This is a genomic window from Nitratireductor sp. XY-223, assembly GCF_004959855.1.
In the GTDB taxonomy this organism is placed as follows: domain Bacteria; phylum Pseudomonadota; class Alphaproteobacteria; order Rhizobiales; family Rhizobiaceae; genus Hoeflea_A.
On the sequence record NZ_SPNT01000012.1, the window covers coordinates 1 to 56,835 of the forward strand.

The 56,835-nt window shown below is 63.2% G+C and carries 52 protein-coding genes and 1 pseudogene (1 of these 53 only partly in view); 27 read left to right on the plus strand and 26 right to left on the minus strand.

What is annotated here, in order from left to right; genetic code table 11:
* Positions 1–442 (plus strand): transposase (locus tag E4M07_RS24990; protein ID WP_136661151.1); only part of this gene is annotated, 442 nt, incomplete at its 5' end.
* A 10-nt stretch (positions 443–452) separates the two neighbouring features.
* Here E4M07_RS24990 and E4M07_RS24995 read toward each other — a convergent pair.
* Both E4M07_RS24995 and dctP read right to left on the minus strand, forming a co-directional pair.
* Positions 453–2,561: pseudogene (locus tag E4M07_RS24995) on the minus strand (indolepyruvate ferredoxin oxidoreductase family protein); the annotation flags it as partial.
* A 207-nt stretch (positions 2,562–2,768) separates the two neighbouring features.
* Positions 2,769–3,875, minus strand: coding sequence for a TRAP transporter substrate-binding protein DctP (dctP, locus tag E4M07_RS25000; protein WP_136661153.1), 1,107 nt, complete (start codon positions 3,873–3,875; stop codon positions 2,769–2,771).
* A 267-nt stretch (positions 3,876–4,142) separates the two neighbouring features.
* Between dctP and E4M07_RS25005 the strand changes: the two genes are divergently transcribed.
* Positions 4,143–4,913: a gamma-glutamyl-gamma-aminobutyrate hydrolase family protein gene (locus E4M07_RS25005; RefSeq protein WP_136661154.1), complete on the plus strand. Its 771-nt coding sequence runs from the start codon at positions 4,143–4,145 to the stop codon at positions 4,911–4,913.
* A gap of 1 nt (position 4,914) precedes the next feature.
* On the opposite strand, the gene E4M07_RS25010 is transcribed toward E4M07_RS25005, so the two are convergent.
* Together E4M07_RS25010 and E4M07_RS25015 are read right to left on the minus strand one after the other, a co-directional pair.
* Positions 4,915–5,928: a LacI family DNA-binding transcriptional regulator gene (locus E4M07_RS25010; RefSeq protein WP_136661155.1), complete on the minus strand. Its 1,014-nt coding sequence runs from the start codon at positions 5,926–5,928 to the stop codon at positions 4,915–4,917.
* Positions 5,929–6,032: 104 nt separating this feature from the next.
* Positions 6,033–6,548, minus strand: a complete 516-nt coding sequence (locus tag E4M07_RS25015; protein ID WP_246660598.1) for a MarR family transcriptional regulator — start codon at positions 6,546–6,548, stop codon at positions 6,033–6,035.
* A 293-nt stretch (positions 6,549–6,841) separates the two neighbouring features.
* Between E4M07_RS25015 and E4M07_RS25020 the strand changes: the two genes are divergently transcribed.
* The 5 genes from E4M07_RS25020 to E4M07_RS25040 all read left to right on the plus strand — a co-directional run bounded on the left by E4M07_RS25020 (position 6,842) and on the right by E4M07_RS25040 (position 11,192).
* Positions 6,842–7,633, plus strand: coding sequence for a creatininase family protein (locus E4M07_RS25020; protein ID WP_136661156.1), 792 nt, complete (start codon positions 6,842–6,844; stop codon positions 7,631–7,633).
* Positions 7,634–7,999: 366 nt separating this feature from the next.
* Entirely contained in the window at positions 8,000–9,046 is a 1,047-nt protein-coding gene (locus tag E4M07_RS25025; protein ID WP_136661157.1) for a GTP-binding protein, read from the plus strand.
* A gap of 10 nt (positions 9,047–9,056) precedes the next feature.
* Positions 9,057–10,031 carry a WD40 repeat domain-containing protein gene (locus tag E4M07_RS25030; protein WP_136661158.1) on the plus strand — a complete coding sequence of 325 codons (975 nt, stop codon included), beginning with the start codon at positions 9,057–9,059 and terminating at the stop codon, positions 10,029–10,031.
* Between the two features lie 16 nt (positions 10,032–10,047).
* Positions 10,048–10,473 carry an ester cyclase gene (locus tag E4M07_RS25035; protein WP_136661159.1) on the plus strand — a complete coding sequence of 142 codons (426 nt, stop codon included), beginning with the start codon at positions 10,048–10,050 and terminating at the stop codon, positions 10,471–10,473.
* A gap of 41 nt (positions 10,474–10,514) precedes the next feature.
* Positions 10,515–11,192 (plus strand): D-lyxose/D-mannose family sugar isomerase, encoded by a 678-nt coding sequence (locus tag E4M07_RS25040; RefSeq protein ID WP_136661160.1) that lies wholly within the window; start codon positions 10,515–10,517, stop codon positions 11,190–11,192.
* Positions 11,193–11,378: 186 nt separating this feature from the next.
* On the opposite strand, the gene odc2 is transcribed toward E4M07_RS25040, so the two are convergent.
* Positions 11,379–12,512, minus strand: coding sequence for an ornithine/lysine decarboxylase (gene odc2 / locus E4M07_RS25045; protein ID WP_136661161.1), 1,134 nt, complete (start codon positions 12,510–12,512; stop codon positions 11,379–11,381).
* Positions 12,513–12,990: 478 nt separating this feature from the next.
* Between odc2 and E4M07_RS25050 the strand changes: the two genes are divergently transcribed.
* The 5 genes from E4M07_RS25050 (at position 12,991) to E4M07_RS25070 (ending at position 18,368) form a co-directional block, all read left to right on the plus strand.
* On the plus strand, positions 12,991–14,250 hold the full coding sequence (locus E4M07_RS25050; protein WP_246660599.1) for an amidase: 1,260 nt from the start codon (positions 12,991–12,993) through the stop codon (positions 14,248–14,250).
* Positions 14,238–15,146, plus strand: coding sequence for a LysR family transcriptional regulator (locus E4M07_RS25055; RefSeq protein WP_136661162.1), 909 nt, complete (start codon positions 14,238–14,240; stop codon positions 15,144–15,146). Before E4M07_RS25050 ends, E4M07_RS25055 begins: the two co-directional genes overlap by 13 nt.
* Positions 15,147–15,302: 156 nt before the next feature.
* Positions 15,303–15,956 carry a DUF1007 family protein gene (locus E4M07_RS25060; protein WP_246660600.1) on the plus strand — a complete coding sequence of 218 codons (654 nt, stop codon included), beginning with the start codon at positions 15,303–15,305 and terminating at the stop codon, positions 15,954–15,956.
* A complete protein-coding gene (locus E4M07_RS25065; RefSeq protein WP_136661163.1) occupies positions 15,950–17,023 on the plus strand; it encodes a nickel/cobalt transporter in 1,074 nt (357 codons plus the stop codon). Before E4M07_RS25060 ends, E4M07_RS25065 begins: the two co-directional genes overlap by 7 nt.
* A gap of 148 nt (positions 17,024–17,171) precedes the next feature.
* Entirely contained in the window at positions 17,172–18,368 is a 1,197-nt protein-coding gene (locus tag E4M07_RS25070; RefSeq protein ID WP_206057397.1) for a multidrug effflux MFS transporter, read from the plus strand.
* A gap of 15 nt (positions 18,369–18,383) precedes the next feature.
* Here E4M07_RS25070 and E4M07_RS25075 read toward each other — a convergent pair whose 3' ends face one another.
* Positions 18,384–18,608, minus strand: coding sequence for a hypothetical protein (locus E4M07_RS25075; protein WP_136661164.1), 225 nt, complete (start codon positions 18,606–18,608; stop codon positions 18,384–18,386).
* A gap of 110 nt (positions 18,609–18,718) precedes the next feature.
* Here E4M07_RS25075 and E4M07_RS25080 point away from each other — a divergent pair, with 110 nt between their 5' ends.
* Positions 18,719–19,915 carry a pyridoxal phosphate-dependent aminotransferase gene (locus E4M07_RS25080; RefSeq protein WP_136661165.1) on the plus strand — a complete coding sequence of 399 codons (1,197 nt, stop codon included), beginning with the start codon at positions 18,719–18,721 and terminating at the stop codon, positions 19,913–19,915.
* An 18-nt stretch (positions 19,916–19,933) separates the two neighbouring features.
* Here E4M07_RS25080 and E4M07_RS25085 read toward each other — a convergent pair whose 3' ends face one another.
* From E4M07_RS25085 to E4M07_RS25130, 10 genes are all read right to left on the minus strand, one after another.
* Positions 19,934–21,550 (minus strand): TRAP transporter large permease, encoded by a 1,617-nt coding sequence (locus tag E4M07_RS25085; protein WP_136661166.1) that lies wholly within the window; start codon positions 21,548–21,550, stop codon positions 19,934–19,936.
* A gap of 4 nt (positions 21,551–21,554) precedes the next feature.
* Positions 21,555–22,235, minus strand: coding sequence for a TRAP transporter small permease (locus E4M07_RS25090; RefSeq protein WP_206057398.1), 681 nt, complete (start codon positions 22,233–22,235; stop codon positions 21,555–21,557).
* Positions 22,236–22,328: 93 nt separating this feature from the next.
* Entirely contained in the window at positions 22,329–23,324 is a 996-nt protein-coding gene (locus E4M07_RS25095; protein WP_136661167.1) for a DctP family TRAP transporter solute-binding subunit, read from the minus strand.
* A 347-nt stretch (positions 23,325–23,671) separates the two neighbouring features.
* Positions 23,672–25,015 (minus strand): sigma-54 dependent transcriptional regulator, encoded by a 1,344-nt coding sequence (locus E4M07_RS25100; protein ID WP_136661168.1) that lies wholly within the window; start codon positions 25,013–25,015, stop codon positions 23,672–23,674.
* A gap of 5 nt (positions 25,016–25,020) precedes the next feature.
* Complete coding sequence (locus tag E4M07_RS25105) at positions 25,021–26,778, minus strand: ATP-binding protein (protein ID WP_136661169.1); 1,758 nt, start codon at positions 26,776–26,778, stop codon at positions 25,021–25,023.
* A 53-nt stretch (positions 26,779–26,831) separates the two neighbouring features.
* On the minus strand, positions 26,832–27,926 hold the full coding sequence (modC, locus tag E4M07_RS25110; protein ID WP_136661170.1) for a molybdenum ABC transporter ATP-binding protein: 1,095 nt from the start codon (positions 27,924–27,926) through the stop codon (positions 26,832–26,834).
* Positions 27,923–28,606 carry a molybdate ABC transporter permease subunit gene (gene modB / locus E4M07_RS25115; protein WP_136661171.1) on the minus strand — a complete coding sequence of 228 codons (684 nt, stop codon included), beginning with the start codon at positions 28,604–28,606 and terminating at the stop codon, positions 27,923–27,925. Before modB ends, modC begins: the two co-directional genes overlap by 4 nt.
* 3 nt (positions 28,607–28,609) lie before the next feature.
* Positions 28,610–29,359: a molybdate ABC transporter substrate-binding protein gene (gene modA / locus E4M07_RS25120; protein ID WP_136661172.1), complete on the minus strand. Its 750-nt coding sequence runs from the start codon at positions 29,357–29,359 to the stop codon at positions 28,610–28,612.
* Positions 29,360–29,456: 97 nt separating this feature from the next.
* Positions 29,457–30,158 carry a tellurite resistance TerB family protein gene (locus E4M07_RS25125; RefSeq protein ID WP_136661173.1) on the minus strand — a complete coding sequence of 234 codons (702 nt, stop codon included), beginning with the start codon at positions 30,156–30,158 and terminating at the stop codon, positions 29,457–29,459.
* Positions 30,159–30,268: 110 nt separating this feature from the next.
* Entirely contained in the window at positions 30,269–30,907 is a 639-nt protein-coding gene (locus E4M07_RS25130) for a 2-dehydro-3-deoxy-phosphogluconate aldolase (RefSeq protein WP_136661174.1), read from the minus strand.
* A 156-nt stretch (positions 30,908–31,063) separates the two neighbouring features.
* Between E4M07_RS25130 and E4M07_RS25135 the strand changes: the two genes are divergently transcribed.
* A complete protein-coding gene (locus E4M07_RS25135; protein ID WP_136661175.1) occupies positions 31,064–32,005 on the plus strand; it encodes a rhodanese-related sulfurtransferase in 942 nt (313 codons plus the stop codon).
* A gap of 1 nt (position 32,006) precedes the next feature.
* Here the strand turns inward: E4M07_RS25135 and dapA are convergent, their stop codons facing one another.
* Entirely contained in the window at positions 32,007–32,909 is a 903-nt protein-coding gene (gene dapA / locus E4M07_RS25140; RefSeq protein ID WP_136661176.1) for a 4-hydroxy-tetrahydrodipicolinate synthase, read from the minus strand.
* Positions 32,910–33,228: 319 nt separating this feature from the next.
* Positions 33,229–34,254 carry a Fe(3+) ABC transporter substrate-binding protein gene (locus tag E4M07_RS25145; protein WP_136661177.1) on the minus strand — a complete coding sequence of 342 codons (1,026 nt, stop codon included), beginning with the start codon at positions 34,252–34,254 and terminating at the stop codon, positions 33,229–33,231.
* Positions 34,255–34,535: 281 nt separating this feature from the next.
* Here E4M07_RS25145 and rirA point away from each other — a divergent pair, with 281 nt between their 5' ends.
* Complete coding sequence (gene rirA, locus E4M07_RS25150; protein WP_136661178.1) at positions 34,536–34,997, plus strand: iron-responsive transcriptional regulator RirA; 462 nt, start codon at positions 34,536–34,538, stop codon at positions 34,995–34,997.
* 8 nt (positions 34,998–35,005) lie between these two features.
* Here the strand turns inward: rirA and E4M07_RS25155 are convergent, their stop codons facing one another.
* From E4M07_RS25155 to E4M07_RS25165, 3 genes are all read right to left on the minus strand, one after another.
* Positions 35,006–35,677, minus strand: coding sequence for an NnrU family protein (locus E4M07_RS25155; RefSeq protein WP_136661179.1), 672 nt, complete (start codon positions 35,675–35,677; stop codon positions 35,006–35,008).
* 79 nt (positions 35,678–35,756) lie between these two features.
* Positions 35,757–36,209, minus strand: a complete 453-nt coding sequence (locus E4M07_RS25160) for a MerR family DNA-binding transcriptional regulator (protein WP_136661180.1) — start codon at positions 36,207–36,209, stop codon at positions 35,757–35,759.
* A gap of 3 nt (positions 36,210–36,212) precedes the next feature.
* Positions 36,213–36,494 carry an SCP2 sterol-binding domain-containing protein gene (locus tag E4M07_RS25165; protein WP_136661181.1) on the minus strand — a complete coding sequence of 94 codons (282 nt, stop codon included), beginning with the start codon at positions 36,492–36,494 and terminating at the stop codon, positions 36,213–36,215.
* Between the two features lie 191 nt (positions 36,495–36,685).
* Between E4M07_RS25165 and E4M07_RS25170 the strand changes: the two genes are divergently transcribed.
* Positions 36,686–37,834: an acyl-CoA dehydrogenase family protein gene (locus E4M07_RS25170; protein WP_136661182.1), complete on the plus strand. Its 1,149-nt coding sequence runs from the start codon at positions 36,686–36,688 to the stop codon at positions 37,832–37,834.
* 27 nt (positions 37,835–37,861) lie between these two features.
* Here the strand turns inward: E4M07_RS25170 and E4M07_RS25175 are convergent, their stop codons facing one another.
* Positions 37,862–38,611: a YdcF family protein gene (locus E4M07_RS25175; RefSeq protein WP_136661183.1), complete on the minus strand. Its 750-nt coding sequence runs from the start codon at positions 38,609–38,611 to the stop codon at positions 37,862–37,864.
* Positions 38,612–38,688: 77 nt separating this feature from the next.
* Positions 38,689–39,327 carry a TetR/AcrR family transcriptional regulator gene (locus E4M07_RS25180; RefSeq protein WP_136661184.1) on the minus strand — a complete coding sequence of 213 codons (639 nt, stop codon included), beginning with the start codon at positions 39,325–39,327 and terminating at the stop codon, positions 38,689–38,691.
* A 537-nt stretch (positions 39,328–39,864) separates the two neighbouring features.
* Between E4M07_RS25180 and E4M07_RS25185 the strand changes: the two genes are divergently transcribed.
* The 9 genes from E4M07_RS25185 (at position 39,865) to E4M07_RS25225 (ending at position 49,080) form a co-directional block, all read left to right on the plus strand.
* Entirely contained in the window at positions 39,865–41,025 is a 1,161-nt protein-coding gene (locus tag E4M07_RS25185; protein WP_136661185.1) for an MHYT domain-containing protein, read from the plus strand.
* Between the two features lie 124 nt (positions 41,026–41,149).
* A complete protein-coding gene (locus E4M07_RS25190) occupies positions 41,150–42,013 on the plus strand; it encodes a xanthine dehydrogenase family protein subunit M (protein ID WP_136661186.1) in 864 nt (287 codons plus the stop codon).
* Between the two features lie 27 nt (positions 42,014–42,040).
* Entirely contained in the window at positions 42,041–42,532 is a 492-nt protein-coding gene (locus E4M07_RS25195; protein WP_136661187.1) for a (2Fe-2S)-binding protein, read from the plus strand.
* Positions 42,529–44,952: an aerobic carbon-monoxide dehydrogenase large subunit gene (locus E4M07_RS25200; RefSeq protein ID WP_136661188.1), complete on the plus strand. Its 2,424-nt coding sequence runs from the start codon at positions 42,529–42,531 to the stop codon at positions 44,950–44,952. The genes E4M07_RS25195 and E4M07_RS25200 overlap by 4 nt, the downstream gene beginning before the upstream one ends.
* Before the next feature lie 71 nt (positions 44,953–45,023).
* The gene (locus E4M07_RS25205; protein WP_136661189.1) at positions 45,024–45,902 is read left to right on the plus strand and encodes a MoxR family ATPase; all 879 of its coding nucleotides are present in this window, start codon (positions 45,024–45,026) and stop codon (positions 45,900–45,902) included.
* Entirely contained in the window at positions 45,902–47,107 is a 1,206-nt protein-coding gene (locus E4M07_RS25210; RefSeq protein WP_136661190.1) for a VWA domain-containing protein, read from the plus strand. Before E4M07_RS25205 ends, E4M07_RS25210 begins: the two co-directional genes overlap by 1 nt.
* A 10-nt stretch (positions 47,108–47,117) precedes the next feature.
* Positions 47,118–47,954 (plus strand): XdhC family protein, encoded by an 837-nt coding sequence (locus E4M07_RS25215; RefSeq protein ID WP_136661191.1) that lies wholly within the window; start codon positions 47,118–47,120, stop codon positions 47,952–47,954.
* Positions 47,951–48,601, plus strand: a complete 651-nt coding sequence (locus E4M07_RS25220) for a nucleotidyltransferase family protein (protein WP_136661192.1) — start codon at positions 47,951–47,953, stop codon at positions 48,599–48,601. The genes E4M07_RS25215 and E4M07_RS25220 overlap by 4 nt, the downstream gene beginning before the upstream one ends.
* A gap of 26 nt (positions 48,602–48,627) precedes the next feature.
* Positions 48,628–49,080: a carbon monoxide dehydrogenase subunit G gene (locus E4M07_RS25225; RefSeq protein ID WP_136661193.1), complete on the plus strand. Its 453-nt coding sequence runs from the start codon at positions 48,628–48,630 to the stop codon at positions 49,078–49,080.
* A 14-nt stretch (positions 49,081–49,094) separates the two neighbouring features.
* On the opposite strand, the gene E4M07_RS25230 is transcribed toward E4M07_RS25225, so the two are convergent.
* Positions 49,095–49,553 carry an Lrp/AsnC family transcriptional regulator gene (locus E4M07_RS25230; RefSeq protein ID WP_136661194.1) on the minus strand — a complete coding sequence of 153 codons (459 nt, stop codon included), beginning with the start codon at positions 49,551–49,553 and terminating at the stop codon, positions 49,095–49,097.
* Positions 49,554–49,692: 139 nt separating this feature from the next.
* Between E4M07_RS25230 and E4M07_RS25235 the strand changes: the two genes are divergently transcribed.
* Both E4M07_RS25235 and E4M07_RS25240 read left to right on the plus strand, forming a co-directional pair.
* Positions 49,693–53,124, plus strand: coding sequence for an indolepyruvate ferredoxin oxidoreductase family protein (locus E4M07_RS25235; RefSeq protein WP_246660601.1), 3,432 nt, complete (start codon positions 49,693–49,695; stop codon positions 53,122–53,124).
* A gap of 22 nt (positions 53,125–53,146) precedes the next feature.
* A complete protein-coding gene (locus E4M07_RS25240) occupies positions 53,147–54,331 on the plus strand; it encodes an amino acid aminotransferase (protein ID WP_136661195.1) in 1,185 nt (394 codons plus the stop codon).
* Positions 54,332–54,385: 54 nt separating this feature from the next.
* On the opposite strand, the gene E4M07_RS25245 is transcribed toward E4M07_RS25240, so the two are convergent.
* Together E4M07_RS25245 and E4M07_RS25250 are read right to left on the minus strand one after the other, a co-directional pair.
* Entirely contained in the window at positions 54,386–55,873 is a 1,488-nt protein-coding gene (locus E4M07_RS25245) for an NAD-dependent succinate-semialdehyde dehydrogenase (RefSeq protein ID WP_136661196.1), read from the minus strand.
* 429 nt (positions 55,874–56,302) lie between these two features.
* Positions 56,303–56,835, minus strand: partial view of a LacI family DNA-binding transcriptional regulator gene (locus E4M07_RS25250; protein WP_136661197.1) — the 3' portion only. Its footprint extends 484 nt past the window's final position; only the last 533 of its 1,017 coding nucleotides appear in the window; the start codon falls outside the window, past its right edge — the gene reads right to left on this strand; it ends in the stop codon at positions 56,303–56,305.

Below are 56,835 nucleotides of genomic sequence, written 5' to 3' on the forward strand. Positions count from 1 at the left end.
AAGATGGATCACCCAACTCTACCGTCGACGCTGGGTTGTCGAGCAAGTTTTTCGAGCCATTAAGACCAGGGGCTTCGACATCGAAAACGTGTCGATGGAAGCCATGCCGTTCAAGAAACTGTGCGCAATGACGCTGATAGCGGGCGTATCCTGTATGCAACTCGTGCAGGACCGGGACGGCGAAGGCAAACGCCCGCTGGAGGATGTCTTCGGGGCGGAGGATCAACCGGTCCTTGAGGCGGTATCCGCTACGCTTGAGGGCAAAACCGATAAACAGAAAAATCCGCATGCCAAAGGGTCTCTGGCCTTTGCGGCATGGGTCTGCGCTCGGCTCGGCGGCTGGACCGGATATTACGGAAAACCTGGCCCCGTGGTCATGTTGCGCGGCCTCTATCAACTCAGGTCAATCCAACTCGGATATGGGATCGCTGGAAATGTGTGAATCGAGTAGCCTCCAGCGGATCGCCGGTCAGGGCCGCGCCTTCGGCCTTCCTGATTTTCGCACCGTGAACGGTAACGAACGACGGGCAGAAGCCGTCGAGGCAGGAAAAATCCTTGTTGCAGCTCGACTGGTCGATGCGCCGCTTGCGGCCGAATTCGGTTTCCAGGGGCTGGACCGAAACGCAGTTCGACTGCACCCCGCAATCGCCGCAGCCCTCGCACACCTGCTCGTTGATGAAGATACGCCGGTCAGGGTCCGGATAGGTGCCGCGCTTGCGCCGCCGCCGCTTTTCGGCCGCGCAGGTCTGGTCGTAGAGCAGCACGCTGACGCCCTTGATTTCCCGCAGCTCGCGCTGCACATCGTCCATCTGCAGACGGTGATGGAACGTGGCCCGAGCCGGCCAGTCCATGCCGGCGGGATACTTGTCCGGCTCGTCCGAAACGACGGCGATGCGCTCGACGCCCTCGGCGCGGACCTGCCGCGCTATGGCATCGACCGTCAGGCCGCCGTCCAGGTGCTGTCCGCCGGTCATCGCAACGGCGTCGTTGAACAGGATCTTGTAGGTGATGTCCGCCCCGGCAGCGAGCGCGAAGCGCAGCGCCAGGATGCCGGAATGATTATAGGTGCCGTCGCCGAGATTCTGGAAGATATGTGGTGCCTCGGTGAAGGGCTGCTGCCCGACCCACTGGGCGCCCTCTCCGCCCATCTGGGTGAAGCCCCTTGTGTCGCGGTCCATCCAGATCGCCATGAAATGACAGCCTATTCCGGCGGCGGCGGCGGACCCTTCCGGTACCTTTGTTGAGCTGTTGTGCGGACAGCCCGAGCAGAAATAGGGCGTGCGCACCGCGACGTCGGCAATGTCCGACAGCATGGCCTGGGACTGCCTGATCCGCTTGACGCGGCTGTCGATCTCCTCGGAATGGCCGACCGTCCGCAGGATGCGCTCGCCTACGGCGACGGAGATATCGTTCGGGTCGAGGGCACCCTTCACCGGAAACAGCCACTCGCCGATCTCGCTGCGCTTGCCGACGACGGTCGGCTGATGGGCGGTGCCGTAGAGTTCCTCGCGCAGCTGCGATTCAATCAGCGAGCGTTTTTCCTCGACCACGATAACCATCTCGAGGCCCTCGACAAAGGCGCGGAAATCCTCGTAGCCGAGCGGCCAGGGCGCCGCGATTTTCATCAGCCTGATACCGATCCGGCTGGCTGTCGCCTCGTCGATGCCGAGATCCGAAAGGCTCTGGCGCACGTCCAGATAGCTCTTGCCGACGCTGATGATGCCGATCTTCGGACTGGCGCCGCCGCTCCACACGGTCCGGTTCAGCCCGTTGGCGCGGATGAACGCACTCACCGCGTCGCGCTTGTACTCGTGCAGGCGGGCCTCCTGGCCGAGCATGTCCAGCTCACCGGGTCGGATATTGAGCCCTCCGGGCGGCATGTCGAACTCCGGGAAGACGATGTTCAGACGCTCGACACCCGCCTCAACGGAGCCGGTCGATTCGATATTGTCCTTAACGCATTTGAGTGCCGTCCAGGTGCCGGCGAAACGCGACAGCGCGAAACCGTAGAGACCGTAATCGATGATTTCCTGCACACCGGCGGGATTGAGGATCGGAATCATCGTGTCGACGAACGACAACTCCGTCTGATGCGCGTTGGTCGAGGATTCCGCCGTGTGGTCGTCGCCCATCAGGGCGAGGACCCCGCCGTGCGGCGAACTGCCGGCCAGATTGGCGTGCCGGAAGACGTCGCACGACCGGTCGACGCCCGGGCCCTTGCCGTACCAGACGGAAAAGACGCCGTCATATTTGCCCTCGCCATACAGGTTGGCCTGTTGCGTGCCCCAGCATGCCGTTGCCGCCAGTTCCTCGTTGAGGCCGGGCTGGAAAACGACATCGCTCTCGGCGAGCAGGCGCCCTGCGCTGAACAGCTGCTGGTCGAGCGCCCCGATCGGCGAGCCGCGGTAGCCGGAAACGAAACCGGCCGTGTTGAGGCCGGCCCGCCGGTCGCGCTCTTTCTGCATGAGAAGCAGCCGCACGACCGCCTGCGTCCCGGTCAGGAATACCCGATCCTTTTCCAGGTCGAACTTGTCGTTAAGCGAGACATCATGCAGCGTCATCCAGTCCTCCGCGGCACAGCCAGGAAGGCCGGCACTGTTGCGCGCCCTTGCGACGCGAGGCCTATTTTGATTTTGGATCGCAACGCGTCAAATGAATTCGATTGTGCACTGCACACACCCGAAACGTCGCCCGGGAGCCTTGAAATCAGCCGAATTCTGCGCCGCGGCAAACGTCTGTTCACGCGACATTTGCAGCGATGGTGCGCCTCAGAGCCTCCCTGCCCTTTGCTGCAGCATCAGGAACGTGTCCTGCGCATATTCCGAAAGCTGGAACCAGAGATAGGCTTCGCCGCGGTAGCTCATATAGGAATCGTGCAGTGTCTTGAAATCGGCGTTGTCGGCCGACAGCTCCGCATAGGTTTCCTTCGCGGCGTTGAAGCAGGCCAGCATGATGTCGCTGGAGTAGGGCCGCAGCACCGTTCCGAACTGAACGAGCTCGCGCAATGTCGGCGGGTTGAGCGTGTCGTAGCGCGCCATCATGACGGAATTGGCAAGCGCGGAAGCGTTGCGCACCGCTGCCTGGTAACTCTTCGGGAGCGCCTTCCACTTGTCGAGATTGATGAGGTTCATGACAGTCACGCCGCCTTCCCACCAACCCGGATAGTAGTAGTATTTCGCGACCCGGTTGAGGCCGAGCTTGTCGTCGTCATAGGGCCCGACGAATTCGGCTGCGTCGATGGTGCCGTTTTCAAGCGCGCCGTAGATGCGCTCGGCCGGCAGGTTGACGGGGTTCACGCCGATCTTCTCGACGATCGCGCCGCCGAAGCCGCCGATCCTGAAATTGAGACCCTGCATGTCGTCCAGGGTGTTGATCTCCCTGCGGAACCAGCCGCCCATCTGTGCGCCGGTATTGCCGGTCGGAAATCCGATGATATTGTATTTGCTGTAGAATTCGTTGAGGAGCTCGAGGCCGCCGCCCTCATAGAGCCAGGCATTCATCATCCTCTGGTTCAGGCCGAAGGGAACGCCGGTGCCGAATGCAAAGGCCGGATCCTCCTCCCAGAAAAAGGTGGAAGCGGTGCTGGCGATTTCGATCGTGCCTTCCCGCACGGCGGTAAGGCCGTCAAAGACGTCAACAATCTCGCCATCCGGAAAGACCTCGATATTGAATTGCCTGTCGGTCAGTTCCCGCACGGAATCGGCAAACACCTCGGCGGCGCCGTAGATCGTGTCCAGCAGCTTCGGATAGCCGGACGAAAGCCGCCAGTTGATACTCGGCGGGGACTGCGCCACCGCCGGTGCCGCCAATGCCACCGACGCTGCCGCGCCGGTGCCTGCCACACCCGCCCTCTTGATGAATGAGCGACGGTCCATGCTTGTCCTCCTATGGGGTTGTCGAACGGCCGATTGCCGGATGGTGGGGCCGCAAATCAGACTACACCTTGTTTATGCACATGCAAATGAATCGCATGGGTTTTTTCGGCCCGTAGGGCAATCGTTCACAGGACCGTCGGGCCCGGCTGCGATGCCGGCGCACGAGCCCATGCGGCCGTCGTGCGCGGCATCGCGAATGCGGTGGGTTGCAAGATTGCCCGCATACGCTAAATAGCCCGCAATCGATCAAGCAAGCCGGAGCCCGAAATGCCCAGTGCCGTCGTCGCAATTCCCGCCGACACAAGAGAACTGGACGGCTATGTCTGGCATGCGAGCCCGTTCCAGTATGCGGCGGCGGCTTTCAAGGCAGCGGACGCAATCCCGCTGATCGTTCCCGCCCTCGGACGCGACCTGTCGGGCTACACGGAGATCGACGCCATCCTTGACCGGGTCGACGGCGTAATGATCAGCGGCGCGCGCAGCAATGTCGGCCCGGAACTGTACGGCGAGCAGCCGACCGAACAAAACGGGCCCTACGACCCGGACCGCGACGCCACCAGCCTGCCGCTGATCCGGCGCACGATCGAACGGGGCATTCCGCTGCTTGCCATATGCCGCGGCATCCAGGAGCTCAATGTGGCGTTGGGCGGCACGCTGAAAACGGAAATCCACGAAACGCAAGGCAATCTCGATCACCGGCGACCGGAGCACGACGATCCGGATGTCCGTTTCGGCATCCGCCAGCAAATCGCCGTCGAACGGGACAGCTGTCTCTTCTCGATTCTTGAGGATGACGAGGCACAGGTCAATTCGCTGCACCGGCAGGCGATCGGCCGGCTCGCGCCCGGCCTCACGGTCGAGGCACGCACCGCCGATGGCGTGATCGAGGCGGTTTCGGTGGACGGCGCCAAGGCCTTCGCCGTCGGTGTCCAGTGGCATCCCGAATACTGGGCGCAGTCCGATCCCGCGTCCTACAAGCTGCTCAGGGCCTTCGGTGATGCCGCCCGCGAATACGCGCGCAAGAACCGAGGCGATTAGGTCATTTCAAGGGTGAGGTCGACTGGCGGATGCGCATTTCCGGCCGGATCAGGTGCAGGCCGTCGGCGTCGGAGGATCCGTTGAGCTTGTCGAGAAGCGCGCGGGCCGCCATGCGCCCGACTTCCGCCTGCCCGTTCCAGACCGTCGTCAGCGACGGCGTGGCGATGGAGGCCTCCTCGAGGTCATCGTAGCCGGTGACCGAGATATCCTTGCCCGGCACAAGACCGGCACGGGCAATGCCGTTCATCAGTCCGATGGCGACAAGGTCGTTCCAGCACACGGCCGCGGTCGGCTTCTGCGGCAGCGACAGGAAATTGACGGCCGCCTCGAATCCGGCCTGCTTGGTGCGCGGGCCCGGGATCCGCAAGTCGGGATCGACAGCGATATTCGCCTTTTGCAGCGCCTGGACATAACCCTGGTAGCGATGCCGCCCGGTGGAAGTCTGGTCGGTGCCGCCGACCATGGCGATGCATTTGTGGCCGAGACCGATCAGGTGGTTCGTCGCCAGCGCAATTCCGTAGGCATCGTCCCCGCGATAGGTGGGCACGTCGACCTCGTCGACCGAGCGTGCGATCAGGATGGCAGGCATGCCGTTTTCCTCGGCGAGATCGATATCGTGCTTGGGGGTGCCGATCGCCGGTGACATGATCACCCCGTCGCCGCCGAGCTGCAGCAGGGTTTCGATGAAATTGCGCTGCTTTTCAACCGAATCGTAGTGGTTCGACAGAATGAAGGTCTGCCGGTTGCGGTCGAGTTCACTTTCGATCGCGCGCAGGATCTCCGCGTAGAACGGGTTCATGATGTCATGGACGACGACACCGATGATGCCGGAGCGCGACGTGCGCAGGCTGGCGGCGCGCCGGTTATAGATATAACCCAGGGTCTGCGCCTGCTCCTTGATTTTCTCGCGCGTCGCATCGGCGACCAGCGGACTGTCGCGCAGCGCCAGCGAAACCGTTGCCGTCGACAGGCCAAGGGAATCGGCGATCGTCGAGAGTTTGACCTTCTGGCCCAATGAATACCCCTAGAGCACCTTGCCGCGGCACGGTGCTTTCCGTTTGATTGTCGAATCGTTTTAATTTGAAAATTAAATTTTTTAAAGGGAGGGCGCGACTGTTGTCAGCCGAGCGCCGAAGCGATGTTCTGCTCGACCTTTTTCAGCAACCGGACCAGAGACTTCACATCCTTGGCACTGAGGTCCTGCAACGCGATCTTCTGCGATTTTCTGATCGCCTTGCGAACGGATTTGACCGCATCGTGTCCGGCGTCCGTCAGGTAGACATGCGACAGCCGGGCATCGGTTTCGGAATCTCTTTTGTCGACAAATCCCTGCGCGGCAAGCCGGTTAATTGTTTTGGTCATCGTTGGCGCGCGAACACCGAGCTGGTCGGCAATCGCCGAAAGAGAAAGCCCGTCATTGGCGTCAAGTGCAAGTATAACGGCGTCCTGACCTGCATAAAGGCCGCTTGCGAGTAGTTGACGAGATAAAAGTGTGCGCGAATACCGGGCAGAAGCGGACAATTGCGAGAAAAGCTCCACCTTTTCTTCGTTGTTTTTCTTGTCATCGCCGGATTTATTCTTTTTGGCCATCGAGGCCTCCTTATCCGCCCGCGCTCCTGAGCCATAGTCGGGCAACTAAATTATAGCGCCTGACGGCACTATTTCAAAATCCGCAGGCTGACACGGGAACCCCCCGCTTCGTTTCGCTGCCCGGGTCGTTGGCGACGCCGCCGGCAACGGCCCAACACAGGTTTCAATCCGGCCAAATCGCGACTTGCGGCGCGAGGAAATCCCGGCTGGTGCGCCGGGAGCGCCACACCATGCCGGCAAAGGCGTTGCACGTTTTTTTTCAGGCTGCTACCAGTCGCCGACCGGAACGGGCGCGGTTGCGGCAATCGAAATTGCCGTGGCGCCAGGAGATTGGCCGCATGGTGTTCCCCGCCAGGAGATGGGAAGAAAACGACGCGGGCCTTGATCCGCATGAGCGGCGCGACTGGATCGCCATCCTGCCGCTCGGCGCGCATGAGCAGCACGGCCCTCATCTGCCGCACGAGACCGACACGATCATTGCCCAGGGGATAGCGGACGCGCTCTCCACGGCACTGCCCGCCGACCTTCCGGCGACCTTCCTGCCGTGCGAGCCGGTCGGCTATTCGATCGAGCACATGGATCTTGCCGGCACCCGCAGCCTGGGATGGCGCGAGGCGGTCGAGCGCTGGATCGGCATTGCGCAGATGCTGCACAAATCGGGCGTCCGCAAATTCGTGATGCTTAACGCCCACGGCGGAAATTCGCCCCTGATGACCATCGTCGCCACCGAAGCGCGGGTGCGCTTCAACATGCTGGCCGTGGCGACGAGCTGGACGCGGTTCGGCGTTCCGGACGGTGTCGTCTCCGCCCGCGAAAAGTCCATCGGAATACACGCCGGTGAAATCGAGACATCGGTCATGCTTGCGCTGCGCCCCGATCTTGTCGACATCGCCAGGGCGGCGGATTTCGAATCCTACCAGGAGACCATGGAAAAGACCGCCAAACATCTGCGCGCGTACGGCCCGCACGCTTTCGGCTGGAAAATCACCGATCTCAACCCGGCCGGCGCCGCCGGCAACGCGCTTTCGGCGACGGCTGAGAAGGGCCGGGCGCTGATCGGGCACAGTGTCACCGGCCTGGTCGAACTGCTGGAGGATGTCCACAGGTTTGATCCCCATCGGCTGCGCTGATTTGCAAGCCACTAGAGCGAGTTGTGATCAGATTGAATCATTTGACCGAGGCGATTTTGGTCGCTGGCTAGGCGGATTGCGCGCGGTGGTGTACCCCCACCACAAGCGCAAGCCAACGACGCCAGGGGGCAAAATCGTCCGGCCCATTCAATGTTGGTTTTCAACATCTTCTTCCTTTCCAGGGTGGGGAAAATCGGCCCATCGGCGTCGTTGCGCCGCTTGCACGATGCCCCACATCGCGCTGCGCGACGCGCCTAGCCGACTGAACCGATTTTCCACCATCAAATGCTTCAATCTGATCACAACTCGCTCTAGCGCGCGGCGCGTCAATTGCCTATATGCGGGATCAAATGACAGGAGCCGCTCATGAGCGAGGCCTTCAATCCCATCCCCGTAACGGTGCTGACCGGCTATCTCGGATCCGGCAAGACGACGCTGCTGAACCGGATTCTCTCGGAGGATCATGGAAAGCGGTATGCGGTCATCGTCAACGAGTTCGGCGAAATCGGCATCGACAACGACCTCATCGTCGAATCGGACGAAGAAATCTACGAAATGAACAATGGCTGCGTGTGCTGCACCGTTCGCGGCGACCTCATTCGTGTCGTCGAAGGCCTGATGCGCCGCCCCGGCCGCTTCGACGCCATTGTCGTCGAGACAACCGGCCTCGCCGATCCGGCGCCCGTCGCCCAGACCTTCTTCATGGATGACGATGTGCGTCAAAAGACCAGGCTCGACGCTGTCGTGGCGCTGGTCGACGCGAAGCATCTGCCGCTGCGGCTGAAGGACAGCCGCGAGGCCGAAGACCAGATCGCCTTCGCCGATGTCGTGCTCCTCAACAAGACGGATCTTGTCGGCGAGGAAGAGCTCAGCGACCGCGAACGGGCGATCCGGGCGATCAATCCGTCCGCCCGCATCCACCGCACCGAGCGGGCCGGCATCGCGCTGGACGATGTGCTCGACCGCGGCGCCTTCGATCTGCAGCGGGCGCTCGACAACGATCCGCACTTTCTCGACCATGATCATCCCGATCACGTTTGCGGACCGGACTGCGACCACGATCATCATGATCATGACCATGATCATGATCATCACCACGCACCAGCAGATATCCACGACGCGACGATCCAGTCGATTTCGCTGAGGGCCGGGCCGCTCAAACCCGACCGTTTCTTCCCCTGGATCCAGAAGACCACCCAGCTCGACGGGCCGAACATTCTGCGGCTGAAGGGCATCATCGCCTTCGACAATGATGACGACCGTTACGTCGTTCAGGGCATTCACATGCTCGTCGAGGGCGACCACCAGCGCGCCTGGAAGCCGGGCGAGGCGCGGGAAAGTCGCATCGTCTTCATCGGCCGAGACCTGGACCGCGATAAGCTCAAGCGCACCTTCGAAGCCTGCCAGGCATAAGGGAAGGTTCATGCCGACAGTCGCACCCCTCGATCTCGAAGGTCATTGCCTCATCGCGGCTTTCCTCGGAACGGTCCCCTTTTTCGCATTGGCCGACGGCTCGGTGCACTGGCTGGATCACGGCAAGAAATCCGCAACCATCCATGACGGGCTGCTGTGCGGGGCCGTCGATTGGCAGGGCCGGTCGCTGCTGACCGGCGGCGAGGACGGCAAAATCGTCAGGACGGCTGAAGACGGGACAAGCGAAACGCTGGCGGAAAATCCCGGCAAATGGATCAACTGCATCGCCGCCGGCCCGCGGGATTCGGTCGCGTTCTCGACCGGCCGCTCGTCGGTGGTGCGCACGGCCGACGGCACGCTTGCCGAGTTCCCGGAAGCGCGCACGGTCGAGGGGCTTGCCTTTGCGCCGAAAGGCCTGCGCATCGCTGCGGCCCGCTACAACGGCCTCTCCCTCCACTGGGCCGGGATGAAGGCACAGGCCGTCGAGCTCGAGTGGAAGGGCGCGCACAACCAGGTGAGTTTCTCGCCCGACGGCAACTATGTGGTCTCCAGCATGCAGGAGAATGCGCTGCACGGCTGGCGCCTCGGCGACGGCAAGCATATGCGCATGTCGGGTTATCCGGCCAAGGTCAAGTCCCTGAGCTGGAGCGCCAAGGGCAAGTGGCTTGCCTCTTCCGGCGCGCCGGCGGCCGTCGTCTGGCCCTTCTCGGGCAAGGACGGCCCCATGGGAAAGGCGCCGCTGCAACTCGGAACCCGTGGCGATTGCGCCGTCACCTGCGTCGCCTGTCACCCCGCTGACGATGTCGTTGCCATCGGCTATTCCGATGGCATGATCCAGGCGGCCCGGATTTCGGACGGCAAGGAAGCCCCGCTGCGGCGCGGCGGCAAGGGCGCCATCAGCGCGTTGCAGTGGAACGGCAAGGGCCTGCAGCTCGCCTTTGGTGCGGAATCCGGCGATTGCGGTATCATAGACCTGACGGCTTGACTGCGGAGGACTGGATATGGACGTAACCCCGGCCCGGCTCATTGAGCGGTTTTACCACGAGGTCTGGAACACCGGCGACGAAGACGTCGCCCGGCAGATACTGCACAAGGATTTCATATTCCGCGGCTCGCTCGGGTCCGAGCGCAACGGTCCCGACGGTTTCATCGACTATCTGCGTGCCGTGCGCCGCTCGCTGCCGGATTTCGTCTGCAACATCCAGGAGATCGTCACCGAGGGACACCGGGCGGTGGCGCGCATGGAATTTGTCGGCACTCACGAGGGAACGTTCTACGGCGTGCCCCAGACCGGCGAGAAGATCACCTGGGCGGGCGCCGCGTTCTTCACCACCGACGGCCGGCAGATCACCGAATTGTGGGTTCTCGGCGACATCGACGCGGTCAAGCGCCAACTGGGCCTTCAGGACGGGCGTGACTTCGACTGACGGCCATTCGACGGAAATTCGCGCAAGGGAAGTGGACAGCAATGCAACGATCTCAGATCAATGAAATCCTCGAGAGCGGAGACGCGTTTTTCCGCTCGTTCGGCTACGTGCTGCCGCCCTTTGCCTATTGGAGCCCGGATCAGATGCGCGCACCCGAGGCATCGATGATCGTCGAGCGCGGCATGGGCTGGGACATCACCGACTACGGGCAGGGAAAGTTCGATGAGCTCGGCCTGTTCCTTTTCACGGTGCGCAACGGCGATCCCGCCGATCTCGGATCCGGCAGGGGCATGCTCTACGCGGAAAAGATCATGATCTCGCGCAAGGACCAGCTCAGTCCCATGCACCGCCACATCGTCAAGGCCGAGGACATTATCAACCGCGGCGGCGGCACACTGGTGCTTGAACTGTTCACATCGGCCGAAGACGGCTCCATCGACAGGGAAGGCGATGTCAGCGTGCCGGTCGACGGGCGCATGCGCACATTGCCCGCCGGCGGCCGGCTCAAGCTCGATCCCGGCGAGAGCGTGACGCTCATGCCGGGCATCTGGCACGCCTTCTGGGGCGAAGGCGACGACGTTCTGATCGGCGAGGTCTCGACGGTCAATGACGACCGCACGGACAATGTCTTCGAGATGCCGATCCCCCGATTCACGACCGTCGAGGAGGACGAACCGCCGGTCCGTCTGCTGGTGTCGGATTACGAGAATTTGGACTGAATTGTCCTCACGGTTGAGCGAAATTTGTATTTCGCTCACGGCCGCACCGCCACTTCGCGGCCGACTGTTTTCGCTCATGCGTGAGCGCTAAGCAAACCACCCAACGCGCACGACTGTGCGCCGCCGATCGTTCGGCGCCCCGTCCGGAGCCAGCGCCGAAGGCGCGTACGGCGTGAGGACAATCAGTCAGATCACATAACTCTTCAGCGGCTCGAAACCGTTGAAGGCGACGGACGAATAGGTCGTCGTGTAGGCGCCGGTTCCCTCGATCAGCACCTCGTCGCCGATGGTCAGCGACACAGGCAGCGGATAGGGAGTCTTCTCGTAGAGCACGTCGGCGCTGTCGCAGGTCGGGCCGGCAAGCACGCAGGGCTCGGCACGGTCGTTGTCGCGCGCCGTGCGGATCGGGTAGCGGATGGATTCGTCCATCGTTTCGGCAAGGCCGCCGAACTTGCCGATATCGAGATAGACCCAGCGCACATTGTCGTTGTCGGCCTTGCGTGAGACCAGGACGACCTCGGCCTTGATCACCCCCGCATTGCCCACCATGCCGCGCCCGGGCTCGATGATCGTCTCCGGTATGCGGTTGCCGAAATGCCGGCTGAGCGCGTCGAAGATCGCCTGTCCATAGGCCTCGGCCGCCGGCACGTCCTTCAGGTAGCGGGTCGGAAACCCGCCGCCCATATTGACCATCTGAAGCACGATCCCGTCCTCGGCGAGGTCATTGAAGACGCGCCGCGCGTCGGCCAGCGCGCCGTCCCAGGCGTTGAGGTCGGTCTGCTGCGAGCCGACATGGAAGGAAACGCCATAGGCTTCGAGACCGAGTGCGTCGGCGAAGCGAAGCACGTCGCAGGCCATTGCGGGAGCGCAGCCGAATTTGCGCGACAGCGGCCATTCCGCGCCCTCGCCGTCGGTCAGGACGCGGCAGAAAACGCGCGCACCGGGCGCTGCGCGGGCGACCTTCTCCACCTCTTCCCTGCTGTCGACGGCGTACATCGTCACGCCGAGCGAGAAGGCGCGGGCGATATCGCGCTCCTTCTTGATCGTGTTGCCGAAGGAGATGCGTTCCGGCGTCGCGCCGGCTTCCAGCGCCATCTCGACCTCGGCAACCGACGCCGCGTCGAAATTCGAGCCCATGGAAGCAAGCAGGCGCAGGATTTCCGGCGCCGGATTGGCCTTGACCGCGTAGTAGATCGCACTGCCCGGCAGGGCCCGGCGAAACGCGGTGAAATTGTCGCGCACGACATCCAGGTCGACGACGAGGCAGGGGCCGTCCGGCCGTCGGGTGTTCAGAAAGTCAATAATACGTTCCGTGGTCATCGGTTTCTCCCAACACTCCGGATCGCTCCGGATGACAAAGGGCATGCGAACACTTGCCTTGGACCCGATTGGTGGAAACACCGGTCCCGCAACGAAATGCTCGATGCGACAATGGAGCCGCGAACCTTGAAGGCGCGCGACCGTCTGCTTTGTCTGCCTTGGATTGGTTGGGAGACCCAGCCGCACTTCCGGCAATGAAGGTGTGCCTCTGCAGTAACCCCGGCCTTTGGACAGCCGGCAGACACCATAAAGGCCCGCACCGTCGTTGCTTCAAGATGTCCTCGATTTGACGGTTGGCCGGCAAACCGACTGGAGGGGTTAGTTCCAGGTACCTTACCGAGTTCCTCACCTTTTCGAGGGTCGGCGGACACCCACAGGCACGTGCGACTTTGGGCAGCTGCGGACATAAGGCGTCACGCTGTCACAATCAAGCTGTTTTTGTCCGATGCGTATGGACAACGGCGCGGAATTGTAAAAAATGAACAATCCCGGCTCCCCGGTTCATTATCTTGAGACAATGGCCATGACTCTCGTGCTCAGCGACCCGTTCAACGCGTTTGTCGATTCAGACGGCCCGGCAATCCCCGCCGCAACCGACGGCCCGCTTGCCGGTTGCCTGCTTGCCGTGAAGGACATTTTCGACGTGGCCGGCCACAGGACGGGCTGCGGCAATCCGCACAAGCGCGAGGAATCCGGCCAGGCCGCCAATACCGCGCCGGCGGTTCAGGCATTGCTCGACGCCGGCGCCGCATTCATCGGCAAGACCCAGACCGACGAACTTGCCTTTTCGCTGACCGGCGACAACGCCCACTATCCGCGGCCGGTCAATCCGGCGGCGCCGGAGCGGGTGACGGGCGGTTCGTCCTCCGGATCGGCCGCCGCTGTCGCGGCCGGCCTCGCCGACATCGCCACCGGTTCGGACACCGGCGGGTCGATCCGCGCACCGGCATCCTATTGCGGTCTTGTCGGTCTGCGCATCACGCACGGCGGGATCTCGCTCGAAGGCACAATGCCGCTCGCACCGAGCTTCGACACTTTCGGCTGGTTCGCCCGCGATATCGAACTCTATACCACCGTCGCCGAGCTTCTCCTTCCGCCTTCGCAGTTCAGCCCCGCAAGGCTTCTGCGCCTTCCCGAACAGGAGGCCATGCTTGCCGGAACGGCCGAACAGAATGCCTATGCCGATGCCTTGCAGCTCGTGCAGGAGACTGCCGGCGGCGCCGTTGAGGCAGGCCTGGAGACGCTTGATATCGAGGCCCGCTACTGGTGCCTGCGCAAGCTGCAGGCGCACGAGGCCTGGCAGAACCACGGCGCCTGGATCAGTGCGGCCGATCGCGACCTCGGTCCGGGCGTCAAGGAACGGTTCGCATTCGGCAGCACCATCGACGACGAGACCGTGGCGGCGGAAACCGCCAAGCGGGCGGCATTGTCCGCGGAACTGGGGGATCTGATCGGTGACGACGGCCTGGTGGTCATGCCGACGGTTCCCGGCGCCGCGCCGCTCGCCGCCGCCTCGTTCGACGACATACAGGACTACCGGGAGCGCGCCATTCGCCTGCTTTGCCTGTCCGGCCTTACCGGATTTCCGCAACTGACCCTGCCTGTCGCATCCGTCGAATGCGCACCTTTCGGAATATCGCTGATGGGACCGAAAGGCTCGGACCGGGCGCTGCTCTCAATCGGCCGGCAGATCATCAACAGCGCAAGCAGGAACGGGAAAGACCCATGGACACGCTGACCCGCATTCGCGCATTTATCGACGTGGTCGAGGCCGAGGGCTTTTCAGCGGCCGCGCGCAAGAACGGCCGCTCCAAGGCGCTTTTATCGAAATATGTCCGCGAGCTCGAGGACGATCTCGGCGCCCTGCTGCTCAACCGGACGACACGGCAGTTCTCGCTGACCGAGGCGGGGCACACCTATTACCGTTCGGCATCCGACATATTGAAGGAAATCGACAACCTGGCCGACCTCGTGCGCGAGACGAGCCGCGATCTCAAGGGCACCGTGCGGGTGTCCGCGCCGCGTACCTTCACAGACGCCGATATCGGCCAGTCGATGATCGACTTTGCGATGGAAAATCCCGAGATCAAGCTGGAGATCACCTCGGATGACCGGTTTGTCGACCTTGTCGAAGAAGGCTTCGACGTCGCGATCCGCATCACGCGCCTTTCTGATTCCGGCCTGATTGCCCGCAAGCTGGCGCCCTTCAAGGTCTATTGCTGCGCCAGCCCCGAATTCGTGAACCGCTATCCGGACCTGAAGGAGCCGACGGACCTCGTCAACGTCCCCTGCATCACCGACACCAATGCCCGCTCGCTCAACAACTGGCACTTCCGCGGCAAGGAGGGTGCGATGGAAACCGTTGCCGTCAAGGGTCCCATCGAGGTCAACAGCCCGGCGGCCACGATGAAGGCGGTCCAGGCGGGGCTGGGTGTATCCATGCTGCCTGACTTCGTTGTCTGGCCGCTGCTCAAGAGCGGCGAGATCGTGACGCTCTTCAACGACCGCCTGCCGGACGATGCCGGGATCTATGCCGTCTACCCGCACCGGCGCTACCTGCCGGCCAAGGTGCGGGCATTCGTCGATTATCTGGCTGCCTGGTTCAAACAGTATGGCGGCTATTGCGACCGGTAATGACGTTTCTATTTATTGGGACGCGGGCGATTCCCCTGACAGAGAAATTGCAGTAAAGTGGCGACGCACGGGCATGGAAACGGTATTCGCACACCAGTCCAATTCCGGCCCAATTTGTCAGGCATGGGGCATTGTGCAACGGGAGCCCGATCGACAATGATCCGAATTCGCAGCATGAAGAGGGTGGGTTTGGCCTGCGCGCTCACAGCCGTGTCCGCCACGGCCGCGTTCTCCCATCCGCATGTTTTCGCCGAGGCGCGCATGGAAGTCATGCTCGGCGACCGGGGCACGGTCGATGAACTGCGGCATGTCTGGCGGTTCGACGAGCTGTTCTCCTCCACGGTCCTGCTGGAATTCGACGCCAATGCCAATCTGAAGCTGGAGCCCGACGAGCTCGCCGAGGTCGGCAAGATCGTTCATGCCTCGCTCGCCGATTTCGACTATTACACTTCCATCATTCACAACGGCAGGGACGTCGGCGTTGTCGCGCCCGATGCCATCCATGTCGATTTCCAGGACGGACAGCTCCTGATGTTCTTCGCGGTGCAGCCGGAGGGTGGACTGCCGCTCGACGGATCCATGAGCTTCGGCGTTTATGACCCGACCATGTACACGGCGATCGATTTCATCAACGATTCCGACCTGGTGGTCGAAGGCAAGACCAACGGCTGCGTGCGTGCGGTGATCCGCCCGGATCCGGATGAGATTCTTGCGCAGAACCAGCAGTCGCTGACGGAAGCTTTCTTCAACGATCCCGAAGGCAACGATTTTTCCAAGTTCTTTGCAACGCGACTCGAGCTGAAATGCTGACAGAAAAACTGCGGTTCGCAGCGTTGGCCGCGCTCTGCGCGGGCCTCCTGCTTGCATCTCCGGTCTTCGCCCAGTCCTCTCTGGGCATCGGCTCGGCCGAGCCCGGCATCAGTGCGACCGGCACATTCGGCTCCTTGTTCGGCTGGATCAATGCCCAGCAGCAGGCTTTCTACCGGGCCCTGTCCGGCGCGCTCCAGGCCATGCGGGAAGACTCCCAGAAACTCTGGCTGCTGGTCGGTCTGTCCTTTGCCTACGGCGTCTTCCACGCAGCCGGCCCCGGACACGGCAAGGCCGTCATATCCTCCTACGTGATCGCCAACGAGCAGACCCTGCGGCGCGGCGTGGTCATCTCCTTCATGGCGGCGTTCATGCAGGGTGTCGTTGCTATCGTGATTGTCGGCCTGACCTATTTCGCCCTGCGCGGCACCGGTATTTCGATGACCGAAACGACCCATTCCCTGGAGATTGCCAGCTACGCACTGATTGCCGGCTTCGGCGGCTGGCTGCTTTACCGCAAGTTGCGGCCGGCGGTTCGCAAAATTGCGCACGTGCAAGCGAATGTACCTGCGCACGCCCATGTGCATGGCCGTGACCACCACAGCCACCATCACGATCATCACCATCACGATCGTCACCATCACCATGATCATCATCACGATCACCATCACCATGATCACGGTCCGGACGGCGTGTGTGAAACCTGCGGCCATTCCCACGCACCCGACCCCGCGCTGCTGCAAGCGGAGAGACTGGATTTGCGGGAAGCCTGGTCGGCGGTCATCGCCATCGGCTTGCGGCCGTGCTCCGGCGCCCTGATCGTGCTGACCTTCGCACTGCTCAACGGGCTTTATCTCGGTGGCATCCTGTCCGTGACGGCCATGTCCATCGGCACCGCGATAACGGTGTCTATCCTCGCAACCCTTGCGGTTCTGGCAAAGAACACGGCCGTGCGCTTTGCCAGCAGCGAGTCGGCCGCGTCGCGTATCGGAAACGGTATCGAGATAGCCGGCGCCGGCCTTGTTCTCGTCCTCGGGCTTGTTTTGTTGATCGCCGCGCTGCAGGCATAGCAGCAACTCCCGCAAAGACATCCTGATCGAAATGTCAGGAGTGTTGCCCGGCGAATACACCCGCCGGTAGCACTTTCGAAGGAATCGGTCTAAAAGGGCCACCTTCCATCAGGTGCCATTGCCCGCACGGATACCGAAAGAGACCATCATGTCAGCCGGAATGTTGCGTTCGGCCGTAATACTCGGCCTTCTAGCCTGTGTCGGTCCGCTGTCGATCGACATGTACCTGCCGGCCCTGCCCTCCATCGCGGACGGGCTCGGCACGACGGTTGCATCCGTGCAGATGACGCTGACGGTGTTCTTCATCGCCTTCGGCGCGGCGCAGCTCGTCTATGGCCCGGTCGCCGACCAGGTCGGCCGCAAGCCGCCGCTTTATTTCGGTCTTGCCATCTTCATCATCGGCTCGGTCGGCTGCGCATTCGCGCCGAATATCGAAACCCTGACGGCCGCGCGCTTCGTGCAGGGACTGGGCGCGGCGGTGGTCATGGTGATCCCGCGCGCCATCATCCGGGACCTTCATACCGGCGTCCAGGCAACGCGCCTGATGGCGCTGATCATGCTGGTAATCAGCGTCTCGCCCATGTTGGCGCCGCTGGCCGGTAGCGGCATGATCCTGCTGGCCGGATGGCGGGCGATCTTCGGCCTGTTGTGTGTCGCGGCGGTGTTCAGCCTGTTGCTGACCGGGTTCATGCTGCCTGAAACGCTGAAGGCCGAGAACCGCGTCGTCTTCAACGGCCGCAGCTTCCTGCGCGGTTCGCGCACGCTGCTGACCGATCCGGAATTCATGGGCCTGACCTTTATCGGCGGCTTCGGCATGGCCAGCTTCTTCGTCTTCATCGCCAGCGCCTCCTTCGTCTATACCGGCCAGTTCGGCCTGACGCCCACGGGCTTCAGCCTCGCCTTCGCCGTCAATGCGTTCGGGTTCTTTGCCGCTTCGCAGGCCGCGGCGGGACTGGGGCGGCGCATCGGCATGGGCCGCATGGTCTCCTACGCGGTCGCCGGGTTTGCTTTGTTTGCCCTGATCCTGCTGGCGATCGCGCTCGCCGGCCACGCGACGCTGTTCGTCATTATCGGCCTGCTGTTCGCCGCCAATGCATGCCTTGGCCTCGTCATCCCGACGACCATGGTCCTGGCGCTTGAAAATCACGGCGACATCGCCGGTCTCGCCTCGTCGCTGGGCGGAACGCTGCAGATGGTGGCCGGCGGTGCGATGATCGCCGTGGCCAGCCCCTTCTTCGACGGCACGGCAACCCCGATGATCGCCGCGATCGCCCTGTGCGCGATTGCCGCGCTCATTCTGTCATTCGTGACCGCGGCGAAGGTTTCCGCGCATCAGCCCGGGTAATCCGGCCGTATTCCCTCAAACGGTGTCGGTGGGCTCGTCCCGCCGGCGCTGATAGCGCGCGCGCAGCCAGAAGATGGCGAAGAAGCCGAGAATGAAAAGGGTCGCGACGCCGTAGCCGAGCCAGGGCGAGATGTCGCCCAGCGTCAGCACGATCCTCGGCATGGCAAGAAAGCCGGCTGCGACGGCCACGAGAATGATCGCCGCCGCGATGGCAGATGATTTTGCGTTGCTGCCGGACATCCCTCGCACCTTTCTAGTCTTTATCCGTTCCTCTTCACACACATCGCATTGAAATAACAGTCCCGATACGCCATGAAGGACCCGGATTTCATATATGCGAGGTAAATTTCATGCACACCGTTGCCGCCTTCGACCGCATCGGCGAGGAGAATGCCTTCGCGGTGCTCGCACGCGCCGCGGCGCTTCAGGCCGAGGGCCGCGATATCGTCAATCTGGGCATCGGCCAGCCGGATTTCAAAACGCCGCAGCATATTGTCGAAGCCGCGATTAAAGCGCTGCGCGACGGCCATCACGGCTACACGCCCGCCAACGGCCTCGTCGAGACGCGCGAGGCGGTGGTCCGCCGCACCCTGACGACAACCGGCGTCGAGGTGTCGCCCGACAATGTCATGATCATGCCGGGCGGCAAGCCGACCATGTTCGCCGCGATCACCATGTTCGGCGAGCCGGGCGCCGAGATCCTCTATCCCGACCCCGGCTTTCCGATCTACCGCTCGATGATCGACTATACCGGTGCGAAGGCAGTTCCGGTGCCGATCCGCGAGGAAAACAACTTCGCCTTTTCCGCCGAGGAGACGCTTGCGAAGATCACGCCGCAGACGCGGCTCCTCATCGTCAACTCGCCGGCCAACCCGACGGGCGGCGTCACGCCGAAGGCGGAGATCGAAAAACTGGTCAGCGGTCTCGAACGGCACCCGCATGTCGCGGTCCTGTCCGACGAGATCTACGACGTCATGACCTATGACGGCGAGACGCACACGTCGCTGCTGACATTCCCCGAGATCCGCGACCGGCTGATCGTTCTCAACGGCTGGTCCAAGACCTGGGCCATGACCGGCTGGCGCATGGGCTGGTCGATCTGGCCGAACGGCCCGCAAAGTGCGCACCTTTACGACAAGGTCAGGAAACTCGCCGTCAACTGCTGGTCCTGCGTCAACACGCCGAGCCAGTATGCCGGCATTGCCGCCATCGACGGGCCGCAGGACGATGTCGAGGCGATGCTCGAAGCCTTCGACCGCAGGCGGCGCCTGGTCACCGATCGGCTGAACGCCCTGCCCGGCGTGGGCTGCGTGACGCCCAAGGGCGCCTTCTATGCCTTCCCAAACATCTCGGCGACGGGCTTCAAGGCCAAGGATCTCGCCACGCGCCTCCTCGAAGACGCCGGGGTCGCGTTGGTCGGCGGCCCCGATTTCGGCGATTTCGGCGAAGGTTATGTGCGCCTGTCCTGCGCCGCGTCCGAGGACCGCATCGAAACGGCCATCGAGCGCATCGGAGACTATCTGGACAAGCATGCCGGCGGTGCATGATCTCACCGCCGGCATTCGTCAACGTGTCACGATCTCCGGTCCCATCAGCGCATAGGGCAGCATCGTCGACAGATCCGGCACATAGGTGACCAGGATCAGGAAGGCGAAGAGCACGGCGACGAACGGCAGCGCCGCCTTGACCACCTGGAGCAGGCTCATCCCGGTGATGCCGGACGTGACGAACAGGTTCAGCCCGATCGGCGGCGTGATCATGCCGATCTCCATGTTGACCACCATGATGATGCCGAGGTGAACCGGATCGACACCGAGCTCGATGGCGATCGGGAAGACCACCGGCGCGACGATCAGCAAGAGACCCGACGGCTCCATGAACTGGCCGCCGATCAAAAGCAGCACATTGACCGCGATCAGGAAGGTGAACCAGGTGAAGCCGGCGTCGAGCATGACTTCCGTGATCGCCTGCGGGATCCGCTCGCCCGTCAGCACATGGGCAAAGAGCAGCGCGTTGACGATGATGAACATCAGCATGATCGTCGTTTTCGACGCGTCGACCATCACCTTGCGGGTGTCTTCGTTGAAGAAGACCGTGAAGATGTTGCGGCCCATGAGTGCGAGGTTGCGGCCCCAGATCGGCAGGCCGGCGACGAGATGGGCGGGCACCTTGTGGATGCTCTCCTTGCCGCGCCACATGACATAGGCCGTCATGATGACCAGCGACAGGACGACGCCGAGCTGCGCCCGGCCGGCGACAGTGACGGTGCCCGTCTCGGCGGTTGCGAAGAACGACAGGATCATCCACACGAAGAAGAAGGCGGCGCCGTAGACCGTGCCGTTGAAGCCGACCCGCGCGCGGTCCGTATCGTCGCCCGAGACCCAGGGCGTGTCCTTCATCGGCCCCATGTCGCGATAGATGAAGAGAGCGATGAAGAACGCATAGACGGCCGCCACCGCCGCCGCTTCCGTCGGCGTGAAGACGCCGCCGTAGATGCCGCCGAGGATGATGATGATCAGGAACAGGCCCCAGCCGGCCTCCTTGCCGCCTTCCATCAGCTCCAGGAAGCCTTTCCACGGTTCGGCCGGAAGGTTCTTGACCCGCGCCATGAAATAGATCGCGATCATCAGCATCAGGCCGGCGACAATGCCGGGGATGACCCCCGCCAGGAACATGCGCCCAACCGAGACGTCCGTCGCGGCGGAATAGACGACCATGACGATGGACGGTGGAATGAGGATGCCGAGCGTGCCGGCATTGGCGATGACGCCGGAAGCGAATTCCTTGGTGTAGCCGACCTGCCGCATGCCGGCGATGGCAATGGTGCCGATCGCAACCACCGTCGCCGGCGAGGAACCTGAGAGCGCGGCAAAAAGCATGCACGCAAGCACGCTCGCCATGGCCAGGCCGCCGCGGAAATGACCGACCGTCGCGATGGCGAAGCGGATGATGCGCCGGGCAACGCCGCCGGTGGACATGAACGCCGAGGCCAGCACGAAGAAGGGAATCGCGAGCAACGTGTAGTTCTGCGACGCGGTGAAAAGCTGCAGCGCCACGGAGGACATGGAGTCTTCGGAAAAAAAGGCGATCACCAGGATCGACGAGAGACCCAGCGACACCGCCACCGGCACGCCGAGAAAGAGTAGCCCCAGAACCAGGACAAAAAGAATAATCGCATCCATTGTCTCAGTCCTTCAGCACGTCTTTGTTTTCCGCCACAAGCTCCTCGGCTTCGTGGCTGGCGATGATCATCTTGCGCTCGCCGCGCCAGATCTCGACCATCGCCTGCAGGCTGCGGTAGGCGAAGATCGCAAGGCCGATCGGCAGGATGAGATAGGCGATCCAGCGCTGCACGCGCTCCTGCAGGCCGAAGGTCTCCTGCATCCACACGGGATAGCGCAGGTCGTCGAGACCGATGCCGATCTTGAACATGCGCTCCCAGTAGAAGACCGCTCCGCCCTTGGTGTCCGCACCGAAGAAGTTCAGCCAGGTTGAAGAGATCAGGATCACCGCGTAGAGCACGCAGCACAGCGCGCCGGCGATTGCCACCGCCCGGAAAATGCGCTGCGGCAGCAGCGTGATGACCGCGTCAACCCCGAGATGCGAGCCGATCTTGATCCCGTAGCTCATGCCGAACAGGATCATCCAGGCAAACAGGATGCGGGTGAATTCCAGCGCTCCGCCCCATCCGGTGTTGAAACCGTAGCGGGCGATCACCTGCACGAACGAGACGATGGTGATCATCGCGAGCAGAGTGGCGAGGACATTTTCCTCGAACCGCGTCACGGCGTCGGGCCGGACCCGCTCGATCAGATAGAGCGCGACCACGATCACAACCATGCCGAAATAAGGCCAGTAGGCAGCCATTTATCCCTCCCCCGGGATGCGCATTGGGATGCGCGAATGCCCGCCGCACACGGCGGGCATTGCTTTCGTTTAAGTCAATATTTGACGCTGATGTCAGCTGTTGGCGTCAACCGCGGCAGCGATGACATCCTTTCCGATGTCGTCTTCGAACTGGTCCCAGACCGGCCTCATCGTCTCGACCCACTCCCGACGCTCTTCCGGTGTCAGCTGACGGATCGTGCCGCCGGCGGCGATAATGCCTTCCTTGGCCTTCTCGTTGATGGCCTCGGCCTTTGCGTTCGCCGCCGTCACCTCTTCGGCGAAGATGGTCATGAACTGCTCGCGCACATCCTGCGGCAGGCTGTCCAGCCACTCCGTCGAAGTGATGGCGAGATAGGTCAGAAGCTGGTGGTTGGTCTCGGTGACACCGTCCTGGACCTCGAAGAACTTCTGCTTGTAGATGTTCGACCAGGTGTTCTCCTGCCCGTCCACGACGCCGGTCTGCAAGGCGCCATACACCTCCTTGAAGGCAAGCTTCTGCGCCGAGGCATCCATCGCCTCGATCATGGCCACCGCAACGTCCGAGGTCTGCACGCGGAACTTCAGGCCGTGGGCGTCGGTCGGCACCATCAGCGGCTTGTTCGCGGAGAAGTGCTTCAGGCCGTTATAGACGTAGCCGAGACCCGTATAGCCCTTGTCCTCGACAGCGCCGAGAAGCTCCTGTCCGACCGGACCCTGCGTGAACCGGTTGACCGCTTCCATGTTCGAAAACAGGAACGGCAGGTCGAAGAGGCGGTACTTCTTCGTGTAGGCCTCGAATTTCGAAAGCGACGGTGCGGCAACCTGCACGTCGCCGAGAAGCAGCGCTTCCATCACCTTGTCGTCGTCGAACAGCGTCGAGCTCGGATAGACCTCCATGCACGCCTTGCCGTTCATTTCCTTGTTGATGCGGGCGGCGATCGCGCGCGCGGCATCGCCCTTCGGATGGCCCGAATCCGCCGTCACATGGCTGAACTTGATGACGATCTCGCCATCGTCGCAATCCGCCAGCGCCTGACCCGCCGACATCATCAAGGCAATCGCCGATACGGCACCCAATAGTTTTTTCATGACTAACCTCCTGGAGGCGTGTTCGACACGCCCTGTTCTCCCATTGACCGGACGGGCCGGTCGACCTGCTGCCGCCATGCGGGTTCTTTCCGCCCGCGGCAAACGAAAATCGGCAACTGTTTGGATCTTTTGCTCCTCCCATGTCGACGGTTTTCCGTCGCTCCTGTTTTTGCAAGCCGCGTGCCAGTTTGAAAGCGGAACACGCAGTTTCAGAATTTCATATTCTGTTTCAACGCGTTAAATAATCTGATCGGCACGTCTGCAAATTAAACGGACTGACTTCATGTGTAGGAATCTACCCATCACCCATTCCCGCATGGGTAGTGCCCTACCCGCCAGAGGGCGCACTATTGCGCCTCATAGGAGATGCCGAGACGCTTGATCTTGTCATAGAGCCCCTTGCGGGAAATACCGAGCGCCTCGTAGACCGGCTTCAGCGCGCCGCCATGGCGGGCAAGCTCGGCCTCGATCGCCGCCTTCTCGAAGGCCGCCACCCGCTCTGAAAGGGTCGGGTCCTGACCCTCCCCGCGCGGCGCCTCGGCGTCGAAACCGTGCCACATGCCGAGCACGAAGCGTTCGGCATAGTTGCGCAGTTCGCGCACATTTCCCGGCCAGTCATGGGCGATCAGTTCCGATTCCAGATGGTGATCGATTTCCGGGATCTCGCGGCGGTAGCGCGCCCGCGCATCCCGGGCAAGGTGAAAGAAAAGCAGCGGGATGTCGTCCTTGCGCTCGCGCAGCGGCGGGATGGTGAGCGTGATCACGTTGAGCCGGTAGTAGAGGTCGGACCGGAACGTCCCCCTCGCGCCCTCCCTTTCCAGGTCGAACTTCGTCGCCGCCACGAAACGCACGTCGAGCGGAATGATCCTGTTGGAACCTAGCCGCTCGATGGTCCGCTGTTCGATGGCCCTTAGAAGTTTCGCCTGAAGGTCGAGCGGCATGGATTCGATCTCGTCAAGGAAGATGGTGCCGCCATGGGCGTGCTCCAGCTTGCCGATCCGCTGCTTCTGCGCGCCGGTGAATGCACCGGATTCGTGGCCGAACAGCTCCGATTCGAAAATGTCCGCCGGCAGCGCCGCACAGTTGATGGCAACGAAGTTGCCCTTGGCGCGCGGGCCGTAGTCATGCAGGGCGCGGGCGACGACCTCCTTGCCGGCACCTGTCTCGCCGACGATGAGGACATCGGCATCCGCGTCGGCGACGGCCGCGATCTGGCCGCGCAGCCGGACGATCTGCGCCGAGCGCCCGACCAGGCGCTGCGTCAGGTCGTGTCGCTGGTCCAGCTCGTTGCGCAACGAGCGGTTCTCAAGCACCAGCCGGCGCTTTTCCAGCGCCCGTTCGATGACCGTCGACAGCCGCGACACCGGAAACGGTTTTTCGATGAAATCATAGGCTCCGCCGCGCATCGCCTCGACAGCCAGTTGAATGTCGCCGTGGCCGGTGATCAGGATGACGGGATAGGTCGCGTCGATCGCCAGCACCTTCTTCAGCAGTGTCATGCCGTCATCACCCGGCATGCGGATGTCGGTGACCATGACGCCGTAGTCGTCGCGACCGATATGGTCGAGCACGCTTTCGGCGCTGTCGTAGACGCTGACCGAAAGCCCCTCCAGTTCCAGCCCCTGTGCCAGCGCGTGGCGCAGGTCATCGTCGTCATCGACCAGATGAATTGTCGGAATGGCGCTGTCCAATCCTTCTACTCCGCTGCAATGTCGGAAGCGTCGGCGGCACACAGGCGGACAGTGAAACAGGCGCCGCCGCTTCCGCTTTCCCCGATCGCGACGCTGCCGCCGAAATCGGCGACGATGTTGCTGGCGATCGACAGCCCGATGCCGATGCCGGCGCCGACTTCCTTGGTGGTAAAGAAAGGCTCGAATACGCTGTCGCGCCGCTCGGGCGGAATGCCCGGCCCGTTGTCCTCGACCCGGACCACGACGCTGTCGCCTTCCCCGGCGACCGTCAGCATCACCTTGCCGCGGTCGCGGCCCGATCCCGAGATCGCGTCAATGCCGTTGTTGATCAGGTTGACGAAAACCTGCGACAGGCGGATCTGTCCGCCAAGCACCCGGTGCGGACCGCCTTCGATTCTGGTTTCCACCGCGACGCCCGCCTTGCGCGCCCTGGGCAGGACGAGCATCAGCGCCTCGTCCAGAACCGGGGCCAGCGCGATAGCTTTGACGGTCGTGCCCGGCTTGCGCGAAAACGAAAGCAGGCTCTGCGAAAGCTGCGCCATGCGGTCGACGAGGCCGCTGATACGCGTCAGATTGTCCGACACCGATCCCGTATTGCCCTTTTCGAGAAAGCGGCGCGCATTGTCCGAATAGGTCCGTATGGCGGCCAGCGGCTGGTTGTACTCGTGGCTGATCGCCGCCGACATCTGGCCGAGCGCCGCCATTTTTGCCGCCTGAACCAGCTCCGCCTGGGTCTTGCGCAGTTGCTCCTCCGTCTGCCGCCGCTCATCGATCTCTCGCGACAGCGACACGTTGGTCTCGCTGAGCGCCTTCGTACGCTCGCGCACCAGGCGCTCGAGCCGCAGTGCCGCGGCGCGGTCGCGGCGCATGCGCAGCAACTGCCCCTCGCGGCGCATCACGACGACGAATGCGAGGGCGCCGACCAGCAGGCCGACTAGCCCGGCAATAATCCCGCCGGTCCAGGCGGCCGTCACCAGCGGACGTTCGTCCGAAAGCACGTGGAGCTGCCAGTCCAGCAACGGAAGATGCAGCGTCAGGTCGCTGTGCAGCACCTTGCCGCCGACGAGGAAATGGCCGGGCGTTCCCGCCTCCGACATCAGTGCGTCGAGATGCTGGAGCCGCCACAGCGGCTGGTTGGTCAGGAAAACGGTTCCGGTGGGATCGGTTATGAATATCGGGTTGGTGGACAAAGACCACGTCGCTTCCACCGGATCGAAGTCCACATAGACCGCGATGGCCCCGATAAGCACATTGTCCTGCCGTACGCCGAATGCGAACGCATAGGCGCGCTGTTCGGAATCCAGCGAAATCGCCTGCCGGCCGAGGCGGCCCTGCCGCACCGCCTCGAGCAGGAGTACATGCTCCTCCCGGTTGTCGGTGAAAAGGCCGCCCGCCGTCGCCAGGACGCGCCCGTCCGGATAAAGAAAAGCCACCTCCTTGGCACCCGACATGCCGCCGATCTCGATGGCCTTGCGCCGCGCCGCCTCGCTGGTGTCGCGGTCCGGATCGCTGAACAGCGCCACGATCGATTCCTCGCGGGAAAGCAGGGGCGGCAGCAACCGGTACTTGTCGAGAATGCCGGACAGCGCCTCGGCTTGCACGGCCAGCGTCTCCGCCGCCTTCGATTCGAGCTGCTGCTCGGCCCGGTCGCGCCACCACTGGGCGGTCACGAACACGGCGGCCAGGCCGAACAGGCACACCAGGCAGGCGGTGATGACCCGCGTGCGGCGAAAATTGCGGCGAATGGTGGCTCCACTGACCATGCCGGAAGACTATTCGCTCCCGTCGGAAAAAGCCACGTGGCGGCAACCCGTGTTCATCGCCGGCCGGAGAGCATGCGCTGGCCGATGGCCACCGACTTGATCATGGCGAAGACCGGCAGGCCGGGTCGGATTCCCAGCGCGTCGAAGGCGTGGCGCGTTATGCGGGCCCGCAGGGCCTGGCCTCCGACATCCAGCACGATCTCGACGAACGGACTTTCGTCGCGCGCGAAATCGCGCACGGTCGCCGGCAGCACGTTGCGCACGCTGACACCCTCGGGTGCCTTAAGCGAAAGCGCCACGTCGCGTGCCTTGACCCGCATGCGCAGCCGGTCGCCGACCTGCGCCCGCTCGCTGACGAGGAACAGCCTGTTCTCCTCGCTCAGCGATATCTCGCACAGGCCGTACTGCGCGTCGATGCCGCTGATGGTGCCGCTGAGGAGCGAACTCGCCTCGTGGCGCCCCAGCGCCGGGCCGAACTCGAGCTTTGAGAACATCTCGACGGCATCGCCGGATCCGAGCACCTTGCCGTCCGACAGGAGCACCAGCGTGTCGGCAAGCCGCGCCACCTCGTCCACCTCGTGGCTGACATAGACGATCGGCAGGCCCATCTCGTCGCGCACCTCTTCCAGATAGGGCAGGATCTCGCGTTTTCGTTCCTGGTCGAGCGAAGCCAGCGGCTCGTCCATCAACAACAGCGCCGGATCGGCCAGGAGGGCGCGGCCGATGGCGACCCGCTGCATCTCGCCGCCGGAGAGCGTTGCCGGGTAGCGGTCGAGCAGGGCCTCGATACCGAGGAGCTCCGTAATGCGCCGGAAATCGGCGCCGCTGCCCCGGTTGCCGGCCCAGCGCCCATAGGTGAGATTGCGGCCGACGGACATGTGCGGAAACAGCCTTGCGTCCTGGAACACCATGCCGATGCGGCGTTTCGGCGGTGCAAGGTCGGTGCCCGTATCGCTGTCGAACAGCGTGCGGCCCTCGGCCATGATGCGGCCGGATTGCGGGCGGACCAACCCGGCAATCATCTTCAGGATGCTGGTCTTGCCAGAACCCGAATGCCCGAAGAGCGCGGTGACACCGGCGCCAGCCTCGAATTCGGCGGCGATCTCGAAGCTGCCGAGACGTGAATGAATCCGGACCTCGAGGCTCATGCGCGCCCCCTTTGCCCGATCCGCCGGCCGACCCACTCAGAAATCAGGACCGATCCGATGGCAAGGCATGCCGATATCGCGATCAGCAGTCCTGCCGCACGGTCGCCGGCGGGACTCTGCAGCAGCGAGTAGATGGCCAGCGACAGCGTCTGCGTCTCGCCCGGAATGTTGGAAACGAACGTGATCGTCGCGCCGAACTCGCCGAGCGCCTTGGCGAAGCCGAGCACCGCGCCGGCGATCACGCCGGGCAGCACCAGCGGCAGCGTTATGGTGAAGAACCGCATCGCGCGCCCGGCGCCGAGCGTCGCCGCCGCCTCCTCGAGGCCGCGGTCGAGCGTTTCGATCGACAGCCGCATCGGCCGTACCAAAAGCGGGAACGCCATCACACCCGCGGCGAGGGCCGCGCCCTCCCAGCGGAATGCGAAATCGACGCCGACGGCGCGGAAGGCCCGGCCCAGAAAGCCGTTGAAACCGAAAAGGACCAGCAGGAAATAACCGGTGACGACCGGCGGCATGACCAACGGCAACGTCACCAGTGCCTGCAGCAGGCTCTTTCCGGCAAAGTCGTACCGCGCGAGAATCCATGCGACGGCAAAGGCCATCGGCACCGCGAAAAGCATCGCCGTCGCCGACACCTGCAGCGACAGAAGAACAATGCCGGTGACGTCCCCCTCGGTCATGGGTTACATGCCCGATCCGGCGGGCGGCGTGAATCCGAAGGGCGTCAGCGCCCCCTTTGCCGCCTCGGTGCGCAGGAAGGCGTAAAACGCCCGCGCGTCGTCATCGGCCGACGGGGTCAGGGCCGCGGGATAGACGATCGGCGCATGGCTTTCCTGCGGGAAGGTGTAGACAACCGTAAGGCTGTCGTTCAGTTTCGAATCCGATCCGTAAACGACGGCAAAGGCGACATCGCCGCGCGCCGCCAGCGCCATGGCGATGCGGACATTCTCACCAAGGGCGGCCTGCGGCCGCAGATCCTCCCACAATCCGAGCCCGCTCAGCGCCTGCCTCGCGTAGACACCGGCCGGCACGTGCGCCGGATCGCCCATGGCGAAGCGGCCGGAGCGCAGGATCCCTTCCGGATCGCCGGAAGGTTTCTCCGCGTCGCCGCGCGACACGACGACCAATGTGTTGCCGGCGATGTCCGTCCGGCTTCCGGCGTCGATCAGGTTCCTGTCTTCGAGATAATCCATCCAGTCGGGATTCGCGGCGATGAACACGTCCGCCGGTGCCCCGGCTTCGATCTGCCGGGCGAGAACGCCGGAACTTGCCACGGAAACGACCACTGGGTTCCCCGTGCGGTCCTCGTAGGCCCGGGCGACGGCCTCCACGGCGTCCTTCATGCTGGCGGCGGCGAAGACCAGCGTCCGGTCCGCCGAAAAGGCGTCCGAAGCCGGCAGGATCAATGCCAATAACAGAACCGCGATACGCACCCGCGCGCCGTCCCTTCATCCGTTCAAGACGGCGCCGACATTAGAGCAAAACGCATTCGAAAAGAAACATTTGGCGCCGATAATCGTCACGCGTGGTTTACGCTGATGCACCGGCAACCGTTGCCTCGATATGGTCGACCAGCGCGTCATCGAGACCCAGCCTTCCGGCGAGCATGTCGAGATAGCCGCGTTCCGCCCGGGTGTTCGGGTCGATGGCCAGCCGCGACGCGGTATAGATCTCGACCTTCTGTTCCTCGGTGCGCGCCGCCGTGAGAATATCGTCAAGCACCGTCGGCTCTTCCAGCTCGCTGTTTATGAAGGCCTGGGCATCGTCGGCGAGGCCCGAGACGGCCAGCTTGTCGGCAATGCGGGCCCGCTCGCTGTCGTCGACGTGGCCGTCGCTGCGCGCCGCGGCGATCATCGCCCGCATCAGAGAAAGCGCGAAATCGTCGTCGATCTTGGCGACATCGGTATCGAAACCGGATTGGCTCGCCTCCGGGACGATTTCGGCCTCGATCTGCGGCGGCGCGGCCTGTTCGGGCGACTTGCCGGCCTTGTAGTTCTTGTAGGCCTGGTAGCCGAGACCGGCGACGACGGCGAGACCGCCCAGTTTCAGGGCCGATCCGGTCAGCGACCGGCCGGTGCTCGTGCCCAGGAGCACGGCGGCGATGGCGCCGGTTGCCAACGGATTGTCCTTGGCAAGCTGGGCCGCCTGCCCGGCCTTGCCGCGCACGGTGTCTTCGGTGCCCGGAACCTTCGAGCCGAGAAACTGATCGAGGAGCTGTTTTGGATCGAACATCGAGCCGCCTTTCTGAAGAGGAATTGTCTCCTGCACCAGATAAGAAACGGCGTCCCGCGATTCAAACCCGCGAGCGGCGGTAATCTCGCGGCCAACTGTATATTCGGGATTTAGACCGCGAGTTTCGCAGCATCCGCAGCGAGCGCCGTGATCGCCGGCCAGTCGCCGGCCTCGACCAGGTCCTTCGGCGCCACCCAGGAGCCGCCGACACAAACAACGTTCGGCAGGGACAGATAGGTTGCGGCGCTCTGCGCCGTGATGCCGCCCGTCGGGCAGAAGCTGATGCCACCGAAGGGCGATGCCAGCGATTTCAGGTATGCGGCGCCGCCAGCCTGCTCCGCCGGGAAGAACTTCATGACGGCGTAACCCTCCTCGCGCAGCGCCATGATCTCGCTCGGCGTCGCCGCGCCGGGCAGCATCGGCACATCTGAGCGCGCGGCCGCGTCGAGCAGTTCCTGTGTCGTCCCGGGACTAACGATGAACCTCGAACCGGCCTTCACGGCCGCCTCGTACTGCCGCGCATTGAGGATGGTCCCCGCGCCGACCTCGGCGCCGTCGACCTCGTCCGCGACCGCCTTGATCGCATCGAGCGCGGCATCGGTGCGCAGCGTGATCTCGATCGCCTTGAGCCCGCCCTCGACCAGCGCCCGGGCAAGCGGGATGGCCGTGGCCACGCGGTCGACGACCAGCACCGGAACGACCGGCTGGAGTTGCAGGATCGACAGCAGCTTCTCGGTCTTCTTACCCATGTCGCACCACCTTGGAGGAGTTTTTCAATCGATTAACCCGCTGCGTCCGCATTGTCCACCGCCCTGGCGGCAATATTCGCGCGCCACATATGATGGTCATGGTTCCGGCCCTCGCGTGCGATTGCGCGGCCGGGCAAGACACGCTATGGCGAAGCCATGAAAGAACCCGTCCACAAAGAAGATAAGGCGAAAGGCGGCTTCCTTGTTGCCGCCCTCTATCATTTCACGCCGCTGCCCCGTTTCGTGGCGCTGCAGCAACAGATACAGGCGGCCTGTGACGATCACGGGGTCAAGGGTACGCTGCTCCTGGCCGATGAGGGCATCAACGGAACCATCGCCGGCACCGAAGCGGGCATCGCGGCGGTGCTGTCGTTCCTGCGGTCCATTCCGGAGTTTGCCGGGCTCGAACACAAGGAAAGCCGCGCCGCGGAAATGCCATTCCACCGCATGAAGGTGCGCCTCAAGAAAGAGATCGTCACGATGGGTGTCGACGGCATCGATCCGCTGGTGAGCGTCGGGACCTATGTCGAACCCGGGGACTGGAACGCGCTTATCTCCGATCCCGACACCATCGTCATCGACACCCGCAACGATTACGAAACCGCCATCGGGACCTTCCGGGGCGCGATCGATCCGCACACCAGCACGTTCCGCGAGTTTCCGGCCTGGGTGCGCAGCCAGACGGGCCTTCACGACAAGCCGAAGGTCGCCATGTACTGCACCGGCGGCATCCGCTGCGAGAAGGCCACGGCCTTCATGAAGGCAGAGGGCTTCGAGGACGTCTTTCACCTGAAGGGCGGCATCCTGAAATATCTCGAGGAAGTGCCGGAGGAGGAAAGTCTGTGGGACGGCGCCTGCTTCGTCTTCGACGAACGCGTTTCGGTGACTCACGGGCTGAAGGAAGGCAACCACATCCTGTGCCGCGCCTGCCGCCATCCGCTGACGCCGCAGGAGGCCCGGGACCCGGCCTTCGAGGACGGCGTCTCCTGCCCCTATTGCATCGAAACGCGCAGCGATGCCGACCGCCAGCGCTATCGCGAACGTCAAAAACAGGTCGAACTGGCGCAAAGGCGCGGCAAGACCCATATCGGCCGGTAGATCACTGTCCGTTGCGTGGCGGATACGCGCGTTCGATTTCGCGTGCCAATCCGTCTGTAACGGGCATCAACGGCAATCGAACTTCCGGACTGTCGATCAATCCGGCGCGCCATAGCCAGTGCTTGACCGGCGCCGGGCTGGGCTCCTTGAACAGGAGCTGCGGCAGTGGGCTAAGCTGCCGCCAGTCCGACAGCGCGCCCTGGCGATCGCCCTCAATCATCCTGTTGAGTATTTCGGCAAAGGCGGCCGTCGAGACATGCGCGGACATCAAGATACCCCCGTCGGCCCCTTGAGCCAGAGCGTCGTGGAACTGGACATCTTCACCAGTCAGGACGGCGAAGCCGGACGGTCGACGCCTCAAAAGATCGAGCGACTGCTCCTGGTCTGCGCAGCAATCCTTGACCCCGACAATATTGGAGCGTTCGGCCAGTCGCAGCATGGCATCGTTGCCGAGATTGACGCCCGTGCGATAGGGAATGTTGTAAATCAGGACTGGCCTTTCCGTATTGTCAGCCAGGGCTGAAAAATGCTGGACCAGCCCTTCTTGAGAGGGGCGCGTGTAATACGGACAGGCGATCAGGTAGCCGTCGACGGACCACGTTGCGGTCCGTCCGAGTGCCGCAACGACCTTGCGCGTGTCGCTGCCGGAAAGGCCAAGATACAACGGCATTGCCCTTCCGCTTTCGGCAACTTCGGCCGAAGCGACGGAAACGACGCGCTGCAACTCGTCTTCATCGAGCGTCAACCCCTCACCGGTTGTCGCTCCAAGAACGAGGCCGTCAACCTGTTCAGCGGCATAGTGCCTTACAAGCCGTCGCAATGACGCCTCATCGAGCCGCCCGTCGCGAAACGGTGTAATGAGAGGCAGCCACAAGCCCCGCACCTCTGGTTGATTGATTTCCATGGTTCTTCATCTCCTCCAATGCCGGAGACGAGAACGAAAAAACCCCGTCCAAACCGGCGGGGTTCAACTCGATCCTCAGTGGCCACTAGCAAATGCGCGCAATGATCTCGGCTCCCCTATGAGGGGAACTGTTTCACCTGCTTGCTTTTGTTGCACATAAAGATCATGGCGACCGTATCGCAACAAAAGAAGATACCGTCAAGGCGAACCGGGGTTTTCTCACGGCGTTCTCCCAAACCGGCACTCTCCGCCGCCAAAGGGAAACGGGCAGCCAATGCCGCCCGTCCCATGTGGCTTATGTGTCGGTTCGCCGGTCCGATCAGTTGTTGAATCCGACCTTGTCGACAAGCTCGGATGCCTTCGGACGGTTCTTGGCAATATCGGCCAGCGGCAGCGAGTCCGGGTTGATTTCGCCGAAACCCTTCACGGTTTCCGAAGCCTCTGCATTCGGATCGACCGGGTATTCGTAGACCCGTTCGGCATAGAGTTCCTGGCCTTTCGGGCTGGCGAGGAATTCCATCAGCTTGATTGCGTCGTCCTTGTTCGGCGAATGCTTGGCCAGCGCCATGCCGGAAATGTTGACATGGGTGCCGCGGTCGCCGGAATTGGGGAACAGCACCTTGATGGATTTGGCCCAGTCCTTCTGTTCCGGCTCTTTCTCGTTGTTCTGCATCAGGCCGACATAATAGGTGTTGCCGATGCCGATATCGCATTCGCCGGCAAAGATGCCCTTGGCCTGGGCGCGGTCATTGCCGTTCGGCTTGCGGGCAAGGTTGTCCTTGACGCCGGCCAGCCACTTTTCCGTTTCTTCCTCACCGTTGTGAGCGATCATTGAGGCGATAAGCGCGACATTGTAGGCGTGCTGTCCGCTGCGGATGCAGATCTTGCCCTTCCACTTGGGGTCCGCCAGTTCTTCATAAGTGATTGTATCCTGCGGAACGCGGTCCCTGGAGGCGTAGACGACGCGGCCGCGGGTCGTCAGGCCGTACCAGTGACCTTCCGGATCGCGGAAATTCTCCGGGATCGCATCCTTGATGGCGGCATTGTCGACCGGCTGCGTGACGCCCTCGTTCTTGGCATTGCTCAGCCGACCGATGTCGACCGTGAAGATCAGGTCGGCGGGCGAATTCTCGCCTTCGGCCTTCATGCGTTCCACAAGGCCCTTGTTGAGAAACAGGACATTGGTTTTGACGCCCGTTTCCTCCGTGAAGGCCTCGAGCAGCGGAGCGATGAGGTCCGGTTGACGGTAGGAGTAGATGTTGACTTCCGCCGCAAGCGCCGTCGTTCCGACCGACGCCGCAATCAGGGCGCTCAATCCGGCTGCTTGGATTGATTTGACGTGCATGATGGTTCCCTTGTGCCTGAGAAAATCCGATAACATGACCCAGATACTCCATTTTGAAACCGGAACGCAACTAAAGATGAGTAAAAATTTCAATTTTTTGCCTACATTGTAATCATTCTAATAAGACGATGATTTTGCGCGATAATTTCGAAGACGGCGCCATCGCTGACGGCCTCCGGTCCCGTTGTTGCGCAACGGGATAAACTTGACAAAAACAGTCCCGTTAAATAGAACGATTCTAATCTCAATCAGAACAAGGCACAGCGTGCCACGGAGCAAGAATGCGGGTAACCAAGCAGACCAACTACGCCGTTCGAATGCTGATGTACTGCGCCGCCGATCCCAACGACTTGAGCCGGGTGCCGGACATCGCGAAGGCCTACGGCGTCTCCGAGCTCTTCCTGTTCAAGATCCTCAAGCCGCTCGTCAAGGCCGGTATCATCGAGACCGTACGCGGCCGCAATGGCGGTATCCGGCTCGGCCGCGCGGCGGACAAGATCAGCCTGTTCGACGTGATCCGCGTCACCGAAGACAGCTTCGCGATGGCGGAGTGCTTCGAGAACGATGCCGCCGAATGCCCGCTGGTCGACAGCTGTGCGCTGAACTCGGCATGGCGCGAGGCGCTGAACGCCTTTCTGGGCGTTCTGGCAACCTATTCGATCGCCGATCTGTCGGCGGCGCGCTTCAACATTGGCAGCCGCCTCGGGCTGGACGATTTGCACAGGGCGGCCGGTACGTCCTGACCCCCGGGTCAGAAATAGGCCAGCGGGTCGACACCGATCAGGTCGCCGTGAAACGCCAGCATCAGCGCATAGAGCGCCAGGCCACATGCCGCTTCGACCGCAAGCCGCGGTGAGAGCGCTCTGCGGAGCCTGTCACCGATCGATCCGGAAGTCACCGAGATTGCTGCGGCGTAATCGTCTGCGGACAGGCGCGAGCGGGCGCGCCTTTCGAGCACCGGCCGGCTGGTGACGCAAAACGCCGCGAAACTTCCGAACATGACGACCCCGACCGCATCGCCATTGGCGATGCAGTGAGCCACGGACCAGAGAAAGAGCGCCCAAAGGACGGGATGGCGCGTCAGCGCCAGGATGCCCGGATGTTGCGGATCGGCAGTCCCGCCGCGCAGCGATATGGAGACCGGGCTGGGGCGCGTCGCGCCGCAGGACAGAAGCACCGCCGCAATTGCCGTCAGAATGAGCGCCAAAATGACGGACATTCGGGTGGTCTGCCAGAGCGCGATGTGCGGAGCCCGCGCCGCGGCGGCGATCAGCCACGCAAGCAGCGCCAGCGACAACACCGAGTAGAGGACCAGGTAGGCACGCCGGCCGAGGATGCCGATCAGGCGGTCGCGCAGCCCGGTGCGCGCCGGCAGCACATGCGCGCCGATGAACACCAGGAACGCGACAACGAATTCGGCCATCAGGATGCACCCTCCAATTCAACCGCTTCTTAAGCGACGGGAGGAATGGGTGAAAGACCCGCGGATGCGGCCAATCCGCTCAGAGCTTCTTCAGGCAGTCGATACAGGTTTTGCGGATCGCCCGGAGTTCGCCGAGCGTGTCGTCGATCATCGCCCTCTTCTGTTGCAGTTCCGCGATCGCCTTGTCCGATTCGCTGACCACATATTCCAGTTGCGAGCGCTGCCCCTCGCCGTGTTCGCCGTAGAGATCGAGGAAATGCCTGATCTGCGCCAGGGTCGAGCCGATGGCCTTGGCGCGCAGGATCAGCGCCAACCGCGCCCTGTCGCGCCGCGTATAGACACGGGCCCCATTCACCCGCGCCGGATGAATGAGATCCTTGTTTTCATAGAAGCGGATGGTGCGTGTGGTGATGCCGAATTCTTCGGCGAGTTCCGCGATGCCGAAAAGATCGCGGCCTTCCTCGGCCGGCCGCGGCTCCAGCGCCAAACCGGCGTCCTTGACCGCATTCCGCTCCTGGCCGGTCTGGCTCACCGGCTAAAGAACCTGCCCGAGTTTCATGGCGACGCTCATGTCGCCGTCGACCTTGAGTTTGCCTTGCATGAATGCGCCTGTCGGATCGAGTTCGCCGGCTATGATCGACTGCAGGTCCTCAAGGCTGACGCTGATCGTGCAATCGGCTTCCTGGTCTTCCGTGCTGACGGTCTGGTTGTCGATGACCAGTACGCCGTCATCGCCGCAATCGAATTTGACGACACTGTCGAAGGACCCCTCGGCGACACGGTCTTTCATCGATTCCGCAATTTCAGCAACACTCATGTCCATACTCCTTGGCTCTGATGTGGGTGCTTCAATGGTATACGCATAGCCGCACTTCACTGCAACGAGTTTTCGCATGGTCGAATTGATTGACGTATACGTCACTTAATGAAATGATCGTCCAGCCGGTTCCCGTCGGGCCGGCACAATCAGGCGCGAATTGGCCGGGTTCGGCAGCGAGGAGGAAACAAATGCAGCTTACCGAGGAACATGAGCAACTGCGCAACACGGTCACCAGGTTCGTCGAAACGGAGATCAATCCATATGTCGACGAATGGGAGGAGGCGGAACTGTTCCCGGCCCATGAAGTGTTCGCCAAGCTCGGTGCACTCGGCCTGCTCGGCATAAAATACGATCCCGACTGCGGCGGACTGGGTCTCGATTTTTCCTATTCCATGGTTATGGCCGAGGCGCTCGGCAATGTTCACTGCGGCGGCGTGCCGATGGCCATCGGCGTTCAGACCGATATGTGCACGCCGGCGCTCAACCGCTTCGGCACGGACGAGTTGAAACAGGAATGGCTGACGCCCTCCATCGCCGGCGAGATGGTCGGTTGCATCGGCGTCTCCGAGGCCGGCGGCGGCTCCGATGTCGCCGCCATCCGCACAACGGCGACGGTCGACGGCGGCGACTACGTGATAAACGGCTCGAAAATGTGGATCACCAACGGCCTGCAGGCCGACTGGTGCTGTCTCCTGGCGAACACCGGCGAAGGCGCCGTGCACAAGAACAAGTCGCTGATCATCGTGCCCCTAAACGCCAAGGGCGTCGAGCGCCAGAAAATCCACAAGATCGGCATGCACGCTTCGGATACGGCGCAGCTCTTCTTCGACAATGTCCGTGTTCCCAGGCGCAACCTTATCGGCCAGGAGGGCATGGGATTCACTATGCAGATGATGCAGTTTCAGGAGGAGCGGCTTTGGGTCGCCGCGTCCAGCCTGCTGGCGCTGGACCGGCTGATCGACCTGACGATCGAATACACCCGCGAGCGGCGGACCTTTGGCCGGCCGATCCTCGACAACCAGGTCGTGCATTTCCGGCTGGCCGAGCTGCGCACCGAGGTCGAGGCGCTGCGCGCGCTGACCTGGCGCGCGGTAGACGAATATGTTGGCGGCAAGGACGTCACCAAGACCGCCTCCATGGCAAAGCTGAAAAGCGGCAGGCTCTACCGCGAAGTGGCCGATTCCTGCCTGCAGTACTGGGGCGGCATGGGCTTTACCGCCGACAATCCGATCAGCCGCGCCTACCGGGACGGACGGATCGCCTCGATCGGCGGCGGCGCCGACGAGATCATGCTCGGTATTATCAGCAAGCTGGAAGGCACGCTGCCCGCCGGCTAGCCAGACACGCTCCAGAGCCCAACAGGGTCAGGTGTTTTGAGCTGGCGGCGGGTTCCAACCCATCAGATTGTATAGGTCGTAGCGCGCAATGCCGATATATTCGTGCAGGGCGATATCCGCCAACGCGGTATTGTAGGCCAGCGGCAGGCGCGACCTTACTGGCTGCAGGACGAAAACCGCCATTGGCCGGGCATCGATACCGAAATGCCCGAAATAGAGCAGGCTGCGGCGCATATGAAAGGCTGAAGTGACGAGGAAATAGCGGTCGAAGGGCGTGTTCTTCACCAGTTCGCCCGTGTATCTGGCGTTTTCGAACGTATTGCGGCTGCGGGTTTCGGTCAGGATATCCGATGACGGAACGCCGAGATCGGCGAGCGCGGCGGCGTATATGTCGGCCTCAGCCACGCCGGCAACTCTCGGATCGCCGCCGCTCGCGACGATTTTGCAGGACCGTTGCGCGGATTTGCAGGAGCGGTAGGCCTCGGCCGCGCCGGCAATGCGGCCATAGGCGATAAGGCCGGGGCGTTCACGACCATCCGTGACGACAACATCCGCTCCCAAAAGAATGATGGCGTTGGAAGCCGCCCATTCCGGCGCTGACTGGTCTACATAGGGCGCCCGCAGGCCGTCCAGGACGATCTGCGGTACCGGCCTGGTACCGGCAAGCACCAGCAGGGCCAGTGCGGGTAAAACCAGCAACGCAGACAGCAATCGCCGAGCGAACAGCGCGCTTGCCAGCGCAAGCAGCAGGAGAACGGAGACGGCAGGCAGGATCATGAGGCGGCACTCCTTGAAGAACGGGCACGATAGCGATTGCGACAGATGGCAACGTCAGTCGGTCGACTTCAAGGCCGTCACGGATTTTTCAGATATCCGCGGATCATCTTGATCATCTCTTCGAGAATCTGGTCGGACTTGTATTTGTCCGTGATCTCGATCAGGTCGAATGTTGCACTCACACACTCCGCGATGATGCGTGCCCGCAACCGCTGGTCGCCCTTGTAGCCGGGATCCGTCTGCTGGAAAAATTCTTCCAGCCTGTCGGCAACCGTTTCCAGCGCCTCCTGTCCGAGTCCGGTGAGATGCGGTGTTGAGCGCAAAGCGCTGTTGACGACTGCGGCGCCGCGCTGCTTGGTCCTCAGGCGGGCAAGGTCCCGCAGGGATTCGACGAAATTCTCCACCCAGTCGCCATCCATCTGCAGCAGTTCCTGCAGCTTCTGACGACGGATTTCGTCCCTCTCCGCGACCTGGCGGCGGCTGATCTCGGCGATCACCTGGTGCTTGTTCGGAAAGTAGCTGTAGACGGCGGCCACGTTGATGCCGGCGCGGTCGGCGATTTTTTGCATGGTTATGCCGGAGAATCCCTCAACCTCCAGCATCTCGACCGTCGCCCCGAGTATCTGCCGCACCGTTTCCCTCGAGCGCTGCTGCTTGGGCAATCTGCGCCCAGGCACGAGCAACGGATTGGTTTTCTGATCCTGATTAGATGGCATTCGCCCCCCGAATGTTCCGCGCCTATTTCTAACAGGTACCGGCTATGACCGCTACAAAACCACGGTTTTAATTGCATATACGCATCTTATAATGTGTTGATGCGCGGCCGATCATCGGCCTCCGCAAATCGCTATCCGTAACCCTTTGTAAAATAACATTTTATTTCTGGAAGCCGCGCTTAAAACGGGGCAAATATCCCTTTCCGGCGCGCCGAATTTCGAGAGTCTTGCTTAACGATCCGAAAAAAACTTTGTGAAAACATGAAAAAAATTCGCGTTTTTGGCGAGTGGAAATCGGCACAATCGAATCCGCCCGCGGCTCTATTGCCCTTGGCACGCGTCTGTTGATAATCTCCACTTTGGAGCCGCTCTAAGAATGGGCTGCCCGTGATTTCTCGATGAAGCGGTGCCGGGAACCGACCTGCAGAATCGCGGTGGCGTCCGCGAATTCAGCCGCAAGGACGAGAACGACAGCGGACGAACGCAGCCGGCGCCCGGCGCGAAAGGACGTGCAACCGGGAGGAAGAAAATCCAATAATGCTGGAGGTGCACTACTCTCCATTTCTCGTCGGTGCGTCCGTGCTTGTCGCCGTCATGGCTGCTTTTACCTGCCTGCGCCTCACGAACGGGCTGCGCAATCTTCCGGTGCCGCGCCGCAAGGTGCGTATCGCGCAGGCCTCCGTCGCGCTCGGCGGCGGTATCTGGTCCATGCACTTCATCGGCATGCTGGCCGTCACGCTGCCCTTCATTGTTTCATACGACCCCTTGCTGACCCTGAGTTCGGCGCTCATCGCCATACTGATCACCGGTTGCGGCCTGCTTCTGCTGCACTTCGGCGAGCGCACCAATCTCCGCATCCTGCTGTCCGGGACGCTGACCGGCATCGGCATAGCCTCCATGCACTACACCGGCATGGCAGCCATATCCGCGAACTGTGTCGTCAGCTACCGTCCCGCCGGCATCGTGCTGTCGGTGCTGATCGCCATCGCCGCCTCGACGCTGGCCATGTGGCTGGCCTATTCCAACCGCTCGCTCCTGCGCACCGCCATAGGCGCCGTTGTGCTCGGCCTGTCGATCTCCGCCATGCATTACGCGGCGATGCTCAATACGAGTTTTGCCCAGGCCGTTGACTTCGTCGCCGAACCGATCCCGGCACTCGATCCGCAGATCCTGGCGATTTCCGTGAGCCTCAGCGCGTTTGTCATCTGCGGCCTGTTCCTGCTGCTGGCGGTTCCCATGGAAGAAACCGCCGAAGAGGCCGACTCACCGCAGGAAGCGGTAAAGGAAACTGCATCGGCCGGCACCCGGCAGGCTGCGCGCGCACCCAATGTCTCGCTGAGCCGCGCGGGAAAGATGATCCCGCCCGTCAAGAACAGCATTCCTTATGAGAAGGAAGGAACCGTCCGCTTCATGAACACCGACCGCATTCTGGCGATCGAGAGCGACGGTCACTACACCAAGATACGCACGGACGAAGATGCGCTTTTCTGCCCTTGGTCGCTGTCGAAGGTCGAGAAGAGCCAGCTTGCCGACCGCTTCCTGAAGACCCACCGCCGCTACCTGGTCAACCCGGCCCACATCAACGGGCTCAAGAAGGTGGGCGACCAGATGTTCTGCTATGTCGGCAAGGCCGCTGAGCTGGAAGTTCCGGTCAGCCGGTCGCGCGCCAAGGACCTGCGCAACCTGCTCGGCGTCTGATTGCGGCTGCCGTTCGTGCAAAATAAGGACCGTTTGTGCAAAATGCCGCTCATTGGTGAAGCGGCAATTCTTTCTCCCGGGCTGACGCGTCCAAGATGGGCGCATCAGTTTTGGGAGGAACTTCATGATACCCGGATCATTCGATTACCACCGGCCGCGCACGCTCAATGAAGCGGTCGGCCTCTTGGCCGACCATGCGGGTGATGCATTCATCCTCGCCGGCGGACACAGCCTAATTCCGATGATGAAGCTCAGGATGGCGACACCGGAGCATCTCATCGACATCCAGGACATCGGCGAGCTCACCGGCATCAATGTGGCGGGCGGCACCATCGAAATCGGCGCCGCGGTAACACAGGCTGCCCTGATCTCCTCAGCTGCTCTGGCGGATGCATGCCCGATCCTGCGCGAGACGTCTCTGCAGATCGCCGATCCGCAAATCCGCAATGTCGGAACCATCGGCGGCAATGTCGCCAACGGCGATCCGGGCAACGACATGCCGGCCGTCATGCAGGCGCTCGATGCAGAATACCTGCTGCACGGCGGCGGCGGCGAGCGCACCGTAAAGGCACGCGACTTCTACGAGGCCGCCTATTTCACCGCCCGCGACGAATCCGAGATCCTGACCTCCATCCGCATACCCGTGCCGGCGCAGGGTCACGGCTACAGCTACCAGAAGCAGAAGCGCAAGATCGGCGACTACGCCACCGCCGCCGCCGCTGTCATCCTGTCCGTGTCTAACGGCAACTGCACTGCCGCCTCCATCGCGCTCACCAACGTGGCCGACACGCCGCTCTGGGCACAGGCGGCGTCTGACGCACTGGTCGGCACCGACCTGGGCGCCGCCGCGGTTACGGCAGCGGTGGATGCCGCGCGCGCCATCACCGATCCGGCCTCCGACGGGCGCGGCCCGTCCGAATACCGCACCCATGTCGCCGGCATCATGGTCAAACGCGCCATCGAGGCGGCCCACGAGAGAGCTGCCTGAGCGGCGCCCGGATTTTCGGAGAATTCCATGTCAAAGACACACGTAAAGATGACCGTCAACGGCAAGGCGGTGGAAGCACTCGCCGAACCGCGCACCCTGCTCATCCACTTCCTGCGCGAAGAGCTTGACCTGACCGGCCCGCATATCGGCTGCGACACCAGCCACTGCGGCGCCTGCACGGTCGATATCGACGGCAAATCCGTCAAGTCATGCACCGTCTTCGTCGGCCAGGTCGAAGGAGCGGACGTCACCACGATCGAGGGGATCGCCCAACCCGACGGCACGTTGCACGCCGTCCAGGAGGCGTTCCGCCAGCATCACGGACTGCAGTGCGGCTTCTGTACGCCGGGCATGATCACCCGCGCCTGGCGGCTGCTGCAGGAGAACCCGAACCCGACCGAAGAGGAGATCCGCTTCGGCATCAGCGGCAACCTGTGCCGTTGCACCGGCTACCAGAACATCGTCAAGGCCATCCAGGCCGCCGCCGAGGAGCTTTCGGTCAAGGAGGCAGCAGAATGAACGTCCAGACACCCCCCAGCGCCGAAGAGCGCGTCGAGAAACTCCAGGGCCTCGGATCCTCCCGCAAGCGCGTCGAGGACGCCCGCTTCACGCAAGGCAAGGGCAACTATGTCGACGATATCAAGCTGCCCGGCATGCTGTTCGGCGACTTCGTCCGCTCGCCCTACGGCCACGCCCGCATCAAATCCATCAACAAGGACGCGGCGCTCGCCCTTCCCGGCGTTGTCGCGGTTCTGACCGCGGAGGACCTCAAGCCGCTGAACCTGCACTACATGCCGACGCTGGCGGGCGACGTCCAGGCGGTGCTTGCCGACGAGAAGGTGCTGTTCCAGAACCAGGAGGTCGCCTTTGTCGTGGCCGAGGACCGCTACATCGCCGCCGACGCGACTGAGCTGGTCGAGGTGGACTATGAGGAACTTCCCGCCCTCACCGACGCCTTCAAGGCGATGGATGCCGACGCGCCGCTGCTGCGCGAAGACATCAAGGACAAGATGGAAGGCGCGCACGGCCCGCGCAAGCATCACAACCACATCTTCCACTGGGAAGAGGGTGACGAGGCCGGCGCCAGCCAGGCGCTCGCCGACGCCGAAGTGACGGTCGAGGAACTGATCACCTACCAGCGTGTTCATCCCTGCCCGCTCGAGACCTGCGGCTGCGTTGCTTCGATGGACAAGATCAACGGCAAGCTGACCCTGTGGGGCACCTTCCAGGCGCCGCACGCGGTGCGCACCGTCGCCTCGCTGATCACCAATATCCCGGAGCACAATATCCGGGTCATCTCGCCGGATATCGGCGGCGGATTCGGCAACAAGGTCGGCGTCTATCCGGGTTACATCTGCTCGGCGGTCGCCTCGATCGTGACCGGCGTCCCGATCAAATGGGTCGAGGACCGCATCGAGAACCTGACGGCCACCGCCTTTGCCCGCGACTACCACATGACCGGTAAGCTGGCGGCGACCAGCGACGGCAAGATCACCGGCCTGCACTGCCACGTCCTTGCCGATCACGGCGCTTTCGACGCCTGCGCCGATCCGACCAAGTTCCCGGCGGGCTTCTTCCACATCTGCACCGGTTCATACGACATTCCCGTCGCCTATGTCGGCGTCGACGGCGTCTACACCAACAAGGCGCCGGGCGGCGTTGCCTATCGCTGCTCGTTCCGCGTCACGGAAGCCGCCTACATGATCGAGCGCATGATCGACATCCTCGCGCTCAAGCTGAAGATGGACCCGGTCGAACTGCGGATGAAGAACTTCATCGGCAAGGAGCAGTTTCCCTACGCATCGGCGCTCGGCTGGGAATATGACAGCGGCGACTACCACACCGCGATGCAGAAGGCGATGGACAGCGTCAGCTACCAGGCCCTTCGCGACGAACAGGCGCAGAACCGCGCCGCGTTCGACCGCGGCGAGACCCGCAAGCTGATGGGGATTGGGGTGGCCCACTTCACCGAAATAGTCGGCGCCGGGCCGGTTAAGAACTGCGACATCCTCGGGCTCGGCATGTTCGACAGCTGCGAGATCCGCATCCACCCGACCGGATCGGCTATCGCCCGCCTCGGCACCATCAGCCAGGGCCAGGGCCATGCGACGACCTTCGCGCAGATCCTCGCCAGCGAAATCGGCATCCCCGCCGAGGACATCACGCTCGAGGAAGGCGACACCGACACCGCGCCCTACGGCCTCGGCACTTACGGATCGCGCTCGACCCCGGTGGCCGGCGCCGCGACGGCCATGGCCGGCCGCAAGATCCGCGCCAAGGCGCAGATGATCGCCGCCTATCTTCTGGAAGTGCACGAGGACGATCTCGAATGGGATATCGACCGCTTCCAGGTCAAAGGCAACCCCGAGGCGCACAAGACGATGAAGGAAATCGCCTTTGCGTCCTACAACCAGGCGATCCCCGGGCTGGAACCCGGTCTCGAGGCGGTGTCCTACTACGATCCGCCCAACATGACCTATCCGTTCGGCGCCTATATCTGCGTCGTCGATGTCGATGTCGACACCGGTGTCACAGACGTTCGCAGCTTCTACGCGCTCGACGATTGCGGCACCCGCATCAACCCGATGATCATCGAGGGCCAGGTCCATGGCGGCCTGACCGAGGCGCTGGCGATCGCCATGGGACAGGACATCTCCTATGACGAGATCGGCAACGTTCAGGGCGGCAGCTTGATGGACTTCTTCCTGCCGACCGCCGTCGAGACGCCGATGTGGGAGACCGACCACACGACGACGCCCAGCCCGCATCACCCGATCGGTGCCAAGGGTGTCGGCGAAAGCCCCAATGTCGGCGGCGTTCCGGCCTTCTCCAACGCCGTCAACGACGCCTTCGCCCACAAGGGCCTGACCCACACGCAGATGCCGCACGATCACTGGCGCGTCTGGAAGACGGCCCAAAGCCTCGGGCTGACCGGTTGAGGCATGACCCGCGCCGCCATTGAATTCCGGCGGCGCGGCGACACTTATGAACCAATAGGCTTCGGCTGTTTATGAATAAGCAAAACGATATCGGCCCCAAATTGCTGGCCGCCGGCTATGTCGCCGACGATGCGTTGGCGACCGCCCTGCAACTGACGCTCACCCTTCAGCGTCCGCTCCTGCTCGAGGGCGAGGCCGGGGTCGGCAAGACCGAGACGGCAAAGGCCCTCGCGGCGGCGCTCGACACGCGGCTGATCCGCCTGCAGTGCTACGAGGGCCTCGACGCGACGGCGACGATCTACGAGTGGAATTACCAGAAGCAGCTCCTGGCGATCCGGGCGCGCGAACACGACAACATTTCTGCAGAGGCGATCGAGAAGCAGATCTTCTCCGAGGATTTTCTTCTGCGCCGGCCCCTGCTGGAAGCGATCAGCCAGGATCGGAGCCCCGTTCTGCTGATTGACGAGATCGACCGCGCCGACGAGGAGTTCGAGGCCTATCTGCTGGAGATCCTCTCGGACTTCCAGGTGACGATCCCCGAACTCGGCACCATCGCGGCGACCAGCCGGCCCTATGTCATCCTGACCTCGAACGGCACGCGCGAACTTTCCGACGCGCTGCGACGCCGCTGCCTTTACTCCTATGTCGAATTCCCCGATCACGCGCGGGAACTTGCCATCCTGAAGGCGCGCATGCCGGACCTCGAGGAGAAGCTCGCCGATTCAATCATCGGCTTCGTCCAGCAGCTTCGCAAGGAAGACCTCGAGAAGAAGCCCGGCATCGCCGAGACGCTGGACTGGGCGGCGGCACTCAGCGGCCTCGGTCTCAATGCGCTCGGCGACGACATCGACAAGGTCACGCAGACGATGATCTGCCTGTTGAAGACCGAGTCCGACCTGAAATCGGTCCCCCGCGAACTGGTTTCGCGGCTGGCCGGAAAGGCCGCCTGATGGCCGGGGGCGCAACAGTGACCGGGGGCGTAACAGTGACCGCGCGCGCGACACTGACCGACCGTATCGTCGGTTTCATCGATCACCTGCGCGCCAACGGCTTCACGGTCGGGACCGAGGAAAGCGGCCGCATCGCGGCCTTTCTCGCCGAGCGGCCGCTTCCGCCGCTGTCCAAAATCCGCCAGGAGCTGAAGATCCTTCTGACCGGCAACAAGGAGGAATGGCTGCGTTTCGATGAGTTGTTCGAAGCCTACTGGCTTGCGACGGGACGGGTCCGCACCCACCTGCAGCGCACCACCTCGCCGCATGTCAAAAACCCGTTGCGCCACGCGCCGGTGTGGCAGGACCATCTGGCCGACACGCATGCCGGCACCGAAGCCCCGCAGATCGAGAGCGACGGCGCCGGCGAACGCGCCGGCGAGGCGACGGGCCGCCTGATTGCCGCCAGGCATTCGGTCGACCGGAAGACCGACCTCAAGCACATTGTCGATCCGGAGGAGATGCGGGCCGCGGAGGCGCTTGCCCTGCGGCTGGCTCAGGCGATGCGGTACCGTCTTTCCAGGCGCCACAGGGCGGCGCGTCGCGGCAGGCGCATCGACCTGCGCCGCACCATTCGCCGTGCCCTGCCGCGCGGCGGCGAACCCATCGAGCTGTTCAGGCGAACGACACCCGACCGCCCGGTGCATATCATCATCTTTCTCGACGTCTCCGGCTCGATGAAGCACTACAGCCGCTTCTTCTTGCAATTCGTCAAGGGACTGGTGTGTTCGTGGATGCAATCGGACGCCTTCGTCTTCCACACCCGCCTCATCCGCGTGACGGACGCCGTGCGCGACCGCAATTCGGCCCGCGCCATGACCCGGCTGGCACTGATGGCCGAAGGGTTCGGCGGCGGCACGAAACTGGGCGAGAGCCTTGCCAAGTTCAACCGGTCCTATGCGCGCCGGCTCACCAATTCACGCACTGTCGCCATCATCCTGAGCGACGGATACGACACCGGCTCGCCCGAGGAACTCGCAACCGAACTGGCGCGGCTGAAGCGCCATATCCGCCGCCTCGTCTGGCTTAATCCGCTGCTTGGCTGGCGCGACTACGCGCCCGTCACCGCAGCCATGCAGGCGGCGCAGCCCCATATCGACCATTTTGCCGCCGCCAACTCGCTGGAGAGCCTGGCGGCGCTCGAGCCGCAGCTGGCGCAGCTTTGAGACGACCGCCATGAAGCTATCGCAAAACACGCTGGACCTGATCGAGACGCTGCGCGGCAGCGGCCGAAGCTTCTGCGTCGCCACCATCGTGCGCACCAAGGACGCCACCTCGGCCAAGCCCGGCGCAAAGGCCGTGGTGACGGAAGACGGCGAACTGCACGGCTTTCTCGGCGGCGGCTGCGTCACCGGCGCGGTCAGGAAGGAGGCCATGGCCGCGCTCGCGTGCCAGCAGCCGAAACTGATGCGCGTCAGGCCGAAAGACGAGGTCGTCGCGCCGGTCGACAAGGACGGCACCACGCTGCACAAATCCTCCTGCCCGAGCGGCGGAACCGTGGAGATTTTCCTCGAACCGATGAAGGCCCGCCGCCGCCTGGTCATCCTCGGCGATTCGCCGATCGCGCAGACGCTTGTCGCGATTGCCGGCACCATCGGCTATCAGACGATCGCCGGCGCGCCGGGCGAACCGGACGAGGCGATGGAGAAGGCCGATTCCTGTTTCTCGGATTTCGCGGAAGCCGCCGCGCAGGCCGGCCCCGGCGATGCGCTGATCCTGTCGACGCAGGGGCGCCGTGACCGCGAGGCGTTGCGCGCGGCACTGCAGTCGCAGGCCGGCTATATCGGCATGGTGGCGAGCCGCCGCAAGTTCGCGGTGCTGGCCGAGGAATTCTCCGCCGACCCGCAACTGCGCGCGCGTCTTGCCGATGTGCGCGCCCCCGCCGGCCTCGACATCAAGGCGGTGGAGCCCGAGGAGATCGCCCTGTCGATCATGGGCGAGATCATCGCCCTGCGCCGCGCCGGGCAGTTCAGCAAAGCCGAAACCGTCAAGGACGAGGCGGCGCGATCATGAAACCGGCAACGCACAATCTCGACGCGGTGCTCCTGGCCGCCGGCCTTTCGCGGCGCATGGGCGGAGAAAACAAGCTGCTGCTGCGGTTTCAGGGGCAGCCGCTGGTCAGGCACACCGCCGCAACGCTGTCAATGGCGGGATTCCGCAAGGTTCTGGTGGTCACCGGCCATGACGCCGCACGGATCGAAGAGGCGCTTGAAGGCCTCGACGTTGTCACGAGCCGCAATCCGGATTACCGCAAGGGGCAGATGTCCTCCGTCGTTCACGGCCTGCGTGAATTGTTGCCGGGCGAAGGGACCGCACCACCGGCCGAAGGCATCATGATCGCGCTCGCCGACATGCCCTATCTGGAGGCCTGCGACTACCGCGATCTCGCCCGTACCTTCCGCGATGACGGATGCCGGCGCATCATCGTTCCCGAATATCTCGGCCAGCGCGGCAACCCGATCATCCTGCCGCCGGAACTGGCTGCCGTGGCGTCCGCCGGAGACCTCAATACCGGCTGCCGCCGGCTGATCGAAAACCGCCCCGACGACGTGCGCACCGTCGACGTCGGCAATTCGGCATTCGTGCGCGACATCGACACCGCGGCCGATTACGGCCGTGCCGTGCGATCGTCCTATCCCGCGGCGCCCTGCTGCGGATAAATCCCCGAAAGACAAGGAACCGCCCTATGGAAATGAGCGACTCGCAACGCATCCGCGCCCCGCGCCAGACCGTCTACCACGCATTGAACGACCCGGAAATCCTTAAACAGTCCATACCGGGCTGCGAGGAACTCGAAATGGTCTCCGACACGGAAATGACGGCCACCGTCGTGCTGCGCGTCGGCCCCGTCAAGGCGCGCTTCGCCGGCAACGTGGAACTCTCCGACCTTGTCCCGCCGGAAAGCTACACGATCAGCGGCGAAGGCAAGGGCGGCGTTGCCGGTTTCGCCAAGGGCGGCGCGACGGTCAAGCTGATCGAGGACGGCGACGACACCATCCTGGAATACGACGTGAGGGCTGATATCGGCGGCAAGCTGGCCCAGCTCGGCAGCCGGCTGATCAACTCGACCTCGAAAAAACTGGCCGGCCAGTTCTTCTCCAATTTCAGCGCCATCGTGGAAAAGGAGGCGGTCGCCTGACCGCCCGGGCCTGATCACACCGGGATATAGGCCTGCGACTTGATCTCCTTCAGGATCAGGCTCGTCTTGACATGGGCGATGCCCGGAAGCTGGAACAGGAACTCCTCCAGGAGCTGGTTGTAGGCGGCCTGGTCCTCGCAGATCACCCGCAGGTGGTAGTCCGCGTCGCCCGTCGTTGCCAGGCATTCGAGCACCTCCTCGCGCTGCGTGACGGCGGCGATGAATTCCTTCAGCCGGCTGGTCTCGTGCCGCACCAGCGATACATAGACGATTGCCTGGAACCCGAGCCCCGTCGACGGGCCGTCGACGATCGCCGAGTAGCGGCGGATGATGCCGGATTTTTCCAGCGCGTTGACACGCCGCCAGCACACCGATGCCGACAGACCCACCTTGTCGGCCAGTGCCTGGTTGGTGATCTGGCAATCCTTCTGCAATTCCCGAAGCAATGCGCGGTCATGCCGGTCAAGCCGCATTCCGATCTCCAAATTTTTCGAGTTAGTGCCGCTTTTTGGTGAATTTATCCTATTCGCCGCGATTTCACAAACAAAATGGACAGATTTACCGGGGGATTCGGGCTAAACTGTTGCAAACAAAACTCAGGGGATGCGCATCATGAACGTTCATGCTCCCATGCCGCTGGTGGAGTATAGCCTGGACGACCGTTACCAGCGGCGCTCGGGCCGGGTCTACATGACCGGCACCCAGGCCATCACACGCATTGTCCTCGACCAGGCTCTGCGCGACCGCCAGGCCGGCCTCAACACCGCCGGCTTCGTCTCCGGCTATCGCGGCTCGCCCCTCGGCGGCGTCGATCTCGAAATGTGGCGCAGCGCAGCGCTCCTGAAGGAACGCAATATTGAGTTCCTGCCGGCCGTCAACGAGGATCTGGCGGCGACCGCCGTGCTCGGCTCGCAGCAGGTCGAGACCGACCCGAACAGGCAGGTCGACGGCGTTTTCGGCCTCTGGTACGGCAAGGGTCCGGGCGTCGACCGAGCCGGCGATGCGCTTAAGCATGGCAACGCCTACGGCTCCTCCCCGCATGGTGGCGTCCTCGTCGTTGCGGGCGACGACCATGGCTGCGTCTCCTCCTCCATGCCGCACCAGTCGGACGTTGCCTTCATGGCCTGGTTCATGCCGACGCTCAATCCTTCCAATGTCGGCGAATACCTGCAATTCGGCGAATACGGCTACGCGCTCAGCCGCTATTCAGGCATGTGGGTCGGCTTCAAGGCGATTTCCGAGACGGTGGAATCCGCCGCCTCGGTCGAGATCCTGCCGGATCGGGTTTTCAGAACGCCCGATTTCGATATTCCGCCGACCGGCCTTCACTACCGCTGGCCCGATCTTCCCGGTCCCCAGATCGAGGAGCGCATGGAGGCCAAGAAACAGGCCGTCTTCGCCTTTGCCGAGGCCAATCCCATCGACCGGCGCATCTACAATCACGACGACGCCACCTTCGGCATCGTCACAACGGGCAAGGGTCACCTCGACCTGATGGAGGCGCTGCGCCTGCTCGGCCTCAACCGAAAGGCCTGCCGCGATCTCGGCATCGACATCTACAAGGTCGGCATGGTCTGGCCGCTGCCGCGGCGCGACGCCCTGTCGTTCGTCAAGGGCAAGCGCGAGGTGCTTGTGATCGAGGAAAAGCGCGGCATCATCGAAAGCCAGTTCAAGGAATATTTCTACGACCATCCGGGCGACAAGCCCGACCACATGGTCGGCAAGCGCGACGAGGACGGCGACCGCCTCGTGCCGTGGACCGGCGAATTGTCGCCGCTGCAACTGGCGCCGCTCGTCGCCCGGCGCCTCGACCTCATCTTCGATACCGACCGTTTCAGCAAGCGCGCCGAACATCTGAGCGAAAACCGGCTGGCGCCGATCGCCGTCGCGGGCGCCACCCGCACCCCCTATTTCTGCTCCGGCTGCCCGCACAATTCCTCGACAAAGGTTCCCGAAGGCTCCAAGGCGCTCGCCGGCATCGGCTGCCATTTCATGGCCAGCTGGATGGACCGCGAGACCACCTCGCTGATCCAGATGGGCGGCGAGGGCGTCAACTGGGCGGCCTCCTCGAAATTCACCGGCAACGGCCATATCTTCCAGAATCTCGGCGAAGGCACCTACTACCATTCCGGATCGATGGCCATCCGCCAGTCGATCGCCGCCGGCGCCAACATCACCTACAAGATCCTCTTCAACGACGCCGTCGCCATGACCGGCGGCCAGCCGGTCGACGGGCCGATCAGCGTCCAGGCGATCGCCCACGAGGTGCGCGCCGAGGGCGTCGAGCGCATCGCCCTCGTCTCTGACGAACCCGGCAAGTTCTCGCTGTCGGATTTTCCGGCCCGCACCACGCTGCACCACCGCCGCGAACTCGATCCGTTGCAGCGCGAGCTGCGCGAGGTACCCGGCGTTTCGGCGCTGATCTACGAGCAGACCTGCGCCACGGAAAAGCGCCGTCGCCGCAAGCGCGGCCAGATGGAGGATCCCAAACGCTTCGCCTTCATCAACGAACTCGTCTGCGAGGGCTGCGGTGACTGCTCGGTCGAATCCAACTGCCTGAGCATCGAGCCGGTGGAAACGGAGTTCGGCCGCAAGCGGCGCGTCAACCTGTCCTCCTGCAACAAGGATTTTTCCTGCCTCGACGGATTCTGCCCCAGTTTCGTGACGGTCGAGGGCGCCGAGCGCCGCAAGAGCCAGGGCACGAAGACCGACGCGGCGGAACTGGCGGAAGAACTGCCCCTGCCGAAGCGGCACAGCCTGGAAAAACCCTATAACCTCCTCGTCACCGGCGTCGGCGGCACGGGCGTCGTCACCGTCGGCGCGCTTATCACCATGGCCGCCCATCTTGAGGCGAAGGGCGCATCGGTTCTCGATTTCACCGGCTTTGCGCAAAAATTCGGCCCGGTGCTGAGCTTCATCCGGCTGGCCGACGATCCGGCGGCGATCAACCAGGTGCGCATCGACGACGGTTCCGCCGACGCGCTGATCGGCGGCGACATTGTCGTTTCCTCCTCACCCAAGGCATCGCGTTCATATCGCCCGGACATGAAAGCGGTTCTCAACCTTGCCGAATCGCCGACCGGCGACATCGTACGCAATCGCGACGCCAGCCTCGCCGTTGACCGGCGCCAGGCGGAAATCGAAAGCGCCGTCGGCGCCGACAACGTATCGTCGCTCGACGCCAACCGCCTGTCTGAGAAGCTGCTGGGCGACACGGTCTATTCGAACATCATCCTGCTCGGCTTTGCCTGGCAGCGGGGACTGGTGCCGGTCTCGCTCGAGGCGCTGATGCGCGCCATCGAATTGAACGGCGTTGCCATTGACGCCAACATCCAGGCCTTCTCCTGGGGACGGATCGCCGCCGCCCGGCCAGACCTTCTTCCCGACTTTGCGGAAGCGGGCAACCCGGAGGAACAGACCCTCGAAACGGTCGTCGAGCGCCGCGAAGCCTTCCTGGCCGACTATCAGGACAAGGCCTATGCGGACCGTTTCCGGCGCACCGTCGATGCGGTCAAGACGCATGAGCGGGCAATCGGCACCAGCGGCCTTGCCGAAACCGTCGCCTGGTCGCTGTTCAAGCTGATGGCCTACAAGGACGAATACGAGGTGGCGCGGCTGCACGCCGATCCGGCCTTCCTGGACAAGCTGAAGGAGCGCTTCGACGGCGATTTCACGATCAAATACTATCTTGCGCCGCCGCTGCTGCCGCTCGGCAAGGACGCGCGCGGCCGGCCGCGCAAACGCCAGTTCGGCAACTGGATGCTGCCGGTCTTCCGCGCGCTTGCGCGCATGAGACGGCTGCGCGGCACGGCGTTCGATCCGTTCGGATACGGACACGACCGCAAGCTGGAAAGAAGCCTGATCTCCTGGTTCGAGACCCTGGTCGGCGACAACCTCGACAAGATCACGGCAGAAAACGCCGGGGACTGGCGCGAACTGTTCGAGTTGCCGATGCAGATACGCGGCTATGGACCTGTGAAGGAAGAAGCGGTAGCAAAGGCCAGATCGCAGGCCGAAACGGGCCTCGCCAAACTCACCGCCTAATCCCAATCAGGAAAGCAGGACGATGTTCGAAAAGCTCCAGCCCGCCCCGCCCGACAAGATCCTCGCGCTGATGGCGCAGTACCGCGAGGACAGCCGCACCGACAAGGTCGATCTCGGGGTCGGCGTCTACAAGGACGCGGACGGCAACACCGCCATCATGCGGGCGATACGCGCCGCCGCGAAACGCCTGCACGACGAACAGACCACAAAGACCTATGTCGGCCTGCAGGGCGACAAGGATTTCTGCGCCGCCATGGGCGAGATCGTCCTCGGCGACGCGGTGTCCGCGGACCGCTTGCGCGTATGCCAGGCACCCGGTGGCTCCGGCGCGCTCAGCATCATTGCCATGATGCTGAACCGTGCCCGCCCGGGCGCGACCGTCTGGATTTCCGATCCGTCCTGGCCGAACCATATCCCGCTGCTCAGCGGCGCCGGCCTGACCCCGCAATCCTACCCCTACTATGACGCCGCAACCGGGTCCGTCCGTTTCGACGAAATGAAGGAGGCGCTGCGCGGCGCGGCAGCAGGCGACATCGTTCTGCTGCACGGCTGCTGCCACAACCCGACCGGCGCCGACCTGACGGTCCCCCAGTGGGAGGCGATTGCGGATCTGTGCAACGAAAAGGGCCTTTTTCCGTTCGTCGACTTCGCCTATCTCGGCTTTGGCGACGGTCTTGAGGAGGATTGCGCGGGCCTGCGGGCGCTGGCGCGAAGAGTGCCGGAACTGGCCATAGCCGCGAGCTGCTCGAAGAACTTTGCCGTCTACCGCGAGCGCGTCGGCGCGGCCATGCTGGTGGGTGCCAATGCTTTGGACGTCGACACCGCCTTCAGCCAGTTGCTGTCCGTCACCAGAAGCGTCTACTCCATGCCGCCCGACCACGGCGCTGCCATCGTGCGCATCGTGCTCGACGACCCGGAGCTGCGCGCCGACTGGATGGAGGAGCTCGAGGGCATGCGCAGCCGCATGGTGACGCTGCGCCGCGATTTTGCCGATGCGCTGCGGCGCGCGTCGAACAGCGGCCGCTACGATTTCATCGCCGATCAGAAGGGCATGTTCTCGCGCCTCGGCCTCGCCACCGAACAGATCGACACACTGCGCAACGAGCACGGCATCTACATCGTCGGCGACAGCCGCATCAACATCGCCGGCCTGCATCACGACAAGCTGGACGATCTGGCCCGCGCCATCGTCGCGGTCGCCGGCTGACGCAAACAAAAACGGGGTCTTTCGGCCCCGTTTCGATTTCGGATGGATTTCGGCCTAGGCGCCGATGCCGCCGAAGCACAGATATTTGATCTCGACGAAATCCTCGATCCCGTATTTCGAGCCTTCGCGGCCGAGGCCGGACTGCTTAACGCCACCGAAGGGCGCCACTTCCGTCGAAATCAGGCCGGTATTGATGCCGACCATGCCGTATTCCAGCGCCTCGGCGACCGTCCAGACCCGAGACAGGTCGCGGGCGTAGAAATAGGACGCGAGGCCGAATTCCGTCGCATTGGCAAGTTCGATCACCTCCTCAACGGTCTCGAAGCGGAACAGCGGCGCCACGGGCCCGAAGGTCTCCTCGCGCGCCACCTTCATCTCGGTCGAGACGCCGGTCAGGACCGTCGGCTCGTAGAATGTGCCGCCGTGCACGTCGGGCTTGCCGCCCGTCAGCACCGTGGCGCCGTGGGCCAGCGCATCCGAGACGTGTTCCTCGACCTTCGATAGGCCCTGCTTGTCGATGAGCGGACCGGTGGTCACGCCGTCCTCGAAGCCGTCGCCCACCTTCAGCTCGCGCACCTTGACGGCGAGCTTCTCGGCGAATTCGTCATAGACCCCGGCCTGCACGTAGATCCGGTTGGCGCACACGCAGGTCTGGCCGGCATTGCGGTATTTGGAGATCATGGCACCGTCGACCGCCGCATCGATATCGGCGTCGTCGAAGACGATGAAAGGCGCGTTGCCGCCGAGTTCCAGGCCGATCTTCTTGATCTGGTCCGAGCACTGCCGCATCAGGATGCGGCCGACCTCGGTCGAGCCGGTGAAGGTCAGCTTGCGCACCTTGTCATTGTCCGACAACTCGCGGCCAATGGCCGGTCCGTCCTCACCGACGATCAGGTTGAAGACACCTGCGGGCATGCCGGCGCGCTCGGCGAGCACGCCCAGCGCAATGGCCGACAGCGGCGTCTGCTCGGCCGGCTTGACGACCACCGTGCAGCCGGTGGCCAGCGCCGGAGCGATCTTGCGGGTGATCATCGCGTTCGGGAAGTTCCACGGCGTGATCGCGCCGACGACACCGATCGGCTGCTTGATCACCACCAGCCGCTTGTCGCCCTGGTGGCCGGGGATGGTGTCGCCATAGACCCGCTTGGCCTCTTCCGCGAACCATTCCATGAACGACGCGCCATAGACAATCTCGCCGCGCGCTTCCGCGAACGGCTTGCCCATCTCCATGGTCAGGATGGTCGCCAGGTCGTCGGCATTCTCCAGTTGCAGCTCATAAAGACGGCGCATGATCGTGCCGCGTTCCTTGGCGGTCATCGCCGCCCAGGACTTCTGCGCCTCGTGTGCGGCATCGATTGCCTGGCGGGTGTTTTGCGCCCCCATGTCCGGCAAGCTGGCGATCACCTCGCCGTTCGACGGATTGTCGACGTCGAACCGGCGGCCGGTATCCGCCTCGGTGATCCAGGTGCCGCCGACGAGGCCCGCGGCGGGCAACAGCGACGGATCGGACAGTCGCGACAGGAGATTATCGGAAATGCTCATCGGGAGGCCTCCACGAAACGCGTAATCGGGAATAGATGCGGCTTTGCGCCGGTCGCCAGATGTATTGACCATCGGCGACGACAACGCAAGCAGCGACGTCGAGAATCTGCGGTGAACGGATTGTCCGCCAGAGCAAGATGAGGTCAGGTTTGGACATTTGATGGCGGAAAATCTGTCCACTCGGCGAGGCGCGTCGCGCAGCGCGATGTGGGGCATCGGGCAAGCGGCGCAACGACGCCGATGGGCCGATTTTCCCCACCCTTGAAAGGGAGGTGGATATTGAAAACCAACAGTGAACGGGCCGGGCGAATTTTGGCCCCTGGCGTCGTTGGCTTGCGCTTGTGGTGGGGTGGCACCACGGCGCGCAACCCGCCTAGCCAGCGACCAAAATCGCCACGGTCAAATGACCAAACCTGACCTCATCTTGCTCTAATGCGGAGCGGTGCCGGTCGACTGCCGGACGACCAGCTCGGTCCGCATTTCGATGGTCTCGGGCGCCGTGCGCCGCGCTCCTATGATGTCGAGAAGCATGGTCATCGCGGTGCGGCCGATCTCCACGCGCGGCTGGCTGATGGTGGTCAACGGCGGGCTGTAGCTTTCGCTGATGAAAAGATCGTCGAAGCCGACGACGGACACGTCCTCGGGCACCCGCAACCCGCGCCGCCGCAATTCGCCGATCGCCCCGAACGCCATTTCATCGTTGGCAACGAACAGGGCCGTCGGCGGGCTGTCGGCGTCGAAAAGCCCGGCGCAGCACTCTCGTCCGCTCCGGATCGAGTAGTCGCCCACCGGCTCGTAATTGTCCGGTATGGCGAGGCCGGCCTCGGCCATCGCCTTGCGGTAGCCGTCGAGCCGCAGCCGGCTGAGGATTTCCGGCAGCGGGCCGCAGATATGGGCGATGCGACGATGACCGAGCGCCGCCAGATGGCGCACCGCCTGCTTGGCCGCCGTGCAATTGTCGA

Bases quoted from the DNA above. Each gene is read 5' to 3' on its own strand.
- dctP (WP_136661153.1), bottom strand. From the start codon at position 3,875: ATGGACCGTCGCTCATTCATCAAGAGGGCGGGTGTGGCAGGCACCGGC.
- E4M07_RS25005 (WP_136661154.1), top strand. From the start codon at position 4,143: ATGCCCAGTGCCGTCGTCGCAATTCCCGCCGACACAAGAGAACTGGAC.
- E4M07_RS25020 (WP_136661156.1), top strand. From the start codon at position 6,842: ATGGTGTTCCCCGCCAGGAGATGGGAAGAAAACGACGCGGGCCTTGAT.
- E4M07_RS25025 (WP_136661157.1), top strand. From the start codon at position 8,000: ATGAGCGAGGCCTTCAATCCCATCCCCGTAACGGTGCTGACCGGCTAT.
- E4M07_RS25030 (WP_136661158.1), top strand. From the start codon at position 9,057: ATGCCGACAGTCGCACCCCTCGATCTCGAAGGTCATTGCCTCATCGCG.
- E4M07_RS25035 (WP_136661159.1), top strand. From the start codon at position 10,048: ATGGACGTAACCCCGGCCCGGCTCATTGAGCGGTTTTACCACGAGGTC.
- E4M07_RS25040 (WP_136661160.1), top strand. From the start codon at position 10,515: ATGCAACGATCTCAGATCAATGAAATCCTCGAGAGCGGAGACGCGTTT.
- odc2 (WP_136661161.1), bottom strand. From the start codon at position 12,512: ATGACCACGGAACGTATTATTGACTTTCTGAACACCCGACGGCCGGAC.
- E4M07_RS25050 (WP_246660599.1), top strand. From the start codon at position 12,991: ATGAACAATCCCGGCTCCCCGGTTCATTATCTTGAGACAATGGCCATG.
- E4M07_RS25055 (WP_136661162.1), top strand. From the start codon at position 14,238: ATGGACACGCTGACCCGCATTCGCGCATTTATCGACGTGGTCGAGGCC.
- E4M07_RS25060 (WP_246660600.1), top strand. From the start codon at position 15,303: ATGATCCGAATTCGCAGCATGAAGAGGGTGGGTTTGGCCTGCGCGCTC.
- E4M07_RS25065 (WP_136661163.1), top strand. From the start codon at position 15,950: ATGCTGACAGAAAAACTGCGGTTCGCAGCGTTGGCCGCGCTCTGCGCG.
- E4M07_RS25070 (WP_206057397.1), top strand. From the start codon at position 17,172: ATGTCAGCCGGAATGTTGCGTTCGGCCGTAATACTCGGCCTTCTAGCC.
- E4M07_RS25075 (WP_136661164.1), bottom strand. From the start codon at position 18,608: ATGTCCGGCAGCAACGCAAAATCATCTGCCATCGCGGCGGCGATCATT.
- E4M07_RS25080 (WP_136661165.1), top strand. From the start codon at position 18,719: ATGCACACCGTTGCCGCCTTCGACCGCATCGGCGAGGAGAATGCCTTC.
- E4M07_RS25085 (WP_136661166.1), bottom strand. From the start codon at position 21,550: ATGGATGCGATTATTCTTTTTGTCCTGGTTCTGGGGCTACTCTTTCTC.
- E4M07_RS25090 (WP_206057398.1), bottom strand. From the start codon at position 22,235: ATGGCTGCCTACTGGCCTTATTTCGGCATGGTTGTGATCGTGGTCGCG.
- E4M07_RS25095 (WP_136661167.1), bottom strand. From the start codon at position 23,324: ATGAAAAAACTATTGGGTGCCGTATCGGCGATTGCCTTGATGATGTCG.
- E4M07_RS25105 (WP_136661169.1), bottom strand. From the start codon at position 26,778: ATGGTCAGTGGAGCCACCATTCGCCGCAATTTTCGCCGCACGCGGGTC.
- modC (WP_136661170.1), bottom strand. From the start codon at position 27,926: ATGAGCCTCGAGGTCCGGATTCATTCACGTCTCGGCAGCTTCGAGATC.
- modB (WP_136661171.1), bottom strand. From the start codon at position 28,606: ATGACCGAGGGGGACGTCACCGGCATTGTTCTTCTGTCGCTGCAGGTG.
- E4M07_RS25125 (WP_136661173.1), bottom strand. From the start codon at position 30,158: ATGTTCGATCCAAAACAGCTCCTCGATCAGTTTCTCGGCTCGAAGGTT.
- E4M07_RS25130 (WP_136661174.1), bottom strand. From the start codon at position 30,907: ATGGGTAAGAAGACCGAGAAGCTGCTGTCGATCCTGCAACTCCAGCCG.
- E4M07_RS25135 (WP_136661175.1), top strand. From the start codon at position 31,064: ATGAAAGAACCCGTCCACAAAGAAGATAAGGCGAAAGGCGGCTTCCTT.
- dapA (WP_136661176.1), bottom strand. From the start codon at position 32,909: ATGGAAATCAATCAACCAGAGGTGCGGGGCTTGTGGCTGCCTCTCATT.
- E4M07_RS25145 (WP_136661177.1), bottom strand. From the start codon at position 34,254: ATGCACGTCAAATCAATCCAAGCAGCCGGATTGAGCGCCCTGATTGCG.
- rirA (WP_136661178.1), top strand. From the start codon at position 34,536: ATGCGGGTAACCAAGCAGACCAACTACGCCGTTCGAATGCTGATGTAC.
- E4M07_RS25155 (WP_136661179.1), bottom strand. From the start codon at position 35,677: ATGGCCGAATTCGTTGTCGCGTTCCTGGTGTTCATCGGCGCGCATGTG.
- E4M07_RS25165 (WP_136661181.1), bottom strand. From the start codon at position 36,494: ATGAGTGTTGCTGAAATTGCGGAATCGATGAAAGACCGTGTCGCCGAG.
- E4M07_RS25170 (WP_136661182.1), top strand. From the start codon at position 36,686: ATGCAGCTTACCGAGGAACATGAGCAACTGCGCAACACGGTCACCAGG.
- E4M07_RS25175 (WP_136661183.1), bottom strand. From the start codon at position 38,611: ATGATCCTGCCTGCCGTCTCCGTTCTCCTGCTGCTTGCGCTGGCAAGC.
- E4M07_RS25180 (WP_136661184.1), bottom strand. From the start codon at position 39,327: ATGCCATCTAATCAGGATCAGAAAACCAATCCGTTGCTCGTGCCTGGG.
- E4M07_RS25185 (WP_136661185.1), top strand. From the start codon at position 39,865: ATGCTGGAGGTGCACTACTCTCCATTTCTCGTCGGTGCGTCCGTGCTT.
- E4M07_RS25190 (WP_136661186.1), top strand. From the start codon at position 41,150: ATGATACCCGGATCATTCGATTACCACCGGCCGCGCACGCTCAATGAA.
- E4M07_RS25195 (WP_136661187.1), top strand. From the start codon at position 42,041: ATGTCAAAGACACACGTAAAGATGACCGTCAACGGCAAGGCGGTGGAA.
- E4M07_RS25200 (WP_136661188.1), top strand. From the start codon at position 42,529: ATGAACGTCCAGACACCCCCCAGCGCCGAAGAGCGCGTCGAGAAACTC.
- E4M07_RS25205 (WP_136661189.1), top strand. From the start codon at position 45,024: ATGAATAAGCAAAACGATATCGGCCCCAAATTGCTGGCCGCCGGCTAT.
- E4M07_RS25210 (WP_136661190.1), top strand. From the start codon at position 45,902: ATGGCCGGGGGCGCAACAGTGACCGGGGGCGTAACAGTGACCGCGCGC.
- E4M07_RS25215 (WP_136661191.1), top strand. From the start codon at position 47,118: ATGAAGCTATCGCAAAACACGCTGGACCTGATCGAGACGCTGCGCGGC.
- E4M07_RS25220 (WP_136661192.1), top strand. From the start codon at position 47,951: ATGAAACCGGCAACGCACAATCTCGACGCGGTGCTCCTGGCCGCCGGC.
- E4M07_RS25225 (WP_136661193.1), top strand. From the start codon at position 48,628: ATGGAAATGAGCGACTCGCAACGCATCCGCGCCCCGCGCCAGACCGTC.
- E4M07_RS25230 (WP_136661194.1), bottom strand. From the start codon at position 49,553: ATGCGGCTTGACCGGCATGACCGCGCATTGCTTCGGGAATTGCAGAAG.
- E4M07_RS25235 (WP_246660601.1), top strand. From the start codon at position 49,693: ATGAACGTTCATGCTCCCATGCCGCTGGTGGAGTATAGCCTGGACGAC.
- E4M07_RS25240 (WP_136661195.1), top strand. From the start codon at position 53,147: ATGTTCGAAAAGCTCCAGCCCGCCCCGCCCGACAAGATCCTCGCGCTG.
- E4M07_RS25245 (WP_136661196.1), bottom strand. From the start codon at position 55,873: ATGAGCATTTCCGATAATCTCCTGTCGCGACTGTCCGATCCGTCGCTG.